Annotated in this window: 55 protein-coding genes and 1 pseudogene (1 of these 56 running past the window's edge); 34 read left to right on the top strand and 22 right to left on the bottom strand. The window is 73.5% G+C overall.

The features are described 5' to 3' along the window. The 3 genes in view from KMS84_RS09500 to KMS84_RS09490 are tightly spaced (at most 7 nt apart) and all read left to right on the top strand, a layout consistent with a single transcriptional unit that may run on beyond the window. A protein-coding gene (locus tag KMS84_RS09500; RefSeq protein WP_256915660.1) for an ABC transporter permease crosses the window boundary here: on the top strand, window positions 1–656 show its 3' portion. It extends 364 nt beyond the left edge of the window; 656 of the gene's 1,020 nt are visible here — the last part of the coding sequence; its start codon lies beyond the left edge, outside the window; its stop codon occupies window positions 654–656. A gap of 7 nt (window positions 657–663) precedes the next feature. Then, window positions 664–1,722 (top strand): ABC transporter ATP-binding protein, encoded by a 1,059-nt coding sequence (locus KMS84_RS09495; RefSeq protein ID WP_256915659.1) that lies wholly within the window; start codon window positions 664–666, stop codon window positions 1,720–1,722. Beyond that, window positions 1,715–2,755, top strand: a complete 1,041-nt coding sequence (locus KMS84_RS09490) for an ABC transporter ATP-binding protein (protein ID WP_256915658.1) — start codon at window positions 1,715–1,717, stop codon at window positions 2,753–2,755. The genes KMS84_RS09495 and KMS84_RS09490 overlap by 8 nt, the downstream gene beginning before the upstream one ends. Window positions 2,756–2,917: 162 nt before the next feature. Here KMS84_RS09490 and KMS84_RS09485 read toward each other — a convergent pair whose 3' ends face one another. After that, window positions 2,918–5,044 carry a S9 family peptidase gene (locus tag KMS84_RS09485; protein WP_256915657.1) on the bottom strand — a complete coding sequence of 709 codons (2,127 nt, stop codon included), beginning with the start codon at window positions 5,042–5,044 and terminating at the stop codon, window positions 2,918–2,920. 179 nt (window positions 5,045–5,223) lie between these two features. On the opposite strand from KMS84_RS09485, the gene KMS84_RS09480 reads away from it, so the two are divergent. The 8 genes from KMS84_RS09480 (at window position 5,224) to KMS84_RS09445 (ending at window position 13,071) form a co-directional block, all read left to right on the top strand. Beyond that, window positions 5,224–5,418 carry a hypothetical protein gene (locus KMS84_RS09480; RefSeq protein WP_256915656.1) on the top strand — a complete coding sequence of 65 codons (195 nt, stop codon included), beginning with the start codon at window positions 5,224–5,226 and terminating at the stop codon, window positions 5,416–5,418. 204 nt (window positions 5,419–5,622) lie between these two features. Beyond that, window positions 5,623–6,537 carry an N-acetyl-1-D-myo-inositol-2-amino-2-deoxy-alpha-D-glucopyranoside deacetylase gene (gene mshB, locus KMS84_RS09475; protein WP_256915655.1) on the top strand — a complete coding sequence of 305 codons (915 nt, stop codon included), beginning with the start codon at window positions 5,623–5,625 and terminating at the stop codon, window positions 6,535–6,537. Then, entirely contained in the window at window positions 6,537–6,947 is a 411-nt protein-coding gene (locus KMS84_RS09470) for a DUF6113 family protein (protein ID WP_256915654.1), read from the top strand. The genes mshB and KMS84_RS09470 overlap by 1 nt, the downstream gene beginning before the upstream one ends. Window positions 6,948–7,101: 154 nt before the next feature. Beyond that, a complete protein-coding gene (locus KMS84_RS09465) occupies window positions 7,102–9,513 on the top strand; it encodes a hypothetical protein (RefSeq protein WP_256915653.1) in 2,412 nt (803 codons plus the stop codon). A gap of 90 nt (window positions 9,514–9,603) precedes the next feature. After that, window positions 9,604–10,518 carry an ABC transporter ATP-binding protein gene (locus tag KMS84_RS09460; protein WP_256915652.1) on the top strand — a complete coding sequence of 305 codons (915 nt, stop codon included), beginning with the start codon at window positions 9,604–9,606 and terminating at the stop codon, window positions 10,516–10,518. Continuing rightward, window positions 10,515–11,255, top strand: a complete 741-nt coding sequence (locus KMS84_RS09455; protein WP_256915651.1) for an ABC transporter permease — start codon at window positions 10,515–10,517, stop codon at window positions 11,253–11,255. Before KMS84_RS09460 ends, KMS84_RS09455 begins: the two co-directional genes overlap by 4 nt. 5 nt (window positions 11,256–11,260) lie before the next feature. After that, entirely contained in the window at window positions 11,261–12,457 is a 1,197-nt protein-coding gene (locus KMS84_RS09450) for a sensor histidine kinase (RefSeq protein ID WP_256915650.1), read from the top strand. Continuing rightward, a complete protein-coding gene (locus KMS84_RS09445; RefSeq protein ID WP_256915649.1) occupies window positions 12,454–13,071 on the top strand; it encodes a response regulator transcription factor in 618 nt (205 codons plus the stop codon). Before KMS84_RS09450 ends, KMS84_RS09445 begins: the two co-directional genes overlap by 4 nt. A gap of 41 nt (window positions 13,072–13,112) precedes the next feature. Here the strand turns inward: KMS84_RS09445 and KMS84_RS09440 are convergent, their stop codons facing one another. Further along, window positions 13,113–13,967, bottom strand: coding sequence for a transglutaminase family protein (locus KMS84_RS09440; RefSeq protein WP_256915648.1), 855 nt, complete (start codon window positions 13,965–13,967; stop codon window positions 13,113–13,115). Next, entirely contained in the window at window positions 13,964–15,019 is a 1,056-nt protein-coding gene (locus KMS84_RS09435) for a GNAT family N-acetyltransferase (protein ID WP_438818918.1), read from the bottom strand. The genes KMS84_RS09440 and KMS84_RS09435 overlap by 4 nt, the downstream gene beginning before the upstream one ends. Window positions 15,020–15,159: 140 nt before the next feature. On the opposite strand from KMS84_RS09435, the gene fdxA reads away from it, so the two are divergent. After that, window positions 15,160–15,483, top strand: a complete 324-nt coding sequence (fdxA, locus tag KMS84_RS09430; protein ID WP_069768200.1) for a ferredoxin — start codon at window positions 15,160–15,162, stop codon at window positions 15,481–15,483. Window positions 15,484–15,596: 113 nt separating this feature from the next. Then, on the top strand, window positions 15,597–16,691 hold the full coding sequence (locus KMS84_RS09425; protein ID WP_256915646.1) for a bifunctional succinyldiaminopimelate transaminase/glutamate-prephenate aminotransferase: 1,095 nt from the start codon (window positions 15,597–15,599) through the stop codon (window positions 16,689–16,691). Window positions 16,692–16,797: 106 nt separating this feature from the next. Here the strand turns inward: KMS84_RS09425 and KMS84_RS09420 are convergent, their stop codons facing one another. Both KMS84_RS09420 and KMS84_RS09415 read right to left on the bottom strand, forming a co-directional pair. Beyond that, the gene (locus tag KMS84_RS09420) at window positions 16,798–17,247 is read right to left on the bottom strand and encodes an ATP-binding protein (protein ID WP_256915645.1); all 450 of its coding nucleotides are present in this window, start codon (window positions 17,245–17,247) and stop codon (window positions 16,798–16,800) included. Between the two features lie 311 nt (window positions 17,248–17,558). Continuing rightward, on the bottom strand, window positions 17,559–18,566 hold the full coding sequence (locus KMS84_RS09415; RefSeq protein ID WP_256915644.1) for a VldE C-terminal domain-containing protein: 1,008 nt from the start codon (window positions 18,564–18,566) through the stop codon (window positions 17,559–17,561). A 105-nt stretch (window positions 18,567–18,671) separates the two neighbouring features. On the opposite strand from KMS84_RS09415, the gene dapE reads away from it, so the two are divergent. Continuing rightward, window positions 18,672–19,751, top strand: coding sequence for a succinyl-diaminopimelate desuccinylase (gene dapE / locus KMS84_RS09410; protein ID WP_256915643.1), 1,080 nt, complete (start codon window positions 18,672–18,674; stop codon window positions 19,749–19,751). A gap of 108 nt (window positions 19,752–19,859) precedes the next feature. Beyond that, complete coding sequence (locus tag KMS84_RS09405; RefSeq protein WP_109002794.1) at window positions 19,860–20,618, top strand: LOG family protein; 759 nt, start codon at window positions 19,860–19,862, stop codon at window positions 20,616–20,618. A 17-nt stretch (window positions 20,619–20,635) separates the two neighbouring features. Here KMS84_RS09405 and folP read toward each other — a convergent pair whose 3' ends face one another. After that, the gene (gene folP / locus KMS84_RS09400; RefSeq protein WP_256915642.1) at window positions 20,636–21,496 is read right to left on the bottom strand and encodes a dihydropteroate synthase; all 861 of its coding nucleotides are present in this window, start codon (window positions 21,494–21,496) and stop codon (window positions 20,636–20,638) included. Between the two features lie 122 nt (window positions 21,497–21,618). Between folP and KMS84_RS09395 the strand changes: the two genes are divergently transcribed. Then, window positions 21,619–21,978: a DivIVA domain-containing protein gene (locus KMS84_RS09395; RefSeq protein WP_256915641.1), complete on the top strand. Its 360-nt coding sequence runs from the start codon at window positions 21,619–21,621 to the stop codon at window positions 21,976–21,978. Next, the gene (locus KMS84_RS09390) at window positions 21,975–22,562 is read left to right on the top strand and encodes a DNA-3-methyladenine glycosylase I (protein ID WP_308287956.1); all 588 of its coding nucleotides are present in this window, start codon (window positions 21,975–21,977) and stop codon (window positions 22,560–22,562) included. The genes KMS84_RS09395 and KMS84_RS09390 overlap by 4 nt, the downstream gene beginning before the upstream one ends. A 24-nt stretch (window positions 22,563–22,586) precedes the next feature. On the opposite strand, the gene chcB is transcribed toward KMS84_RS09390, so the two are convergent. After that, on the bottom strand, window positions 22,587–23,378 hold the full coding sequence (gene chcB / locus KMS84_RS09385) for a 2-cyclohexenylcarbonyl CoA isomerase (protein WP_256915640.1): 792 nt from the start codon (window positions 23,376–23,378) through the stop codon (window positions 22,587–22,589). A 377-nt stretch (window positions 23,379–23,755) separates the two neighbouring features. On the opposite strand from chcB, the gene KMS84_RS09380 reads away from it, so the two are divergent. Continuing rightward, a complete protein-coding gene (locus tag KMS84_RS09380) occupies window positions 23,756–23,923 on the top strand; it encodes a DUF3117 domain-containing protein (protein ID WP_003966491.1) in 168 nt (55 codons plus the stop codon). Window positions 23,924–24,060: 137 nt separating this feature from the next. On the opposite strand, the gene KMS84_RS09375 is transcribed toward KMS84_RS09380, so the two are convergent. After that, complete coding sequence (locus KMS84_RS09375; RefSeq protein ID WP_079141667.1) at window positions 24,061–24,759, bottom strand: O-methyltransferase; 699 nt, start codon at window positions 24,757–24,759, stop codon at window positions 24,061–24,063. A 235-nt stretch (window positions 24,760–24,994) separates the two neighbouring features. Between KMS84_RS09375 and sigE the strand changes: the two genes are divergently transcribed. From sigE to KMS84_RS09350, 5 genes are all read left to right on the top strand, one after another. Continuing rightward, window positions 24,995–25,708, top strand: a complete 714-nt coding sequence (sigE, locus tag KMS84_RS09370; protein WP_256915701.1) for an RNA polymerase sigma factor SigE — start codon at window positions 24,995–24,997, stop codon at window positions 25,706–25,708. Further along, entirely contained in the window at window positions 25,705–26,712 is a 1,008-nt protein-coding gene (locus KMS84_RS09365) for an anti-sigma factor family protein (RefSeq protein WP_256915639.1), read from the top strand. The genes sigE and KMS84_RS09365 overlap by 4 nt, the downstream gene beginning before the upstream one ends. A gap of 150 nt (window positions 26,713–26,862) precedes the next feature. Next, a complete protein-coding gene (locus KMS84_RS09360) occupies window positions 26,863–29,079 on the top strand; it encodes a S1C family serine protease (RefSeq protein WP_256915638.1) in 2,217 nt (738 codons plus the stop codon). Between the two features lie 266 nt (window positions 29,080–29,345). Further along, window positions 29,346–29,792: a sec-independent translocase gene (locus KMS84_RS09355; protein ID WP_256915637.1), complete on the top strand. Its 447-nt coding sequence runs from the start codon at window positions 29,346–29,348 to the stop codon at window positions 29,790–29,792. A 169-nt stretch (window positions 29,793–29,961) separates the two neighbouring features. After that, window positions 29,962–30,621 (top strand): hypothetical protein, encoded by a 660-nt coding sequence (locus tag KMS84_RS09350; protein ID WP_256915636.1) that lies wholly within the window; start codon window positions 29,962–29,964, stop codon window positions 30,619–30,621. Window positions 30,622–30,701: 80 nt separating this feature from the next. Here KMS84_RS09350 and KMS84_RS09345 read toward each other — a convergent pair whose 3' ends face one another. From KMS84_RS09345 to KMS84_RS09335, 3 genes are read right to left on the bottom strand one after another with little or no spacing between them, the layout of a single operon-like run. Next, on the bottom strand, window positions 30,702–31,835 hold the full coding sequence (locus tag KMS84_RS09345) for an Mrp/NBP35 family ATP-binding protein (protein ID WP_256915635.1): 1,134 nt from the start codon (window positions 31,833–31,835) through the stop codon (window positions 30,702–30,704). A gap of 43 nt (window positions 31,836–31,878) precedes the next feature. Then, window positions 31,879–32,502 carry a DUF1003 domain-containing protein gene (locus KMS84_RS09340; protein WP_256915634.1) on the bottom strand — a complete coding sequence of 208 codons (624 nt, stop codon included), beginning with the start codon at window positions 32,500–32,502 and terminating at the stop codon, window positions 31,879–31,881. After that, window positions 32,492–33,820 carry a magnesium transporter MgtE N-terminal domain-containing protein gene (locus KMS84_RS09335; protein ID WP_256915633.1) on the bottom strand — a complete coding sequence of 443 codons (1,329 nt, stop codon included), beginning with the start codon at window positions 33,818–33,820 and terminating at the stop codon, window positions 32,492–32,494. The genes KMS84_RS09340 and KMS84_RS09335 overlap by 11 nt, the downstream gene beginning before the upstream one ends. 214 nt (window positions 33,821–34,034) lie before the next feature. On the opposite strand from KMS84_RS09335, the gene KMS84_RS09330 reads away from it, so the two are divergent. After that, the gene (locus KMS84_RS09330) at window positions 34,035–34,784 is read left to right on the top strand and encodes a hypothetical protein (protein WP_256915632.1); all 750 of its coding nucleotides are present in this window, start codon (window positions 34,035–34,037) and stop codon (window positions 34,782–34,784) included. Between the two features lie 22 nt (window positions 34,785–34,806). Here the strand turns inward: KMS84_RS09330 and KMS84_RS09325 are convergent, their stop codons facing one another. From KMS84_RS09325 to KMS84_RS09315, 3 genes are all read right to left on the bottom strand, one after another. Next, complete coding sequence (locus tag KMS84_RS09325; protein ID WP_256915631.1) at window positions 34,807–35,337, bottom strand: hypothetical protein; 531 nt, start codon at window positions 35,335–35,337, stop codon at window positions 34,807–34,809. A gap of 49 nt (window positions 35,338–35,386) precedes the next feature. Then, window positions 35,387–36,517, bottom strand: coding sequence for a magnesium and cobalt transport protein CorA (locus KMS84_RS09320; protein WP_256915630.1), 1,131 nt, complete (start codon window positions 36,515–36,517; stop codon window positions 35,387–35,389). Window positions 36,518–36,684: 167 nt separating this feature from the next. Next, window positions 36,685–36,858 (bottom strand): hypothetical protein, encoded by a 174-nt coding sequence (locus tag KMS84_RS09315; protein WP_256915629.1) that lies wholly within the window; start codon window positions 36,856–36,858, stop codon window positions 36,685–36,687. A 211-nt stretch (window positions 36,859–37,069) separates the two neighbouring features. Here KMS84_RS09315 and KMS84_RS09310 point away from each other — a divergent pair, with 211 nt between their 5' ends. Next, the gene (locus KMS84_RS09310; RefSeq protein ID WP_256915628.1) at window positions 37,070–37,654 is read left to right on the top strand and encodes a suppressor of fused domain protein; all 585 of its coding nucleotides are present in this window, start codon (window positions 37,070–37,072) and stop codon (window positions 37,652–37,654) included. A 67-nt stretch (window positions 37,655–37,721) separates the two neighbouring features. On the opposite strand, the gene KMS84_RS09305 is transcribed toward KMS84_RS09310, so the two are convergent. Then, window positions 37,722–38,945: an MFS transporter gene (locus tag KMS84_RS09305; protein WP_256915627.1), complete on the bottom strand. Its 1,224-nt coding sequence runs from the start codon at window positions 38,943–38,945 to the stop codon at window positions 37,722–37,724. 173 nt (window positions 38,946–39,118) lie between these two features. Between KMS84_RS09305 and KMS84_RS09300 the strand changes: the two genes are divergently transcribed. The 3 genes from KMS84_RS09300 (at window position 39,119) to KMS84_RS09290 (ending at window position 41,657) form a co-directional block, all read left to right on the top strand. Continuing rightward, entirely contained in the window at window positions 39,119–39,760 is a 642-nt protein-coding gene (locus KMS84_RS09300; RefSeq protein ID WP_256915626.1) for a DUF6758 family protein, read from the top strand. 380 nt (window positions 39,761–40,140) lie between these two features. After that, window positions 40,141–40,998, top strand: a complete 858-nt coding sequence (locus KMS84_RS09295; RefSeq protein ID WP_256915625.1) for a PHP domain-containing protein — start codon at window positions 40,141–40,143, stop codon at window positions 40,996–40,998. A gap of 53 nt (window positions 40,999–41,051) precedes the next feature. Beyond that, window positions 41,052–41,657 (top strand): MarC family protein, encoded by a 606-nt coding sequence (locus KMS84_RS09290; RefSeq protein WP_256915624.1) that lies wholly within the window; start codon window positions 41,052–41,054, stop codon window positions 41,655–41,657. Between the two features lie 79 nt (window positions 41,658–41,736). Here the strand turns inward: KMS84_RS09290 and KMS84_RS09285 are convergent, their stop codons facing one another. Beyond that, window positions 41,737–41,889 (bottom strand): DUF8834 family protein, encoded by a 153-nt coding sequence (locus KMS84_RS09285; RefSeq protein WP_094103735.1) that lies wholly within the window; start codon window positions 41,887–41,889, stop codon window positions 41,737–41,739. A gap of 204 nt (window positions 41,890–42,093) precedes the next feature. On the opposite strand from KMS84_RS09285, the gene KMS84_RS09280 reads away from it, so the two are divergent. After that, complete coding sequence (locus tag KMS84_RS09280) at window positions 42,094–42,987, top strand: NYN domain-containing protein (RefSeq protein ID WP_256915623.1); 894 nt, start codon at window positions 42,094–42,096, stop codon at window positions 42,985–42,987. 131 nt (window positions 42,988–43,118) lie between these two features. Here the strand turns inward: KMS84_RS09280 and KMS84_RS09275 are convergent, their stop codons facing one another. Together KMS84_RS09275 and KMS84_RS09270 are read right to left on the bottom strand one after the other, a co-directional pair. Beyond that, window positions 43,119–43,994, bottom strand: coding sequence for an alpha/beta fold hydrolase (locus tag KMS84_RS09275; protein WP_256915622.1), 876 nt, complete (start codon window positions 43,992–43,994; stop codon window positions 43,119–43,121). 115 nt (window positions 43,995–44,109) lie between these two features. After that, window positions 44,110–46,944 (bottom strand): DEAD/DEAH box helicase, encoded by a 2,835-nt coding sequence (locus KMS84_RS09270; RefSeq protein ID WP_256915621.1) that lies wholly within the window; start codon window positions 46,942–46,944, stop codon window positions 44,110–44,112. A gap of 512 nt (window positions 46,945–47,456) precedes the next feature. Between KMS84_RS09270 and KMS84_RS09265 the strand changes: the two genes are divergently transcribed. After that, window positions 47,457–48,200 carry a ferritin-like fold-containing protein gene (locus KMS84_RS09265; protein WP_256915620.1) on the top strand — a complete coding sequence of 248 codons (744 nt, stop codon included), beginning with the start codon at window positions 47,457–47,459 and terminating at the stop codon, window positions 48,198–48,200. Window positions 48,201–48,530: 330 nt separating this feature from the next. Here the strand turns inward: KMS84_RS09265 and KMS84_RS09260 are convergent, their stop codons facing one another. The 4 genes from KMS84_RS09260 to KMS84_RS09245 form a co-directional block, all read right to left on the bottom strand. Further along, complete coding sequence (locus tag KMS84_RS09260; RefSeq protein WP_256915619.1) at window positions 48,531–48,800, bottom strand: hypothetical protein; 270 nt, start codon at window positions 48,798–48,800, stop codon at window positions 48,531–48,533. Between the two features lie 215 nt (window positions 48,801–49,015). Beyond that, on the bottom strand, window positions 49,016–49,243 hold the full coding sequence (locus KMS84_RS09255) for a DUF3107 domain-containing protein (RefSeq protein WP_020130831.1): 228 nt from the start codon (window positions 49,241–49,243) through the stop codon (window positions 49,016–49,018). 146 nt (window positions 49,244–49,389) lie between these two features. Beyond that, window positions 49,390–50,031 (bottom strand): TetR/AcrR family transcriptional regulator, encoded by a 642-nt coding sequence (locus KMS84_RS09250; protein WP_069771643.1) that lies wholly within the window; start codon window positions 50,029–50,031, stop codon window positions 49,390–49,392. Window positions 50,032–50,211: 180 nt separating this feature from the next. Continuing rightward, window positions 50,212–50,430, bottom strand: a complete 219-nt coding sequence (locus tag KMS84_RS09245; protein WP_256915618.1) for an Rv3202a family protein — start codon at window positions 50,428–50,430, stop codon at window positions 50,212–50,214. Between the two features lie 241 nt (window positions 50,431–50,671). Between KMS84_RS09245 and KMS84_RS09240 the strand changes: the two genes are divergently transcribed. The 4 genes and pseudogenes from KMS84_RS09240 to KMS84_RS09225 all read left to right on the top strand — a co-directional run. Next, the gene (locus tag KMS84_RS09240) at window positions 50,672–51,643 is read left to right on the top strand and encodes an alpha/beta fold hydrolase (protein ID WP_256915617.1); all 972 of its coding nucleotides are present in this window, start codon (window positions 50,672–50,674) and stop codon (window positions 51,641–51,643) included. 7 nt (window positions 51,644–51,650) lie between these two features. Beyond that, on the top strand, window positions 51,651–53,096 hold the full coding sequence (locus KMS84_RS09235) for a DUF3152 domain-containing protein (protein WP_438818917.1): 1,446 nt from the start codon (window positions 51,651–51,653) through the stop codon (window positions 53,094–53,096). Window positions 53,097–53,395: 299 nt separating this feature from the next. Then, on the top strand, window positions 53,396–55,177 hold the full coding sequence (locus KMS84_RS09230; RefSeq protein WP_256915616.1) for a DUF3492 domain-containing protein: 1,782 nt from the start codon (window positions 53,396–53,398) through the stop codon (window positions 55,175–55,177). Further along, a pseudogene (locus KMS84_RS09225) lies at window positions 55,174–55,541 on the top strand (hypothetical protein); the annotation flags it as partial. The gene KMS84_RS09230 and the pseudogene KMS84_RS09225, both read left to right, overlap by 4 nt.

The raw sequence follows: 55,541 nt of genomic DNA, 5'->3' as shown, positions 1-55,541 counted from the left end.
TCGACGGCCAGGGCTGCGACGTCTACACCCGCGTCGTCTACGGCGCCCGCACGTCCGTCACGGTCGGCGTGCTGGCCACGCTCGGCGTGGCCCTGCTCGGCGGCGTGCTGGGCGGTCTCGCCGGGTTCTTCGGCGGGGCCGGGGACTCGGTGCTGTCGCGGATCACCGACATCTTCTTCGCCATCCCGGTGGTCCTGGGCGGCCTGGTCCTGCTGTCCGTGGTGACCAGCAACACGGTCTGGCCCGTCATCGGCTTCATGGTGCTGCTCGGCTGGCCGCAGATCTCCCGCATCGCCCGCGGCTCGGTGATCACCGCCAAGCAGAACGACTACGTCCAGGCCGCCCGCGCCCTGGGCGCCTCCAACTCCCGCCTCCTGCTGCGGCACATCACCCCGAACGCGGTCGCCCCCGTCATCGTCGTGGCGACCATCGCGCTCGGCACGTACATCTCGCTGGAGGCGACCCTGTCCTACCTGGGCGTCGGGCTGAAGCCGCCCACCGTGTCCTGGGGCATCGACATCTCCGCCGCCTCCCCCTACATCCGCAACGCCCCGCACGCCCTGCTGTGGCCCTCGGGCGCCCTGGCCCTGACGGTCCTGGCGTTCATCATGCTCGGCGACGCGGTCCGCGACGCCCTCGACCCGAAGCTGAGGTGACGCGCGGATGCTGCTCGAAGTGCGTGATCTGCACGTGGAGTTCCGCACCCGGGACGGGATCGCCCGGGCCGTCAACGGCGTCAGCTACGGCGTGGACGCGGGCGAGACCCTCGCCGTGCTCGGCGAGTCCGGCTCCGGCAAGTCCGTCACCGCCCAGGCGATCATGGGCATCCTCGACATGCCGCCCGGCCGCATCACCGCCGGCGAGATCGTCTTCCGGGGCCGGGATCTGCTCACCCTCAAGGAGGAGGAGCGCCGCAAGGTCCGCGGGGCCGAGATGGCGATGATCTTCCAGGACGCCCTGTCGTCCCTGAACCCCGTGCTGTCGGTCGGCGACCAGCTCGGCGAGATGTTCGTCGTGCACCGCGGCATGTCGAGGAAGGACGCGCGCGCCAAGGCCGTCGAGCTGATGGACCGGGTCCGGATCCCGGCCGCCCGCGAACGCGTCCGGGACTACCCGCACCAGTTCTCCGGCGGCATGCGCCAGCGCATCATGATCGCGATGGCGATGGCCCTGGAACCGGCGCTCATCATCGCCGACGAGCCCACCACGGCCCTGGACGTCACGGTCCAGGCCCAGGTCATGGACCTGCTCGCGGAACTTCAGCGCGAGTACCACATGGGCCTGATCCTCATCACCCACGACCTGGGCGTGGTCGCGGACGTCGCCGACCGCATCGCCGTGATGTACGCGGGCCGGATCGTGGAGTCCGCCCCGGTCCACGACATCTACAAGGCCCCGGCCCACCCGTACACCCGCGGCCTGCTCGACTCGATCCCGCGCCTGGACCAGAAGGGCCAGGAGCTCTACGCCATCAAGGGCCTGCCGCCCAACCTGATGAACATCCCGCCGGGCTGCGCCTTCCATCCGCGCTGCCCGATGGCCCAGGACGTGTGCCGCGCGGACGTGCCGCCGCTGTACGAGGTCACCGGGGTCTCCGGGGCCGCGGGGCCCGCGGGGGTCACCGGGGCCGCGGGGGTCGCCGGGACGGTCGTCGGCGGCGCCGGAGCCGCCCCCGACCGCACGAGCGCGTGCCACTTCTGGAGGGAGTGCCTGCATGGCTGAGCCGATTCTGGAGATCAGCGGGCTGCACAAGCACTACCCGCTGACACGGGGGATCGTCTTCCGCAAACACGTCGGCTCGGTGAAGGCCGTCGACGGCGTGGACTTCACGCTCTCCCGGGGCGAGACCCTGGGCATCGTGGGGGAGTCCGGCTGCGGCAAGTCGACCGTCGCCAAGATGCTGGTCAACCTGGAGCGGCCGACGCAGGGGCAGATCCGCTACAAGGGCGAGGACGTCACCAGGCTGTCGGGGCGGGCCCTGAAGGCCGTCCGGCGCAACATCCAGATGGTGTTCCAGGACCCGTACACCTCGCTCAACCCGCGGATGACGGTCGGCGACATCATCGGGGAGCCGTACGAGATCCATCCCGAGGTGGCGCCCAAGGGCGACCGGCGTCGCAAGGTCCAGGACCTGCTGGACGTCGTCGGGCTCAACCCCGAGTACATCAACCGCTATCCGCACCAGTTCTCCGGCGGCCAGCGCCAGCGCATCGGCATCGCGCGCGGGCTGGCCCTGCGCCCGGAGGTCATCGTCGCCGACGAGCCGGTGTCCGCGCTGGACGTGTCGGTCCAGGCGCAGGTCATCAACCTGATGGACCGGCTACAGAGCGAGTTCGACCTGTCCTACCTGTTCATCGCGCACGACCTGTCGATCGTCCGGCACATCTCGGACCGGGTCGGGGTGATGTACCTCGGCCGGATCGTCGAGATCGGCCGCGACGCGGAGATCTACGACCACCCCACGCACCCCTACACCCAGGCCCTGCTGTCCGCGGTCCCGCTGCCCGACCCGCGGGCGCGCGAGCACCGGGAGCGGATCATCCTCACGGGCGACGTGCCGTCCCCGACGAACATCCCCTCCGGCTGCCGCTTCCGCACCCGCTGCTGGAAGGCGCAGGAGCGCTGTGCGCTGGAGGTGCCGACGCTGGCCGTCCCGGCGCGGTTCAGCCACGCCACCGGCCCCGAGGCGCACGCCTCGGCCTGCCATTTCGCCGAGGAGAAACAGGTGGTCCCGCCGGAGGAGCCGAAGGGCTGACGGGCCCGCGCACCTGTGCTTTCGCCCCGCAACCGCGTTAACACACAGGCAACTTGGACGACCCTGTTCCGATATACGGACGCGTCAGGCTGGACAGCGTACGGCCGTGCGGGTGCCGTGAACGGGCCGGGGCGCATCACGCGCCCCGGCCCGTTGCCCGTGTCAGGGCCGGGCGAGTCCCAGGGAGCGGCGCAGGAAGTCCAGCTGAAGGCGCAGGAGGTTCTCGGCGACCTGTTCCTGCGGGGTCATGTGGGTCACCCCGGACAGGGGCAGCACCTCGTGCGGCCGGCCGGCGGCCAGCAGCGCCGAGGACAGCCGCAGCGAGTGGGCGACCACCACGTTGTCGTCCGCCAGACCGTGGACGATCAGCATCGGACGGGCCGGCTCGACGGCGTCCACCAGGCCCTCGTCGTCGATCAGCGAGTTGCGCCGGTAGACCTCGGGGTGTTCTCCGGGGTGGCCGAGGTAGCGCTCCTGGTAGTGGGTGTCGTACAAGCGCAGGTCGGTGACCGGGGCGCCGACCACCGCCGCGTGGAAGACGTCGGGCCGGCGCAGCGCCGCGAGGGCGGCCAGGTAGCCGCCGAAGGACCAGCCGCGCACGGCGACCCGGCCCAGGTCGAGCGGGAAGCGTCCGGCGAGCGCGTGCAGGGCGTCCACCTGGTCCTGAAGGGTGACGGCGGCGACCTCGTCCTTGATCGCCTTCTCCCACGCGGGGGAGCGGCCCGGAGTTCCCCGGCCGTCGGCGACGATCACCGCGAAGCCCTGGTCGGCGAACCACTGCGAGGTCAGGTGCGCGTTGTGCGCGGCGAGCACCCGTTGTCCGTGGGGCCCGCCGTAGGGGTCCATGAGGACCGGCAGGGGGGTGTCACCGCGGTAGTCCGTCGGCATGAGCACGGCGCACGGGATGCGTCGTGCGCCCCCTTCGAGGAACGTCACGCGGGGGGACAGGCCGGGATCCTCCGCGCGGGAGCGGACGGTCGTCGCCTGCTTTCCCTCGCGCAGCACCCGCGCCACGCTCCCCGGCCGGTCCGGCGTGGCCGACACCAGGACGGTCACCGGGCCCGAGCGCACCGCCGAGTGCACCCCGGGCTCCTGGGAGAGACGCTCCACGCCGAGCTCGTTGACCCGGTAGACGTGCACCTCGCCGATTTCCGGCGCGCTCGCGTCCTCGCCCGCCGAAGCCGCGACCAGCACGTCGTCGGCCGTCACGTCGAGCACCGCGCGCACGTGCAACTGGGCTCCGGTGAGCGGGCGTTCGCCCACCGCGAGCACCCGCGCCCCGCCCTCGTCCGCGATCCGGACCAGCTGCCCGGAGGGGCTCCAGCACGGCACTCCGGGGAAAAGTTCCAGCCAAATCCGATCTTCGTCGGCATGCACCATCCGGGTCGTCCCGGTCTCGGTGTCGACCGCCAGGAACAGCTGACTGCGCTGGTCGCGCGCCTGTACCAGGAGCAGGGGCGCCCCCGCCCCTGACCAGTGCACTCGCGCCAGATACGGGTAGCGCGACCGGTCCCAGGAGACCTCCGTGCGCACCCCGTCGAGCCCGAACACGAACAGCCGCACCTCCGCGTTGGCCGTCCCGGCAGCCGGATAGGGCACGTGTTGTGGGTCACGTTTCGGCTGGGCCGGGTCCGAGATCCACCACCGCTCCACCGGCGTGTCGTCCACCCTCGCCACCAGCAGCCGGTCCGACTCCGGAGACCACCAGAAGCCGCGCCCGCGACCCATCTCCTCGGCCGCGATGAACTCGGCCAATCCGTAGGAAACCGTCTCCGATTCGGGCTCGGCCACCACCCGGTCGTCCTCGCCCCCGGCGCCCACCACCCGCAGCGCGCCGCCCGCGACATAGGCGACGAGCCGCCCGTCGGGGGAGGGCCGGGGGTCGACGACCGGCCCGGCGACGGGCAGTTCGGCGGTCGTCCCGGTCCGCAGCCCGGCCGTGAAAAGCCGCCCCGACAAGGCGAAAGACGCCAGCTCGACGGCCTCGTCGGTGGCATAGCCGACGATGCCGGCGCCGCCCTCGCGGCTGCGTTCGCGGCGGGCCCGCTCCTGCGGCGAGAGGTCCTCCGAGGCGCCGCCGAGCAGCGCGCCCGGGTCCGCGGCGAGGCGTTCGGCGCCGTCGGCCGGATCGAGGACCCACAGCGCGCCCGAACGGTCCGTGCCGGAGCCGGACCGCAGGAACACGACCCGGGAGCCGTCGGGGGCCACCGTGAACGAACGCGGCGCGCCGAGGGTGAAACGCTGGGTGCGGGCGTGCCTGCGGGGGAAGGAGTCGGAGTCGGTCGTCATCCCCCGACCATATTGGCCATGCTCCCCCCTTGTGCGGCTGTGCGCCGAGAGATGCGCGCCCACACATAGTTATGATCACTAGCGCTGTGTGGGTATGAACCTGCTGGCCGATGTATGGATTTACCAGTTCCCTCGATCTGTTGTCCCCCACGTTCCCGGGTCCTTGGAGGTGAGCCGCCGTGGCACTCTCGATTTCGGCGGTGGTGCTGCTGGCGATCGTCGTCTTCCTGCTGGTCAAGAAGTCGGGGCTGAAGGGCGGTCACGCTGTCGTCTGCATCCTGCTCGGCTTCTATCTGGCCTCCTCGACGGTCGCGCCCACGATCAGCGATCTGACGACGAGCGTGGCGAGCGTGATCGGCAGCATCAAGTTCTGACGCGTGGCCGTGGGCGGGCCCGGCCGGTTCACCGGCCGGAGCCCGCCGCACGGCTGCCGTTCTCCGCGCCCGCCGAGGCCGACGCGGGAGCGGCTCACGTGAGCGGTCACCGCGCCGTCCGCGGGGGCGATCCCGACCCGACGGGGGTGACGGACCGGCGGGGAGGTGGCGGTGGCTGGCGGCACGCCTCGTAGGGTTGGTCCCATGACGGAACTGCCCTCCCCCGATCTCCGGCCGGGGGGACACCCGGCGCGCGCCGCGCGGCGTCTGCTGCTGGTGCACGCGCACCCGGACGACGAGTCGATCAACAACGGCGCGACCATGGCCAGGTACGCGGCCGAGGGCGTCCACGTGACCCTGGTCACCTGCACCCTCGGCGAGCGCGGCGAGGTCATCCCGCCGCGGCTGCGCGAGCTGACCGGCGCGGCTCTCGGGGAGCACCGCAGAGGGGAGCTCGCCGCCGCCATGGCCGCACTCGGCGTCGCCGACTTCCGGCTGCTCGGCGGAGCCGGCCGCTACGGCGACTCCGGGATGATGGGCCTGTCCGACAACGACGACCCCACCTGCTTCTGGCAGGCCGACGTCGACACCGCGGCCGCCTCCCTCCGCGAGGTGATCCTGGAGGTGCGCCCCCAGGTCCTCGTCACCTACGACGACGACGGCGGCTACGGCCACCCCGACCACATCCAGGCCCACCGCGTCGCGATGCGGGCCGTGGAGCTGGCCGGGGCCGCGGGGTGGAGCGTGCCCAAGGTGTACTGGAACCGCGTCCCGCGCTCCGTCGCCGACGACGCCTTCGCCCGTCTGCGCGACGAGCTGCCGGCCCTGCCCTTCGCCCGCAGCGCCGCCGTCCGCGACGTGCCGGGCCTCGTGGACGACGACCGCGTCACCGCCGAGATCGAGGGCGCGGGCGCCCCCGCCGCCGCCAAGGCCGCCGCGATGCGGGCGCACGCCACCCAGATCGAGGTCGCGCCCGGCGACCGGTACTTCGCCCTGTCCAACGACCTCGCCCAGCCCCTCTTCACGACCGAGTACTACGAGCTCGTGCGCGGGAAGGCCGCCGGGAAGAGGGAGGACGACCTGTTCGCCGGCGTCGACGACATGGCGGGGGCGCTCTGATGTCCGACCGTGGCTCGATGCTCGCCCAGCCGCTGCGGATGCCCTCCGCCGGACGGCTGGTGTGCTATGCGGGGCTCGTGCTGCTCGGGGCGCTCGTCGCCCTCGCCGGCGCACTCGTCCAGGCCGGCTGGTTCCCCGGCGGTCTGCTCCTCGCGCTCGCGGGCGCGGCCGGACTGTTCGTCGGCGGCGCGCGGGCCCTCGCCTCCCGTGCCGGGGCCGTGGCGCCCGCCGCCGGCTGGGTGATCACCGTCGTGCTGTGCACCGCGGGCCGCCCCGAGGGGGATTTCCTGTTCGGCGCGGGAGGCGGCTCGTATCTCTTCCTGCTCGGCGGCATGGCACTTGCTGTGATCTGCGCCACCATTGGTTTGGGGCGGCAACCGGTCGGCGACGACGTCCGACTTGGGAAGTGACGTACCACTTCACCGCGGCCCGCCGGTGGGAGTCCCGTGTGGGTTTCCCCGACGGTCGTGGGATACGGGCCAGAAGTGGCCAGTATGGTGGTGCGCGCCGCCGAGCTGCCCGTGAGGTCGTGGCGGGCGGCGGAGCCAACCTGGAGAACCTGCCTTGAGTCGTGAAACTGACAGTCCGTCCTCCGGGCCCAACGGGTCCAACGGGCGCGGCGGAGCCGCATACCCCTCGGGCACGCCGCCGTACGGCACCCCCGTGGTGTCCGACGGCGGCGCCGACGTGGGCCGTTCGGCCGCGCGGCCGGAGGAACGCAAGACCGAGACGACGCTGACGACGCGGATCCGCATCAACATCCCCGGATCGCGGCCCATTCCGCCGGTCGTCGTGCGCACCCCCGTCGGCGAGGCCGACCAGGCGGGCGACGACGGACCGGGCGGCAAGGCCGACGCGCGGCAGGCGGCGCCCGCGGGCGCCGCCGGCCCGAACTCGTCCGACACCGGTTCGTTCGAGCTGCCCGCCGACCCCGCGGCCGGCGCCGAGGACAAGACGAGCGACTGGTTCGCGCCACGCAAGTCCGGCCCCGCCAAGGGCGGTCAGGGCGGCGGCGGGACCAACGGCGCGGGACTGCCGGGCGGTTCGGCCGCCGGGCCGCGCGCCGCCGGGGGCGGGCGGCCCGGCGGAGTGGTCGGCTCCATGAGCGTGCCCGGCGGCGCCCGCCCCGGCGGGACCAACGGCGCCGGGCTGCCCGGCGCGACGGGCGGCCCCGTGGCTCCGGGACACGGCGGCGGCACGGGCTCCTTCGACGTGACCGAGGCGCTGGCCGCGGGCCCGCACGGCAACGGCCCGCGCCCCGGCCAGGGGCCCGGCCAGGGCCGCACGCAGGGCCAGGGCGGCGCCGCCGACCCGAGCCGCGACGACCTGCCCTACTTCTCCGGCACCGGCCAGAACGGCCTGCCCGCCGCGAACGGCGGCCCTGCCGGCCCGAACGCCGGCCTGCCTGGCCTTCCCGGCCCCAACGGCACGCCCGGCGGTCCGCAGGGCCTGCCCGGCGGCCCGGGCGCTCAGGCGGGCCTCCCGGCCGGCCCCGGCGGCTCCTACGACTTCAACGGCCCCGACGGGCCGGCCGGTCCCGGCGGCCCGGGCGGCCCCCAGGGCGGTCCCGCCGGCCCGACGACCGGTCCGGTCACCGGCGACGGCCCGATGGTGCCCCCGATGAACGCCGGCGCCCCCGGCGCTCCCGGCGGTCCCGGAGCCCCCGGTGGCCCCGGCGCTCGTCCCGGCGCTCCCGGCGGTCCGCGGACGGCCGCTCCCGGCGTCGGCGCCGGTGTGGGCGTCGGCCGGCTGCCCGGCGGAGGACTCAGCGACGACACCGCGATCCTCACCCCGCAAAAGCCCGCCCCCGGGCCGGGCGCGGGCGGCTACGGCGGCCGACCGGCCGACAACGTCTCCGGGCACACCGTCACCAGCGGCATCCCCGTCGTCCCGGCCGGCGGCCAGGGCGGCCCGGGCGGGCCCTTCGCGGGCGCCGCGCCCGCCGACGGACCGCTGCCGCACACCCCGCCCAAGGCGCCGGAGCGCAGCGGGCAGAGCCCCTCCACGGGCGATTCCAAGAAGCAGAAAAAGAAGAAGGGCCGCAGCAAGCTCCCGCTCCTCGGCGGCCTGGTGGTCGTCGCGGGCGTCGGCCTCTACGGCGCCGGCCTGCTGATGAACCACTCGGACGTGCCCAAGGGCACCACCGTCCTCGGCGTCGACATCGGCGGCGGCACCCGCGACGACGCCGTCAAGAAGCTCGACGACGCCTTCGGCAAGCGGGTCGCCCAGCCGCTGAAGCTGTCCGTCGACGGCGGTTCCGTCACCCTCAAGCCGGACCAGGCGGGCCTGCAGTTCGACATCCCGGCCACCGTCGACGACGCCGCCCAGAGCGACTACAACCCCGTCTCCGTGGTCGGTTCGCTGTTCGGGCAGCACCGCGTGGTCGAGCCCGAGATGCCGGTCGACGAGGAGAAGTTGCAGGCCGCTCTGCAGAGCGCGGCGGGCGGCTCCGGCTCGGCCGCCGACGGCACCATCAAGTTCGAGTCCGGCAAGGCCGTCCCCGTCTACGGCAAGGCCGGCAAGGGCATCGACGCGGCCAAGGCCCAGGACGCCGTCGTGGCGGCCTACCGCACCCAGGTCGAGACCGGCTCGGCGTCCGGCGTGAAGGTGCCGACGACCACCCGGCAGCCGACGGTGTCCGACGCCGAGGTCGACCGCATGATGAAGGAGTTCGCCGAACCGGCGATGTCCGGCAAGGTCACCGTCATGACCGACGCCGCGCACGCGGTCTCCTTCAGCCCGAAGAACTCCCTGTGGAAGTTCCTCCAGGTCAAGGCGGTCAACGGCAAGCTCGTCGAGAGCTACGACCAGGCGGCGCTGAAGGAGCTGTACGGCGGCACCTTCAACGGCGTGCTGATCACCCGCGGCACCGGCCAGAAGACGGCCGTCACCGTCCAGGACGTCATCGGCGCGCTGCGTCCCGCCCTCAAGAGCGAGACGAACCGGACCGGGGTCATCGACACCGACCCGAGCTGACGCACCGGCGGTGCCGCATGACATCTGTCATGCGGCACCGCGGACGTCCGACACTGCCGCCCCCGCCGCCGTCCGCGCGACGATTCCGTCATGACGACGCAGACAGCACCGGTGGTCGGGTTCGACCAGGTGAGCAAGAGCTTCGGGGACGTGCGGGCCGTGGACGGCCTGACGCTCTCGCTGCGCCCGGGGGAGACCGTGGCGCTGCTGGGCCCCAACGGGGCGGGCAAGTCCACCACCCTCGACCTCCTCCTCGGCCTCAAGCAGCCCGACAGCGGCGCCGTGCGCGTCTTCGGGCTCACCGCGCGCGAGGCGATCGTCGCCGGCCGGGTGGGCGCGATGCTCCAGAGCGGCGGGCTGATGGACGAGGTCACCGTCGCCGAGATCGTCGGCCTTGCCTGCGCCCTGCACCCCAAGCCGTACAAGGCCTCCGACGTGATGGCCCGCGCGGGCATCGCCCAGATCGCGTCCCGCAAGGTGAACAAGCTCTCCGGCGGCCAGGCCCAGCGGGTGCGGTTCGCGCTCGCCACCGCGGGCGACAGCGACCTGATCGTCCTGGACGAGCCCACCACCGGCATGGACGTCACCGCCCGCCAGGCCTTCTGGGCCACCATGCGCGAGCAGGCCGACCAGGGCCGCACCGTCCTGTTCGCCACGCACTACCTGGAGGAGGCCGACGCCATAGCCGACCGGGTGCTGGTCCTGCACCGGGGCCGGCTGCTGGCCGACGGCACGGCGGCCGAGATCAAGGCGAAGGCGGGCGCGCGGCGGATCGCCTTCGACCTCGAGGGCGACATCGACGAACGGGCCCTGCGCGAGCTGCCCTTCCTGACCGCCGTCGACGTGTCCGGGCACACCGTGCGCATCCAGTCCGCCGACGCCGACGCCACCGTCCACGCGCTGTACGGGCTCGGCGTCTACCCCCGCAACCTCGAAGTCGCCGGGCTCGGTCTGGAGCAGGCCTTCGTCGCCATCACCGCCGCCGAGGAGGCGAAGACCAAGTGAACAGCCTGATCAAGCTGGAGCTCGCCCGCGCCCTGCGCAACCGCAAGTTCCTGTTCTTCTCGGTGATCTACCCGTCGGTGCTGTTCCTGCTGATCTCCAGCACCTCCGACACCACCACGAAGGTCGACGGGACGGGCCTGACCCTGCCGACGTACATGATGGTCTCGATGGCCTCCTTCGGCGCGCTCACGGCCGTCCTGATGGGCAACAGCGAGCGCATCGCCAAGGAGCGCGAGAACGGCTGGGTGCGGCAGCTGCGGCTGACCACGCTCCCGGGCCGCGGCTACGTCCTCGCCAAGACCGCCAGCGCGGCCGTGGTGAGCCTCCCGTCCATCGTCGTGGTGTTCGTGTGCGCCGCGACCCTGAAGGACGTCCGGCTGGACGCCTGGCAGTGGGGCGCCCTCACCGCCGCGATCTGGGCCGGCAGCCTCGTCTTCGCCGCCCTGGGCGTGGCGATCGGCTACCTCGCCGACGGCGACGCCGTCCGCCCGATCACGATGATCACCTACTTCGGCCTGTCGATCCTCGGCGGTCTGTGGTGGCCCACGGCCACCTTCCCGGCCTGGCTGCGCGACATAGCCGAGTGGGCCCCGACCCACGCGTACGCTGCCCTGGGGCAGGCCATCGAGCAGAGCCAGGCCCCGCACGCCAAGGACATCGCCATCCTGGTCGTCTTCTTCGCCCTGTTCACGGGTGGTGCGGCCTGGCTGTACCGGAAGGACACGCTGAAGGCGTGAGCGTCATGACCCCAGACCAGTCGAACGAGTCCCGGCGGGAGCCCAATATCCTGCCGGGCGGTCCGGCCCGCAACCGGCGCGAGCTGTGGCGGCGCAAGCTGCTGTGGATCGGCGTCTGGCTGGTGTTCCTCAGCTCGCCGGTCCACGACCTCGTCTCCGGGAACCACGGCGCCGGCGCGACCGCGGCCGGCTGGCTGGGCCTGGCGGTGTTCGTCTCCCTCTATCTCGCCCTGCTGTTCCGCAACATGGGGGACGCGCCCTTCGTCTCCACGCTGGTCGGCGCCCTCATCGGCTCCATGGCGGTCCTCGCCACCGTGCTGAGCCTGACCATGGGCTCCGCCTGGCTCGGCCTGTACTGCTACGTCTCGGTGGCCTGCGGGAGCGTGCTCCCGATGCGGGCGGCGTTCTGGACCATCCCGGGCACGGGCGCGGTGTTGCTCCTCGTGGGTCTGCGCTCCGACGAGGAGGAGGCGCTCAACCTCCTGCTGCTGGTCCTGCTCATCGGGTTCGCGATGACCGGGGTGAGCCAACTGGTCCGCACGACGGTCGAGCTGCGCAAGGCGCGGGCGACGGTCGCCCAACTGGCCGCCAACGAGGAGCGGCTGCGGCTGGCCCGGGACCTGCACGACCTGCTCGGCCACTCGCTGTCCCTCATCACGCTCAAGAGCGAGCTGGCGGGCCGCATGCTCCCCGACCACCCCGACAAGGCCGCCCGGCAGGTCGCGGACATCGAACAGGTCAGCCGCCAGGCCCTGGTGGACGTCCGGGAGGCCGTCACCGGCTACCGGCGCCCCCGGCTGGCGTCCGAACTGGCGGGCGCCGAGGTGGCGTTGACGGCAGCGGGGGTCGTCGCCGCGATACCGGCGGAACCGGACCTGGACGGCGTTCCCGAGGAGAGCGAGTCCGCGCTCGCCTGGGCGCTGCGCGAGGCGATCACCAACGTCGTGCGGCACAGCGGCGCGACCCGCTGCGCGGTGGACGTCGTCCGGCGGCAGACCCTCGACGGCCCGGTCGTCGAACTCCGCGTCGAGGACGACGGGTCGGGCGGCTCCGGCAAGGGTCCCGGCAACGGCCTCACCGGTCTGACCGAGCGTCTGGAGAAGGCGAGCGGCGCCCTGGAGGCGGTCCGTCTGAAGAAGGGCTTCCGGCTGACCGCCCGGGTCCCGGCCGGCCCGGCGCCGGACATAGGATCCCGCACATGAGTGGTGGCATGATCAAAGTCCTGCTGGCCGAGGACCAGTCCATGGTCCGCGAGGCTCTGGCGGCCCTGCTCGGCCTGGAGGACGACATCGAGGTGGTCGCCCAGGTGGCGCGCGGCGACGAGGTCCTCGCCGCCGCCCGGGCCCACGACGTCGACGTGGCCCTCCTCGACATAGAGATGCCGGGCGCGACGGGCATCGAAGCCGCCGGGCAGCTCCACCGCGAGTTCCCGGGGCTGAAGCTGGTCGTCCTGACCACGTTCGGCCGTCCCGGCTACCTGCGCAGCGCGATGGAGGCGGGCGCCGACGCGTTCCTCGTCAAGGACGCACCGGCCGCCCAGCTCGCCCAGGCGGTCCGCAAGGTCCTCGCGGGCGAACGGGTCATCGATCCCACGCTCGCGGCGGCGGCCCTCGCGGAGGGCGCCAACCCGCTGACCGACCGCGAACGCGAGGTCCTGCGGGCGGCGGCCGACGGCTCGACCAACGCCGAGCTCGCCGCCGCCCTGCACCTGTCCCAGGGCACGGTGCGCAACTACCTGTCGACGGCGATCCAGAAGCTCGCCGTGCGCAACCGGGCGGAGGCGGTCCGCATCGCCCGGGAGAAGGGCTGGCTGTGACGTCCGGGCCGCGACCGGCGTGACCGGCCGGGCCGGGGACGTCAGTTCAGCAGGGCCCGCGCGGCGAACGCCTCCTTGCGCACCCGCTGCGCCGTCGCCTCGTCCACGATCTCCACGAGCGAGGCGTACTCCTCCAACTCGACGGCCCCGCCCACGAAATCGCCCCGCTGGACCAGCAACTGGCCCTTCTCGTAGCGCAGCCGGGCCGGATGCGAGGGCACGGCCAGCCCCAGCTCGACGGCCCACAGCGCGACGTCCGACCGCTCCGGGCGGGCCGCGGCCCACGAGCGGATGTTGTTCAGGATCCGCATCACGACGTCCAGCGGCTCCGCCGGACCCAGCATCGACGGCTCGAGCCGCGCCCCGGTCGCCCCGGTGACCAGCTGCTCGGCGTCGCCGCCGGTCAGCACGCGGCCGCCGGCGAAGGGGTCGGCGAGCACCTGGCGCCCGACGTCACCGGGCGGCCCGAACCCCACCACGAAGTGCCCCGGCAGCGCGACCCCGTACACCGGCGCCCCGGCCCGCCGCGCCACCTCCATCCACACCACGGACAGCAGGATCGGCAGCCCCCGTCGCCGGGTCAGCACCTCGTGCAGCAGCGACGACTCCAGCCGGTCGTAGTCCGCGGCCGACCCGCCGAAGCCGTGCCGGTCGCCGAGCAGGTCCCGCAGGGCCACCGCCCACGCGTGCGGTCCGCCGGGACGGAAGGGCAGCTGCCCCGCCAGCCGGTCCAGCTCGATCTGTGCGGCGTCCAGACCGGCCTCGTCCAGCAGCGGATCCGCCGCCGCGCCGATCAGCAGGCACAGCAGCGCCAGGTCGGGCCGTTCTGCGCGGGCCTCCTCGGCGAACCGCCGCCGCACCTCACCGCCGTCGATCCCGCGCCCGGCCTCGCTCACGACGCCTCCGTCGGGGACGCCGGCGACGGCTCCCGGTAGTGGTGGTAGGCGTGGTGCGCGGCGAAGCCCGTCCCGGCGTACAGCGCCCGCGCGCCGGTGTTCTCCTCCTCCACCTGGAGCCAGGCCGCCGAGGCCCCCTCCGCCAGCGCCCGGCCGGCCAGCGCGGCCATCACGGTCGTGGCGAGACCCTCGCGCCGTCGCGCCGGATCGACCTCGACGGCGGCGAACCCGGCCCACCGGCCGTCCACGACGCACCGCCCGATCGCGGCCGGCGGCCCGCCGTCCGACGCCGGCACGGAGGCGAACCAGACCGACGGCCCGGCCCCGCTCTCCGCCTCGCCCGAGCGCGGGGAGCCCCCCGCCAGCACCTTCATGGCGGCCTCGCCGCCCCCCTTGCGTCCGTACCGCGCCAGCCACGCCTCGTCGGCCTCCCGGGCGAGCACCACGCGCGCGGCGTCGGCGCGGTCGGCGACCGGCGCGAGCGCCCCGATCCACAGCTCGGCCGTCACCTCGCGCACCCACCCGCGCTCCTCCAGCCGGGCGCCCAGCAGTTCCTGCGCGCCCTCGGCACCCGTCGCCGTCTGCACATAGGCGGGCAGCCCGCGCCGGCCGTACCAGTCGCGGACGACGTCCAGGGCCGCGTCGAGAGGCATGCCGGGGTCGCCGAGCGGCAGCACCGAGTTGGCCCGCCGGGTGAAGCCCGCGGCGGCGCGCAGCTCCCAGTCGCCGAGCGGCTCGCTCTCCACGGGACGCCAGGCCCGCGCGGCGACCCGGGCGAGCTCCGGGTAGGAGGCGGCGGGCCCGCGCCGGCGGGCGGGCGCGGCCGGCACGACCTTCCCGGCCACCAGCGAGGACGCGACAACACGGACGCTGTCGCCGCCCTTCCGTGTGATCACGAGCACACCGTCGTCCCATGATGTGAGAACGCCGACCGTGTCGGTGAATTTGTCCCCCGTGGAGGCAGCGCCGATCAAGCACCGTACGGAGACACGTTTGCCCACGTCAGCGGCGGTGATACGGACCTCCAGGCGTCCGGCGGCCGAGATTTCCACAGGTCGGTTCACCCCTCCTGTTCGGATCATGCCCAAGAACGGAGATACTAGGGGCGGGCATCGACGACGCCGCGCTCCCGCGCGCCAGGCGGCGGAGCCTGAGGAGGCCCGCCGGCGCCCTATCGAGGAGGAACGACAGCGTGACCTACGTCATCGCGCAGCCTTGTGTCGACGTGAAGGACAAGGCCTGCATCGAAGAGTGCCCGGTCGACTGCATCTACGAGGGCCAGCGGTCCTTGTACATCCACCCGGACGAATGCGTCGACTGCGGCGCCTGTGAGCCGGTCTGCCCGGTCGAGGCGATCTTCTACGAGGACGACACTCCGGAGGAGTGGAAGGACTACTACAAGGCGAACGTCGAGTTCTTCGACGACCTCGGCTCGCCCGGCGGCGCCAGCAAGCTGGGTCTGATCGAGCGCGACCACCCGTTCGTCGCCGCGCTGCCGCCGCAGGCGGCCGAGTAATCCGCAGCAGCGGCCCGCACTCCGTGCCGCCTCGGTCCCGTACGGCCTGATCCCGCCCGATCGCCGTACGGGGCCGAGGCGTTTGCCGTCGTGACGAAAGTGAGCCAGTCACCGTGTCCTCCGCAGTCTCCGACCGCCTTCCCACCTTCCCCTGGGACAAGCTGGAGCCGTACAAGAAGACGGCCGCAGCGCACCCGGACGGCATCGTCGACCTCTCCGTCGGCACCCCGGTCGACCCGGTTCCCGACCTGATCCAGAAGGCCCTGGTGGACGCCGCGGACTCGCCGGGCTACCCGACCGTCTGGGGCACCCCGGCCCTGCGGGACGCGATCACCGGCTGGGTGGAGCGCCGGCTGGGCGCCCGCGGGGTCACCCACCGCCACGTCCTGCCGATCGTCGGCTCCAAGGAGCTGGTGGCCTGGCTGCCGACCCAGCTCGGCCTCGGCCCCGGCGACCGGGTGGCCTTCCCGCGGCTGGCCTACCCGACGTACGAGGTGGGCGCGCGGCTGGCCCGGGCGCAGTACGAGGTCTACGACGACCCGACGGCCCTGGACCCCGCGAACCTGCGGCTGCTCTGGCTGAACTCGCCGTCCAACCCCACGGGCCGGGTCCTGTCCAAGGAGGAGCTGACCCGGATCGTCGCCTGGGCGAGGCGGCACGGGGTGCTGGTCCTGTCCGACGAGTGCTACCTCGAGCTGGGCTGGGAGGCCGACCCGGTCTCGGTGCTGCACCCGGACGTCAACGGCGGCTCGTACGAGGGCCTCGTCGCGGTCCACTCCCTCTCCAAGCGCTCCAACCTGGCCGGCTACCGCGCGGCCTTCCTGGCGGGCGACCCGGCCGTCCTCGGCCCCCTGCTGGAGATCCGCAAGCACGGCGGCATGATGACGTCGGCGCCCACCCAGGCGGCGGTCGTGGCCGCGCTCGGCGACGACGTCCACGTCCGGGAGCAGCGCGCACGCTACGCGGCCCGCCGCGCCCTCCTGCGCGAGGCGCTGGTCTCCCACGGCTTCCGCATCGAGCACAGCGAGGCCAGCCTGTACCTGTGGGCCACCCGGGACGAGTCCTGCTGGACCACGGTCGCCGACCTGGCCGAGCGAGGCATCCTGGTGGCCCCCGGCGACTTCTACGGCGAGGCGGGCGAGCGCTTCGTGCGCGTGGCCCTCACGGCGACCGACGAGCGGGTGCGCGCCGCGGTGGAGCGCCTGTAGCGGCCGCTTCCGCCCCGCCCCCGACCGGGCGTCGGGCAGCAGTGCGACGGGGCCCGGGGAGAGATCCCCGGGCCCCGTCCACGCTCACCCGCTCACGCCGGGGCCGCTAGCCGAGCGGCAGGCTCTTCACCGGCAGGGTCTGCGCGCCGGGCAGTCCGCCCTTGGTGAGGGAGTCGGTCGGCAGCCCGCCCTTCGTGGCGGTCGACGCGGTGTCCCCGAGCAGGCCGCCGGCGGAACCCGCCGCCTCGCCCGCCGTCTTCTGCGCCACCGGGGCCGCCTGCTTCACGGCCTTGCCACCGGTCTTGGCCGCGCCCGGCAGCGCCTGCTCGACCGTCTTGCCGCCGGTCTCGCCCGCGATCCCGGTGACGTTCTTCGCCGCGCCGTCGACCGTGTGGCCGACGCTCGCCCCGTCCAGGGCGGTCAGGCCGCCGAGGTTCGGGGCGGCGGGCAGGCCGGGGGCCGCACTGGCGGAGCCGGCCACACCGACCCCGGCGGCCGCTCCCGCAGCGACGAGCAGCGCGGCACGGGCGATCCGGCGGGTCAGGGGGAGGGACATGATGCTCCTTCGACGGAGAGAACAAGGACTGTCTGTGACTGCTGTGACTGTCTGTCTGTCCGGGCCCGGACGCAGTGACTACCGCTCGAAGCCCTCGAAGGTTGCGCACGGCCGACCTAAAGAGTTGGCAATGCGTCGCATTATCGGCTGCGGATGAACACGGGCAAAAGCCGCCCGATGTGAAAGTCCGTCAAACCCGTGCGGCCCTGTGGCCTCAAGGGATTCCCGGCCCGTGGGGGTGAGGGCGCGAAAACCTGGGCGCCGCCCCGGGGTGACGCCCCGCACATGACCCGGACGGGTGACGACTCGTACTACTGCTCGGTGACGATCCGCACGCTGTCCGCCCCGCCGCCCGCGGCCGAGCCCCCGACGGCCTCCGCGCTGGTGGAGCCGGTCGTCCGCCACCGGCTGTCGCTGTGCCCCGAGACCCACTCCCGGCCCGCGTACGCGACGCGCTCGATGCGCAGCGCCGAGGCGTTGGCGACCGCCCAGTGCGCCAGCTGCCAGCCACGCTCGGCGACACTGCGCCCGCCGGCGGTGGTGTCCTGCGACACCGGCAGCGTCAGCGTGCGCCCGGAGCTCTCGGCGACGGGCGGCCCGGCCGCGGCCGGTGAGGCCTTCCCGGCGCCCGCGCCGCTCGTCGAGCCGCTCTGCGCGCCCTCTCGCACCGCCCCGCGCCCGAAGTCGCGGGTCAGCGCCGCCCGCACCGCCGCCGGGCCGGTGGTCGCCGACTCCCGCGAGCGGCCGTCGCAGGTCAGCGTCGCCGCCGAGGTCCCGGTCAGCGCGGCGGCCAGCAGCACGGCGTCCGGCTCGTGCTTGGCGTACGCCTCCGGGTACCCGCTGCGCTGCACGCGCTGGGCGGCCACCGTCAGCGGCAGCTCGGTGTAGCCGTCGACCTTGGCGAGGTGCTCGTAGAAGACGTCCGCCGCGTACGCCGGGTCCGTGACCTGCTTCGCGGTGCCCCAGCCCTGCGAGGGCCGCTGCTGGAACAGGCCGAGCGAGTCCCGGTCGCCGTGGGCGAGGTTGCGCAGCCCCGACTCCTGGAGCGCGGTCGCCAGGGCGATGGCCACCGCCCGCTCGGGCATGGCCCGGTCCGTGCCGACGGCGGCGATCGTGGCGGCGTTCACCGCCTGCTCCGGAGTGAACTCGTACGTCGCCCCGTCGGCGTCGCGGGAGACGACCCGGCAGCCGGGATCTCCCGTCCCGCCGGAGACGTACTGGACCACGGCGTAACCCGCGACGGCGGACAGGACCACGCAGGCCGCCCCGAAACGGAGGAGGCGGCCGCGGCGCTTGGGGGAAGGCGACGGCTCTGGCACGCGTACAAGGTACTGGAGAGTACGCAGGAGCAGCAGGGGTGTGCGCGGGGTGCGCGCACGGGCGGGGCAGAGGGGGCGGCCGGCTGGCGCGTTAGGGTCGACGCCATGGCCGACACCCCGCTTGACCTCACCCTGGACGCCGCGGAGCTCACCGCGTGGCTCGTCGACTTCCGTTCGGAGAGCGGCGCCGAGAAGCCGCTCGCGGACGCGATCGAGACCGCACTGCGCGCACTGCCCCACCTGACGGTGGACCGCCACGGCAACAACGTGATCGCCCGCACGAACCTCGGCCGCGCCGAACGCGTCGTGCTGGCCGGCCACATCGATACCGTGCCGATCGCCGACAACGTGCCGTCACGGCTGGACGAGGACGGGGTGCTGTGGGGCTGCGGCACCTGCGACATGAAGTCGGGGGTGGCGGTCCAGCTGCGCATCGCGGCGACGGTCCCGGCGCCCAACCGCGACCTGACCTTCGTCTTCTACGACAACGAGGAGGTCGCCGCCGACCTCAACGGCCTCAAGCACGTGGCCGAGGCCCGCCCGGAGTGGCTGGCCGGCGACTTCGCGGTGCTCCTCGAACCCTCCGACGGACAGGTCGAGGGCGGCTGCCAGGGCACCCTGCGGGTCCTGCTGAGGACCAGGGGCGAGCGGGCCCACTCGGCCCGCGGCTGGATGGGATCCAACGCGATCCACGCGGCCGCCCCGATCCTGGCCCGGCTGGCCGCCTACGAGCCGCGCCACCCGGTCATCGACGGCCTGGAGTACCGCGAGGGCCTCAACGCGGTCGGCATCACCGGCGGGGTGGCCGGCAACGTCATCCCGGACGAGTGCGTCGTCACCGTCAACTTCCGCTACGCGCCGGACCGCAGCGAGGAGGAGGCCGTCGCCCACGTCCGCGAGGTGTTCGCCGACTGCGCGGTGGAGGAGTTCGTGGTCGACGACCACAGCCCCGCCGCCCTGCCCGGCCTCTCCCACCCGGCCGCGGCCGCCTTCATCGAGGCGGTCGGCGGAACGCCGCTGCCCAAGTTCGGCTGGACGGACGTCAGCCGCTTCTCCGCGCTGGGCGTGCCCGCCGTCAACTACGGCCCCGGCAACCCGCACTTGGCGCACAAGCGGGACGAACGCGTGGAGACGGCCAAGATCCTGGCCGGCGAGGAGCGGCTGAGGGCCTGGCTCACCGCCTGAGCCGGACCGCGGCCGACGGCGGTGCACGGCGGACACGCCGACGTCCCCCGCCGGTAACCCGCGTGGATCTACGCTGAGGTGGAACGAACGAAGCGGAGGGAGTTCACCATGCCTACAGGGAACCCCGAGGGAAAGAAGCAGCCACCGGACGAGCAGCGTCTGGGGCCCGTCCTGCGACGGCGCGACCAGGTGCAGGCCAGCACGACGGACCAGCGGCTGCTGGACGAACGAGCCCCCTCGGACTGGGTGCACACGGACCCCTGGCGCGTGCTGCGGATCCAGTCGGAGTTCATCGAGGGATTCGGCACCCTCGCCGAACTCCCCCCGGCGATCAGTGTGTTCGGATCCGCCCGCACTCCCGTCGGCTCCCCGGAGTACGAGGCGGGCGTACGGCTCGGCAGCGCCCTCGTCGACGCCGGCTGGGCCGTGATCACGGGGGGCGGACCGGGCGCGATGGAAGCGGCCAACAAGGGCGCGAGCGAGGCGGGCGGCACGTCCGTCGGCCTGGGCATCGAGCTGCCCTTCGAGCAGGGGCTCAACCCCTACGTCGACATCGGCCTCAACTTCCGCTACTTCTTCGTCCGCAAGATGATGTTCGTGAAGTACGCGCAGGGCTTCGTCGTCCTGCCCGGCGGCCTCGGCACCCTGGACGAGCTCTTCGAGGCCCTCACCCTCGTCCAGACCCAGAAGGTCACCCGCTTCCCCATCGTCCTGTTCGGCACGGAGTACTGGGGCGGCCTGATCGACTGGCTCAAGAACACGCTGATCGCCCAGGGCAAGGCGGCGGAGAAGGACCTCCTCCTCTTCCACGTCACGGACGACGTGGACGAGGCGGTGGCCCTGGTCTCGAAGGAGGCGGCCCGCTAGCGCGCGGCGCGCACGGCCTACGCGAGCCCCCGGCGGGCCACCGCCGGGGGCCGGTGGCCCGCGATCGACGCCACCATGTCGAGCACCTGCCGGGTCTCCGCCACCTCGTGCACCCGGTACACCTGCGCCCCGAGCCACGCGGACACCGCGGTCGTGGCCAGGGTGCCGACCAGCCGCTCCTTCACCGGCCGGTCCAGCGTCTCGCCGACGAAGTCCTTGTTGGACAGGGACACCAGCACCGGCCAGCCCGTCTCCACCATCTCGCCGAGCCGCCGCGTCGCCTCCAGGCTGTGCCGGGTGTTCTTGCCGAAGTCGTGCCCGGGATCGATCAGGATCGACTCCCGCGGCACCCCGAGCCCCGCGGCCCGCTCCGCAAGCCCCACGGTCACCCGCAGGATGTCGGCCATGACGTCGTCGTAGGCCACCCGGTGCGGACGCGTCCGCGGCTGCGCGCCGCCCGCGTGCGTGCACACCAGGCCGGCGCCGTGGCGCGCCGCGACCTCCGCCAGCCGCGGATCCACCCCGCCCCAGGCGTCGTTGAGCAGGTCGGCGCCCGCCTCGCACACCGCCTCGCCGACCTCGGCCCGCCAGGTGTCCACGCTGATCACCACGTCCGGGAAGCGCCGCCGCACCTCGGCCACGAAACCGACGGTGCGCCGCGCCTCCTCCCGCGCCGTCACCTCTTCCCCCGGGCCCGCCTTCACCCCGCCGACGTCGATGACGGCCGCACCCTCCGCCACCGCCTGCTCCACACGCGCGAGGGCCGGCTCGTCGAGGAACGTCGCGCCCCGGTCGTAGAAGGAGTCCGGGGTCCGGTTCACGATCGCCATGATCACCGGCTCGTGCGCGCCGAATTCCCGCCTGCCCAGCCTGAGCATCCCCTGTGACCTCTCCTCGTACGTCCTGCACATCCGCCGCCTGCGACCCTAACCGCCGCACCCGCATGGCACGATCGGACCCACACATCCGCTCCGAGCACACCGAGTGTGGAGACCCACCGATGGTTATGTTCCTGTTCCTGGTCGTCGCACTCGCCGTCGTGGTCGCCGCGGTGACACTCGCCGTGGTGGGCGGCGGCGAGGGCGCCGGCCCGCTGCCGGAGGCCGCCCCCGAGCGACTGCACGACCCGCTGCCCCCGGACCGCCCGCTCGACCGCTCCGACGTCGACCGGCTGCGCTTCCCGCTCAGCGCCCGCGGCTACCGCATGGCCGACGTCGACGACGCCCTCAACCGGCTCGGCGCCGAACTCGCCGAGCGCGACGCGCGCATCGCCGACCTGGAGTCGGCCCTGGCCGGCGCGCAGGCCCCGGCCGCGCCCCATGTCTCCATGGAGAAGCGGGCCCCGGAGGACCAGCAGTGAGCGACGGCGCCGCCCTCGCCGGGGCGGACGGCGCGCCGCGCTGCCCCTGGGCCCTGTCCACGCCGGACTACGTGACGTACCACGACGAGGAGTGGGGCCGGCCGGTCCACGGCGACGACGCGCTGTTCGAACGCCTCAGCCTGGAGGCCTTCCAGTCGGGCCTGTCCTGGATCACGATCCTGCGCCGCCGGGCCGGGTTCCGCGCCGCCTTCGCCGGCTTCGAGATCGCCTCGGTCGCCCTCTTCACCGACGAGGACCGCACCCGCCTCCTGGCCGACCCGGGCATCATCCGCAACCGCGCCAAGGTCGACGCCACCCTCGCCAACGCGCGCGTGCTGGCCGGCTGGGCGCCGGGCGACCTGGACGAGCTGATCTGGTCCCACGCCCCCGACCCGGCCGGCCGGCCCGCGCCGAAGACCCTGGCGGACGTCCCGGCGGTCACGGACGAGTCGACGGCCCTGTCCAAGGCGCTCAAGAAGCGGGGTCTGCGGTTCGTCGGGCCGACGACGGCGTACGCGCTGATGCAGGCCTGCGGCCTGGTGAACGACCACCTGGCGTCCTGCGTGAGCAGAAGCGCCCCCTGACGCGGCCAGGGGGCGCGGCCGTGCTCAGCGACCGAGGTACTTCGGCTTCTCCTTCTGGACGAACGCCCGCACCGCGATCGTGTGGTCCTCGGAGGCCCCCGCCCGCGCCTGCAACTCGTCCTCCTTGTCCAGCGTCTCGGAGAGGGTGTGCGTCGACCCGTAGGCGACGGCCTCCTTGATCGCCGCGTACGCCACGGTCGGTCCGGCGGCGAGCGCGCGGGCGACCTTCTCCGCCTCCGCGCGCAGCGCGTCCGCCGGCACGATCCGGTTCGCGATGCCCAGGTCGTAGGCCTCCTGGGCCTTGATGCTCCGCGGGAAGAGCAGCAGGTCGGCGGCGCGGCCGGGGCCGATCACCCGGGGCAGCGTCCAGGAGACGCCGGAGTCGGCGGTGAGCGCGACCCCCGCGAACGAGGTGTTGAACGAGGCCGTGTCGGACACGAGGCGGTAGTCCGCGGCCAGCGCGAAGCCGAGGCCGGCGCCCGCGGCCACGCCGTTCACCGCGGCGACCACCGGCTTCGGCGCCTCCGTCAGCGCCCGCACGATCGGGTTGTAGTGCTCCGCGACCGTGCTCATGACCTGCTTCGACCCCTCGGCCAGCAGCCCGATGTGCTCCTTGAGGTCCTGCCCCACGCAGAACGCGCGCTCCCCGGCGGCGGTCAGCAGCACGGCGCGCACCGCGTCGTCGGCGGCCGCGGAGCGCACCGCGTCCCGGAGGGCGACCTTGGTCGCGATGTCCAGCGCGTTCATCGCCTCCGGGCGGTTCAGCGTGATCGTCGCGAGCCCGTCACTCACCTCGTAGAGCACGGTGTCGACCATGGCGTTTCCCCTCCGTGTCGCGGCCGGGACGCCCTACTGGCCGGTACGTCCCCTGTACGGGACAGCATGGCGGAGATCATCGCCCGGGGACCGGACCCGACGTGTGACCTGCGTCAAAGAATTCGGGACGGATTCCGGTGCTCGGAAGCGCGTGCGGCGGCGCAGTATCGCAGTCACATCGCCGAATTGAGTGGTTTTGCTCGCGCGCGTTGCCCAAGCGATGCCTACTGATGTTGGTCATCGGGTCCGCAGATGCGGGATAATGGCCTGGAAGCAATGTGTTCGATGCCGGTGCCGCGGGTCCCACGCTGGATCGCGGCTGCCCTCCACGGGCCGTCGGCTTTGGCGATGAGCTGGTTTCAGGAAGGGGAACGAGCATGGCGGCCATGAAGCCGCGAACGGGTGATGGCCCGCTCGAGGTGACCAAGGAGGGGCGGGGCATCGTCATGCGCGTTCCGCTCGAAGGCGGCGGGCGGCTCGTCGTCGAGCTGACCCCTGACGAGGCCGACGCGCTCGGCGACGCCCTGAAGAAGGTCGTCGGCTGACGCGAGCGACTCTGCACTGCCGATCGCTCCGGCGTCCCTCTGGGCGCCGGGGCGGTTGTCTTTCCGGGGTTTTCGCGGGTCCGCGGGGGCCGCGAGGCCCGAAAGGCCCAACGCCCGGGACCGAACCGTTCAGCGGCTCAGCGCTTGACGGCGCACAGGAGCCCGTCGCCCACCGGCAGCAGCGACGTCACCAGCTCCTGGCTCTCGCGCACCGCCCGCAACAGCTCCCGGATGCGTATGACCTCCGTGGGCTGCGGCCCCGAATCGACCGTGCGGCCGTTGGCGAAGACGCCCTCGAAGACGACCAGGCCGCCCGGCCGCAGCAGGCGCAACGATTCAGCGAGGTACTCCAGCAGCTCCAGCCGGTCGCCGTCGCAGAACACCAGGTCGTAGCCGGAGTCCGCGAGGCGGGGCAGCACGTCGAGGGCGCGGCCCGGGATGAAACGGGCCCGGTTGCTGGCGAACCCGCAGGCGCGGAAGGCCTGCCGGGCGAACTGCTGGTGCTCGGGCTCGGGGTCCACGGTCGTCAGGACGCCGTCCGGGCGCATTCCGTGCAACAGGTGGATCCCGGAGACGCCGGTGCCGGTGCCGATCTCGGCGACCGCCTTCGCGTCCACGGTGGCGGCGAGCATCCGCAGCGCGGCGCCCGTGCTGGGCGACACCGAGCGCAGCCCTGCCTCACGGGCCCGGTCACGGGCCCAGCGCAGCGCTTCGTCCTCGGCGGCATAGGCGTCGGCGAACGCCCAGCTTGCCTGCCGGTTGCCGGTAATGACCCTCTCCTGTCCCCGTGGTTGCCTGGGCGTGACTGTATCCGTTGCCGCCGGGAACCCGCAGATGGGACCGGGCGTTTGAAGGGGTGGGAACGCACACGGGGGGACACGGTTGGATCACGACGTGGGACAGGGCGCCGAGCAAGTGCTGACGCAGCCGCATGAGCCGTGTCAGCCCAGATCAATTTCTCGTAAAACCGCTTATCCGGAGCTAACGGGCGAGGTGGCTATGGTAGGGGCTCCACTGGACACCACCAATGCCGACAGGGGAGGTGCGGCCGCGCCTGTGGACCGGGGAGGAGTGCTGCGGCGCTTTCTCGGGTCGGCGGGCAGGCCGAAATCCGTGAACGACACCGCTGCTGACCCCAGCCACTCCGCCGGCATCGCCGTCGGGCCAGCCCAGACCGCGACCTTTACCACCGACGCGGACGGGCAGGCGTGGACTCCGCCCACGTGGGAGGAGATCGTCAGCATGCACAGTGGCCGGGTCTACCGGCTCGCCTACCGGCTGACCGGCAACCAGCACGACGCCGAGGACCTCACGCAGGAGGTCTTCGTCCGCGTCTTCCGTTCCCTGTCGACCTATACGCCGGGCACCTTCGAGGGCTGGCTGCACCGCATCACGACCAACCTCTTCCTGGACATGGTCCGCCGCAAGCAGCGCATCCGCTTCGACGCGCTGGGGGACGACGCGGCCGAGCGGCTCCCCAGCAAGGAGCCCAGCCCGCAGCAGGTCTTCAACGACGCCCATTTCGACGCCGACGTCCAGCAGGCCCTCGACACCCTCGCGCCCGAGTTCCGCGCCGCCGTCGTGCTCTGCGACATCGAGGGGCTCTCCTACGAGGAGATCGCCGCGACCCTCGGCGTCAAGCTGGGCACGGTCCGCTCGCGCATCCACCGCGGCCGTTCGCAGCTGCGCAAGGCCCTCGCGCACCGTTCGCCCGAGGCACGCGCCGGGCGCCGCCCCTTCGCGGCCCGGGTGCCCGCTCTGGGAGGAGGGGGCGCGACCGCGTGAGTGGATCCCGACACGACGCAGCCGAGCGGCTCCTCGCGGAGCAGCACCTCGGCGACCGGCTCTCGGCCCTGGTGGACGGCGAGCTCGGTCACGACACCCGCGAGCGCGTACTCGCACACGTGGCGACCTGTGCGAAGTGCAAGACGGAGGTCGACGCGCAGCGCCGGCTGAAGAACGTCTTCGCCGAGGTCGCCCCGCCCGCCCCGTCCGAGAGCTTCCTGGCCCGTCTGCAAGGGCTGCCCGGTGGGGGCGACGCCGACGGCGGTGGCGGCAGACCGCTGGGCGGCTCGGCCTTCGGCGACGGCGTCTTCCCCCTGAGGGGCACTCCCGTGAGGGGGACGAGACGGGACGAGCCGTTCGAGTTCGGCTATGTGCCGGCCCGGGACCACGGCTCCGTCCTCTCGCCCGCCTCCGACCGAGGCTTCCGCATCCACCCCGTCGGCCGCGCAGGCGACCGGCACGACACGGAACGCTCCCGTGGGATGCGCTTCGCGTTCGTCGCCGCGGGCGCGGTGTCGCTGGCCGCGATCGCCCTGGGCGGGATGACCACGGTCGCCCCGGTCGACACGCCCGCGGACGGCCGGGCCGGATCCGGCTCCGGAAGCAACGTGACACCGGTCCGCACCCCGGGCACGGGCTCCGTGGCGGCGGAGAACCAACGCCGCCGTGCGGTCGGGCCCCTGCTCTCGCAGGGCGGACAGCTCGGCGACACCCCGGTCGCCCCGACCGAGGTGTCGGCGCCGTTGCTGCCGGGGATGCCCGCTCAGCCCGGCGGTCCGGTCGAGCAGGTCCTGCACCGGCTGACCACGCCCATGGTGGCCGGGGCCGCGGTCATGTCTCCCTTGATACGTCCGCTCGGCACGAGTTCGCCGGTCTCCCCCGGCGCATGGACCGGCAGCGGGCCCAAGTTCGCCGGTCCCGGTCTGCTCGCCGCGCCCGTCCCCCTCACCTCGTCCGCTCCCAGCCCCTCTTCTGCCCTTCCGCCCTCGCGGCACACCCGCTGAACCGCGCCCTGCGCACGGCCCGGCGAACCTGGTTGAATCGCGGTGGACCGCGTCCGGCCAGGCAGCCGGGCGCGACGGCGGAGGGCGCCGGGCAGGACCGGGGGAGTGCCACCGGTCCGACGCCGCGGTCGGCTCGACTGGGGGGAGAGCATGGACGAGGGGAAGCCCACGAGGGCGAAGTGGTGGAGTCTGCCCCGGCCACAGTCGTCGCCGGCGCGACAGGACCGCGAGGACCGGGCCGACGACACCAGGGCCGAGTCGAGCCCGGCCCCCGGTGACGCCGACGGCGACTTCGCACTGGCCCGCCCGAATCCCGTGCCGAACGCCGCGGACGCGCCCACAGAGCAGCCCGGACCCGCGCCGCGGCCCGAGGCGACGACTGCGGCGACGTCCCCTTTCCCTTCTCCCTCCCCTCCCGCTCCCGGCGCCCTCGACGACGGCGACTACGAACTGAGCCGCCCGGCGACCTCCGCCCGGGCGGGCGGCGCACCGCACGCGGGAGCCCTGGACGACTCGGCGAGTCCGCGGCGCCTCCCCGAGCACGACGCTGAGCGCCCGGCTGCTTCGAGCGACTCCCGAGGCGTGGGAGCCGAGGAGGGTGCGGCGATACCGGGCCCGGACCCGGTGGGCCCGGCCGACGGGGACGACGCCGACCCGTCCGGCGCGCTCACCGCCGCGGGTTCCCTCGATGTGGGTTCCCCCGACGCCGAGGTCGCGCCGTCCGGCCCGGTCGTCGCCGACGCCCTCCCCGCCGGAGCCCCCGGTCCGCAGGCTCCCCCCGGTATCCGCGACCCCCGTGACGTCGCGGACGCGGGCGCAGGCACGAGCACAGGTACCAGCGCAGGCCCCAGCACAGGGACAGGTACAGGGGAGCGGCGGAGCCGGCCGTTGCACGATCCCGATCCCTACAGCACCCCGCCGTACGGCGAGCCCGGTCCCTGGGCCCCCGCTCCTCCGGTGCAGCACCCGGCGATCGCGTCCGCGCCCGCCTCCGCGCCCATTTCCGTTCCGGCGCCCAGGACCGCCGCCCCGGCCCCCGCACCCGACGCCACGCCCCACCCGGCGCCGCCTCCCGCGGAGCCGGAGGCACAGCCGGTACCCCTGCCTTCCGGACTTCCCGCCCCGGCGCCCTCAGCCCCCGCCGTGTCCGCCCCCGCGGTGTCCGACGTGCCCGCGGACCCCTGGCGGCGTTACGACCCCTGGTCCGCGAACCCGTTCGGCGGTTCCGTCGGGGCGGAGTCCGTCAGCGGGGCGCAGCGGCGCCGACGGGTGCGCACGAGGCTGGTCGGCGGCGCCGTGGCCGTCGCGCTCGTCGCCGGCGGGCTGGGCGGAGCCGTCGGCGCGTGGCTGGAGCGCAACGGCGGGCTCCGCCCGATCCGGCTGCCGCAGGCGTCGGCGGAGCCCGGGCGGGCCGTCGACGGCGTGGCCGGGATCGCCGCCCGGGCCCTGCCCGGCGTCGTCACGCTGCACGTCGGCGGCGGCGACTCGGCCGGCACCGGGACCGGCTTCGTCCTCGACTCCCTCGGTTACATCCTCACCAACAACCACGTCGTGGAGTCCGCCAAGGGCGGCGGTGGGATATCCGTCGTCTTCGAGGGCGGGCAGACCGTGGAGGCCGAGGTCGTGGGCCGGGACAGCGGCTACGACCTCGCCGTGGTGCGGGTGACCGGGGTGAAGGGCCTCAAGCCGCTCTACCTGGGCAACTCCGACGACGTCCGGGTCGGCGACCCCGTGGTCGCCATCGGCGCGCCCTTCGACCTGGAGGGCACGGTCACCTCGGGGATCATCAGCGCCAGGGAGCGGCCCGTCGTCTCCGGGGGCGGCAGCGGCGACGCGAGCGACGTCTCCTACGTGGACGCCCTCCAGACCGACGCGCCGATCAATCCCGGCAACTCCGGCGGCCCCCTCCTCGACGCGCGGGGCCGGGTCATCGGCGTCAACTCCGCCATCCGGTCCGGCGCCCACGGCGCCGACGACGACGCCCAGGGCGGTTCGATCGGCCTGGGGTTCGCCATCCCGATCAACCAGGGCAGACGCGTGGCCGAGGAGCTGATCAACACCGGCCGGGCGACGCACCCGGTGATCGGGGTCAGCCTCGACATGGACTACGCGGGGGACGGCGCCCGCGTCAGCGCCACGGGCGCCGACGGGAACGCACCCGTCACGCCGGGCGGGCCCGGCGACCGGGCCGGGATCAGGTCCGGCGACGTCATCACCGAGGTCGACGGCCGGCGCGTCCACACCGGCGGGGAGCTGATCGTCAGGACCCGCGCCCACCGCCCGGGCGACCGTCTGGAGCTGACCGTGGAGCGTGCGGGGCGCGAGCGCACGCTCACCCTGGTCCTCGGCTCGTCCGGTGACGGCTGAGGCGCGCCGCGCCCGCCGGCTCGCGGCGGGCGCGGGCCGCCTCCGCCGCGTCGCGTGCCGCGAACGTCACAGGGCGGACCCCGAAATGTCGTCCCCCGGGCAAACAACGCGGAAAACCGGCCGGGTCCACCCACTCGGAGGCCTCGGGGCGGTACCGGTCGGACAGGTGCGACAGGTACCGTGGGACCGGCCCGGACCACGGAAGACCCGAACTTGACCACTGAGGGCCGAGGGCCGAGGGCCGCGGACATCGCAAGGAGCTTCAGGTGTTCAATGACATAGGACCGCTCGAGCTGGTGACGATCATCGTCCTGGCCGTGCTCGTCTTCGGTCCGGACAAGCTCCCGAAGGTGATCCAGGACGTGATGCGCACCGTCCGGAAGATCCGTGAGTTCTCGGAGAGCGCCAAGGCGGACATCCGCAGCGAACTCGGCCCGGAGTTCAAGGACTTCGAGTTCGAGGACCTCAACCCCAAGACGTTCATCCGCAAGCAGCTGGACAACGACGAGCTGGGGCTGAAGGAGATCCGCAACGGCTTCGACCTGAAGAAGGAGATGGCCGAGGTCACGGACGCGGTGCACAGCCGCGACACGGACGTCCCCTCAACCTCGGGTTCCGCGGGCGCGTCGGGCGGCGCGCGCGTCGACATGACCAAGCGCCCCGAGAAGCCGGGCGAGGACGACCGCCCGCCCTTCGACGCGGACGCCACCTGAGCCGTCGGCGCTCCCCGATGTGAGGGGGCGCACGCTCCACGCGCCGGGTGGATTCCCGGCAGCGCGGAGCGGGGTGGCTATGCTGCCTGGTTGTTGTGCGGAGCGGACGAGTACGCCCGAAGGGGGGCGGGCCGGTCGCTCCGTCGAGAACGAGGAGGCGTCCGGGCACATGGAGACGACGAGTCGGGCAGTCGCGCAGACGCCGGCCGCGGAGGACGGACAGCAGGTCCCCTCCGCGCGGCGCACGGTCGACGGCTACCTGGAGGCACCCTTCCCCTGGTACGGCCTCGACGAGGCCTTCGCGGGGCCGCGCTGGCTGATGCAGGTGGGCACGGCCGCCGACGGGGCCGTCGAGCACGGTTCCCTCGGCCACGGGGACGAGCCGTCCGTGCGGCACGAGACGGCCGGCGAGGACCGCGGGAAGTTCGCGGTCGTGGTGACGGTCGCCGCGAACCCCGTACGGCGCAGCGCGGACGGCACCGGTCTGCTGGAGGCGACCTCCGTGTCGTCGGCGGCCTGGCTCGCGGGCGTGGGCCTGCTGTCCTTCACCTGGCCGGGCCAGATGGACCACAGTCTGCGCGACGACTGGCTGGACCAGCAGACCGAGACCGCGTGGGTCCTCGCCGACGACCTCGACGGCCCGGACTGGTCCACGCTGTCCCTGCCCGTCGACGGCGTGCCGACGCCGTTCCACTACCGCGAGTCCGAGTTCGGCTGGGTGCTGGCCGGCTCCACCTCGCAGGGGGTGCACGTGGGGGCGTACGGGAGGGGCATGAGCGCGTACGGCCTCGGCTTCTCCATGATCAAGGACATCGAGACGTACGCCTGAGCGGCCGCACGCCCGCGCCCCCACTGTCGTCGGGCGGAGCGCGGGTCCGGGCCCCGCGGGCGGGGCCGGACCCTGCGGGCCTAGAACTTGTTGCGCGGGGTGATGCCCAGCGACAGGCCGGACAGGCCGCGCTGACGGCCGCCCAGCTTGCCGGCGATCGCCCGCAGCGCGGAGCCGGCCGGGGACTCGGGGTCGGTCAGGACGACCGGCTTGCCCTCGTCGCCGCCCTCGCGCAGCCGGACGTCGATCGGGATGGAGCCGAGGACCGGGACGTTCGCGCCGGTCGTGCGGGTGAGGCCCTCGGCCACCGTCTGGCCGCCGCCGGTGCCGAAGACGTCGACCATCTCCCCGCAGTGCGGGCAGGGCAGGCCGGACATGTTCTCGACCACGCCCACGATCTTCTGGTGGGTCTGCACCGCGATGGAGCCCGCCCGCTCGGCGACCTCGGCCGCCGCCTGCTGCGGGGTCGTCACGACGAGGATCTCGGCGTTCGGGACCAGCTGCGCCACCGAGATCGCGATGTCGCCCGTGCCGGGCGGCAGGTCGAGGAGCAGCACGTCCAGGTCGCCCCAGTAGACGTCCGCGAGGAACTGCTGGAGTGCGCGGTGGAGCATCGGGCCGCGCCAGACGACGGGGGCGTTGCCCGGGGTGAACATGCCGATCGAGATGACCTTCACACCGTTCGCGGACGGCGGCATGATCATGTTCTCGACCTGGGTGGGACGGCCGTCCGCGCCCAGCATGCGCGGCACGCTGTGGCCGTAGATGTCGGCGTCGACCACGCCCACCTTGAGGCCGTCGGCGGCCATCGCGGCGGCGAGGTTCACCGTCACCGACGACTTGCCGACGCCGCCCTTGCCGGAGGCGACGGCGTAGACGCGGGTCAGCGAGCCCGGCTTGGCGAACGGGACCTCGCGCTCGGTCTGGCCGCCGCGCAGCGCGTTCGCCAGCTCCTTGCGCTGCTCGTCGCTCATCACGTCGAGGGTGACGTCGACGCGGGTGACGCCCTCCACCGCGGAGACGGCGTCGGTCACCCGCTGGGTGATCGTCTCGCGCATCGGGCAGCCGGAGACCGTGAGGTACACGGTGACCGCGACCGCCCCGTCCGCGGCGATCTCCACCGACTTCACCATCCCGAGTTCGGTGATGGGCCGGTTGATCTCGGGGTCGTTCACCGTCGCCAGTGCCTCGCGCACCGCGTCTTCGCTAGCCATAGGGACGATGGTACGGCGACCTGCGGGGGCCGGGGTAAGCCCGTCACCGGTCGTCTACGTCACGTCCGCGCGACCGTTCTGCCGGGAATACGGCGTGTTCGCGATGACCGTCGCGCCGTTCCTCCAGCTCCTTGACCATGTCCTGAAGCTCGGAGCGGATCCAGTCGCGGGTGGCGACCTCGCCCAGGCCGATGCGCAGCGCGGCGATCTCCCTGGTCAGGTACTCGGTGTCGGCGATGGACCGCTCGTTGGACTTGCGGTCCTGCTCCAGGTTGACCCGGTCGCGGTCGTCCTGCCGGTTCTGCGCGAGCAGGATCAGCGGGGCCGCGTAGGAGGCCTGGAGCGACAGCATCAGCGTCAGGAAGATGAAGGGGTAGTTGTCGAAGCGCAGATCCGGCGGGGCGAAGATGTTCCACAGGACCCAGGCGATGATGACGATCGTCATCCAGACGATGAACCGGCCGGTGCCCAGGAAGCGGGCGATGCGCTCCGACAGCCGCCCGAAGGCCTCCGGGTCCCACTCGGGCAGGATCCGGTGCCGGGGCGGCCGCGGCTGGTCCAGCCGGGCGCGGGCGCGACCGGTCGCCGTGGCGCCCGTGGGGACGCGCTCACGGCCCCCGCCGGCCTGGGCGCGCTCGCGGCCCGTGCTCTCGCGTTCAGGAGCCATGCGGACCGGCCCCCTCGCGCTCGTGCTCGGGCTCGGCGTCGGTCCCGGCGGCGGGTTCGTCCTCCAGGTGGAACTCCGTCTCCCGCCAGTCCTCCGGCAGCATGTGGTCCAGGACGTCGTCCACGGTCACCGCGCCCAGGAGCGAGCCCGCCTCGTCCACCACGGGCGCGGCGACCATGTCGTACGTGGCGAAGAAGCCGGCGACGACCGGCAGGGCCGCGTCCGGCGCCAGGGCCTGAAGATCGTCGTCGAGGATCGAACTGACCAGCGTGTACGGGGGATCGCGCAGCAGCCGCTGGAAGTGGACGGTGCCCAGGTACTTGCCCGTCGGGGTCTCGTCGGGCGGACGGCAGACGTAGACCTGCGCGGCGAGGGCGGGGGAGAGGTCGGGGTTGCGCACCCGCGCGAGGGCGTCGGCGACGGTGGCGTCGGGCCGCAGCACGATCGGCTCGGTCGTCATCAGGCCGCCCGCCGTGTGCTCCTCGTACGCCATCAGGCGCCGCATGTCGGCCGCGTCGTCGGGCTGCATCAGGCTCAGCAGCCGCTCCTGGTCCTGCTCGGGCAGCTCGGAGAGCAGGTCGGCCGCGTCGTCGGGGTCCATCGCCTCCAGGACGTCCGCCGCGCGCTCCTCCTTCAGCTTGCCGAGGATCTCGATCTGGTCGTCCTCCGGCAGCTCCTCCAGGACGTCGGCGAGGCGGTCGTCGTCGAGGGCGGCGGCCACCTCCGCGCGCCGCTTGGCGGACAGATGGTGCAGGACGTTGGCGAGGTCGGCGGGGCGCAGCTGCTCGAACGTGGCGAGGAGGCTCTCCGCGCCCTGTCCGTGCTCCTCCAGCGAGAACCCGGTGACGGCCGACCACTCCACGGTCAGCGTCTCGCCCTTGGCCCGCCGGAAGGCGGTCGCCTTCTTGCCCTTGCGCACGAAGACCCGGTCGATCTCCCAGTCGCGGCGGGCCGGCAGCTGCTGCACCGACACGTCGAGGACGGTGACCTCCTCGCCGGTCTCCACGAGCGTGACGCGCCGGTCGAGCAGCTCCCCGAACACCAGCCGCTCGGTGGGCCGCTGCTCGAAGCGGCGCACGTTGACCACGCCGGTGGTGATGACCTGGCCGGACTCGACGCCCGTCACCCGGGTCATGGGCAGGAAGATCCGGCGCCGGGTGGAGAGTTCGACGACCAGCCCGAGGACGCGCGGCGGCCGCCGCCGCACGCGCAGCACCACGACGAGCTCGCGCACGCGGCCCACCTGGTCGCCGTTCGGATCGAACACGGGGATGCCCGAGAGGTGCGAGACGAAGATCCGGGGGGCTCCCGCTGCCATGACCGCCCCTCCTTGTCGTACGCGCCGGTGAGACGCGCTGTCGCCGGTGATGCTCTTTTCCCAATTGCCCGCTCGTGCGGGCTTCAGGCTAGCCCGTCCCGATCGGATACGCCCTGGTGGGGCGTCCGGACGGACTGGCTCCGCCGGGGCCGCGCGACCCCGGTACGCTGCCGTACGCCGCTCGGCACACCCCCGCAGAAAGGCGGCCTTCCCTGTGACTGCGATTCCCCAGGGCCGTACGCGCCGGACCCCGCTGGTGAGCGCGGTGTGCGCACTCGTCGTGGGCGTGGGACTGGCCGGGTGCAGCGAGGATCCGGACGCGGACACGAACGGGGTGGGCAAGCTGTCCGCCGCGCAGATCCAGGAGAAGACCAAGGCGGCCGCCGGTTCCGTGGACGCGGTGCGGCTGTCGGGCAGCGTCGTCACCAGCGGGCGCACGTACACGCTCGACATGAGTCTGAAGGCGGACGGCGGCGCCGGGTCGGTCACCGCGCAGGGGGCCACCTTCCATCTGCTGCGGGTGGGCGAGCAGCTGTTCCTCAAGGCCGACGCGGCGTTCTGGAAGAAGGAGGACGACAAGTCCGGCGACGGCTCCGACGCGGCGGCCGCCGGCAAGCTCGACGGCAAGTACGTCAAGGTGCCGACGGGCGACCCCTCGTACAAGAAGTTCAGCGGGTTCACGGACAAGGACCTCCTCCTCGACGGTCTGCTCACGCTGCACGGCGCGCTGGCCACCGACGGCCACCACGAGCAGGCGGGGGTGCGCACCGTCCGGATCACCGGCGACGGCGGCTCCGGCGGCACGCTGGACGTGTCGCTGGAGGGCAAGCCGTACCCCCTGCTGCTGGAGCGTGCGGGCGGGGCCGGGACGCTGCGGTTCTCGGCCTGGGGCAAGGACTTCGCCCTGGAGGAGCCGGCGAAGGACGAGACGGTGGACTACGGCAAGCAGCTTCCGGCGTCGTGACCTTCCGCTGAGCGGGAGGCCGCTACTTCCGGCCGCGTCTGCGCGCCAGCAGCTTCGGCAGGGCGGCGGGCGCGGGCTCACGCGTGGTGGCGGGCGTGGGGACGGGCCGTGCGGCGAGGCTTCCCCGCGGGAGCGGCGAGGTGTCGCCGGTCGGCTCCAGGCGCAGCACCCGGCACTCGCGCGCCCACCGCTCGGTCATGGCCTCGCCGTCCGGAGCGTTCAGCCGCTTGCCCTTGAGGTCGGCGACGGCCGCCTCCCAGGCCTCGGAGCCGGGCGCGAGCTCGGCGACCGCGGCCGTCCAGGTGACCAGTCGGCCGCCCTTGTCCTTGCTGCGGACGGTGACCTCGGCCGAGCCGCCTGCGGCGAGCCCCGGCAGTGGCTGCTCGCCCGGCCCGTCGCCGACCAGACAGGCCGCGCCGTCGTGCCACACGTGCCACAGCGCCCGCGCGGCCGGCTCGTTCGCGCCCCGCACCCAGACGAGGCCCGACTTCTTGGTGGCCTCCTCGACGAGGGTCCGGTCCACGAGGGCCTGTCCGAGCAGCTCGCTTGTCATGCCGCCCAGCCTAGTCGGGGCCCTCGCGGGCCGGCCCCGGGCGCCCGCCTCACAGCCAGCCGTTGCGCTTGAGCGTGCGGTGGATGCCCACGCAGAGGGCCACCATGGCCGACATGACCACGGGGTAGCCGTACTTCCAGTGCAGTTCCGGCATGTAGTCGAAGTTCATCCCGTACACCCCGCACACCATCGTCGGCACGGCGATGATCGCCGCCCAGGACGTGATCTTGCGCATGTCCTCGTTCTGCGCGACGGAGGCCTGCGCCAGGTTGGCCTGGAGGATCGAGTTGAGCAGTTCGTCGAAGCCGACGACCTGCTCCTGGACCCGGGCGAGGTGGTCGGCGACGTCCCGGAAGTACTTCTGGATGTCGGGGTCGACCAGCCGCATCGGCCGCTCGCTCAGCAGCTGCATCGGACGCAGCAGCGGCGACACCGCCCGCTTGAACTCCAGCACCTCGCGCTTGAGTTGGTAGATCCGGCCGGCGTCCGTGCCGCGCGGGGTGCCCTTGCGGCCCGGCGAGAACACCTCCGTCTCGACCTCGTCGATGTCGTCCTGCACGGCGTCCGCGACGGCGATGTAGCCGTCGACGACGTGGTCGGCGATGGCGTGCAGCACCGCCGAGGGGCCCTTGGCGAGGAGCTCGGGGTCGTCCTGGAGGCGGTGGCGCAGCCCGCGCAGCGAGCCCTGGCCGCCGTGCCGGACGGTGATGAAGAAGTCCGTGCCGGTGAAGCACATGACCTCACCGCTCTCGACGACCTCGCTGTTGGCGGTGAGCCGGTCGTGCTCGACGTAGTGGATCGTCTTGAAGACGGTGAACAGGGAGTCGTCGTAGCGCTCGAGCTTGGGCCGCTGGTGCGCCTGCACCGCGTCCTCCACGGCCAGCGGGTGCAGCCCGAACTCGGCCGCGATACCGGCGAATTCGGCTTCGGTCGGCTCGTGCAGGCCGATCCACACGAAGCCTCCGTCGCGCCGCACCTGACGCATGGCGTCCTGCGGGGTCGGCGCCTGCGGGAACACGACGCGCGAGCCGTCGCGGTAGACCGCGCAGTCGACGACGGCCGAAGGGGTCGCGGGGTCGCGGGTGGTGTCGTAGGCGCCGGTGTCCGTGCGCCCGCCCCCCTTGCGCAGGGAGGGGCGGGCGGGGCGGACGACGGCACGGAGGTCGCGGATCATCGACATGGCAGGCTCCTTCGCGATGAGCAAAGAAAGACCGCCACGACGGATGGAACTGCCCGGAATGGGGACGTCCTGACGAGGTCTCCCGGCCCCTGGGGCTGGGAAGGGGTTTGGCACGTCCACAAAGCGGGGAGCACCGCTCCGTCGCGGTGGCGAGCTTCGCTGCTGAATCAGACCGGAGTGATCTGGCAGATCGGATCGGTGGGACCGATCGGGCAGATCAGGGCAAAGAACGAAACGAAGTGCTCTTCCGCGTGAAGAGGAGCGCGACAGACGGCGAACGGCCGGAGGCCAAGAGGCCAGAGCAGCGGTGTCAGCGGCGGGAAGAGCGAGTGGTACTGCACGGGTGACTTCGATCCATGACAGCCCCACCTCCTCCAGCCGGTCCCTCGTGAGGGAGTCTCGTCTGCGTCGAGGCGAGAGGGCGACTTCTCCGGGCCGAAAGCCTGGGAGGCGCCCACTGCGTGTTGCCCCGAACCACCGGGCCACAGTACCAGTCGCCCGAAGTGTCAAGGCGCTGCTTTGCCCCGCGCTGACGAGTTCTATGCTCGCCGCATGGCTGATGTTCTTCCTCTGGTCGAGGCCCGTCTGCGCTCCGCGCTGGGCGAGCCCGACGCCCGCGCCGCGGTCACGTTTCTCGGCGCGGACCGCGTCGAGGTGCTGCGCTTCCACGAGGGCGACGTCGTCCGCTACGCCACGCTCGGCATGTCCGCGCAGCCGATGAGCGACCCCACGGCGGTGCTCGCGGATCCGGTCCGCGGCCCGCGCGCCGAACTGCTCCTGTCCGTCCGGCCGGGCGGCGCCGACACCGACAAGGTGCTTCGTCCGCTCGCCGTGCTCGCGGCGTCCCCGCAGGTCGAGGGGGTGGTCGTGGCCCCGGGTGCGTCCCTGGACGTGGGCGGGCCGCTGTGGCCCGGCGCCGCGTTCACCTCGGTCCTGGTCGCCGAGCCGGGCGGTCTGGTCGAGGACCTGGAGCTCGACGAGCCCCTCGACCCCGTCCGCTTCCTCCCGCTGCTCCCCATGACCCCCAACGAGGCCGCCTGGAAGCGCGTCCACGGCGCCCAGGCCCTCCAGGAACGCTGGCTGACGAACGGGACGGACCTGCGGGATCCCTCCCGCACGTCCGTCCCGCTCGGCTGACGCTTCGTGAGGAAGGTCACCGACGCGCAGCCCGTACCGGTCGGTTGACCCGGCCGGGCGCGCGAGGTCAGTTCGCGAAGACGGTGACCGAGTCCTCCGTCGCGTGCCGCGGCTCCAGTTCCCGCGCCTCGTGCGTCAGCGCCTCGCGCCGGACGAGGACCACGACCGCGCCGAGCACCGCCGTCACCGCCGCGACGACGAACGGCATGTGGACGTCGCTCCACTCCTCGATCTTCGGCGCGAAGTAGGGGGCGGCCGCGGCCGCGAACCACCGCACGAAGTTGTAGCCGGCGCTGGCCACCGGACGCGGGGCGTCCGACACCCCGAGCGCCAGCTCGGTGTAGACGGTGTTGTTCACGCCGATGAACGCGCCGGACAGGACGGTGCACACGACGGCCGTGGTGTGGTCGCCGTAGCCGAGGGCGAGCACGTCGGCGGCGAGCAGCACCAGGGAGCCGCCGAGCACCTTCAGCGAACCGAACCGCTTCTGAAGACGCGGCGCCACGAGCACCGAGAAGACGGCCAGCAGCACGCCCCAGGCGAAGAACACCGCGCCCGACCTGTAGGGGGTCATGTCGAGCACGAACGGGGTGAAGGCCAGCACCGTGAAGAACGTGTAGTTGTAGAAGAACGAGGAGGCCGCCGCGGAGGCGAGCCCGCCGTGGCCGAGCGCCTTGAGCGGGTCGAGCAGCGAGGTCCTGCGGGCCGGCTTCGGCTGCTCCTTCAGGAACGCCGTGATGCACAGGAAGCCGATCGCCATGAGGAACGCGGTCCCGAAGAAGGGGTAGCGCCAGCTGGCGTCGCCCAGCAGCGCGCCCAGCAGCGGGCCGCAGGCCATGCCGAGGCCGAGCGCGGACTCGTACAGCAGGATGGCGGCCGCGCTGCCGCCGGCCGCCGCGCCGACGATCACCGCGAGGGCGGTGGAGACGAAGAGCGCGTTGCCCAGTCCCCAGCCGGCGCGGAAGCCGACGAGTTCGGAGACCGAGCCCGAGGTGCCCGCGAGGCCGGCGAAGACCACCACGAGGGCGAGGCCTAGCAGCAGGGTGCGGCGCCCGCCGATGCGGCTGGAGACGAACCCGGTCACCAGCATCGCGAGCGCGGTGATGAGGAAGTAGGAGGTGAAGAGCAGGGAGACCTGGCCGGCCGTGGCGTCCAGTCCCTGGGCGATGGACGGCAGGATCGGGTCGACCAGGCCGATGCCCATGAAGGCGACGACGGAGGCTCCGGCCGTCGCCCATACCGCCTTCGGCTGTCGCAGGATGCTTCCGGCTCCGGCGTCGAACGTGTCCATGGTTCCTCTCGTCCCCTAGATAGTTGGTGTATACACATAGTAAGTTAGATCGATCGCCTAATGAATGCAAGCTACATCTATATCGGTCCGTGCGGGCCTTCCTGCCGTCGGTTTCCGTCCGGACGGGTGATCGTCCTTGACGTGGGCGGGCTCGGGTAGGACCGTGGGGCTCTATGAGGGGCGAACCCAGTTGCCCGAAGTGTGGTGGCCGGGTCAGGGCTCCCGGACTCTTCGCCGATTCCTGGCAGTGCGACGTGCACGGGACGGTCCATCCGCTACAGCCCGTGATCCCGCCCAGCGTCGAGGCCCTCGGCGTCGTCGTGCACCGCACGCAGGTACCCGTGTGGATGCCGTGGCCCTTGCCGGTCGGCTGGCTCTTCACCGGTGTGACGTACGCCGGCGACGACCGCAGCGGCGGCCGCGCCACCGCGGTGGCCTGCACCGGGCCCGGTCCGCTCGGCGGCGTGGGTGAGCTGATCCTGGTCGCCGAGGAGCTCGGCGTCGGCCTCGGCGCGCGGTACGCAGGCGTGGACGGGCCCGACCCCGGGCCCTACATGAGCGTCGAGAAGCCCCCGCAGGCCAAGGTCCTCGCCGCCGGCCGCCCCACCCCCCTGTGGCACGTGTCCGCCACCCCGGACGACCGCGCGGTCTTCGCGGGCGAGGCCCGTGGGCTGTGGCTGTGGGCCGTGGTCTGGCCCGAGCAGTCCGGACTGCTGATGTACGACGAGCTGGTGCTGACGGACCTGCGGGACGCCGGGGCGGAGGTCGAGCTGGTGCCCTGCGGGGCCCTGTCGCCGCGCCTGCTCAAGCCTTAGGGCGTGTTTCGAAAGTCCCGTCTGCCCGGCGACGTCTGGCACGCACGCTCGCCGCGTTGTCGGGGTCACCCCGATACAACCAGTATCGGGGTGACCCTCCGCCTTGCGATCGCACGCACCAGACGCCGCCGGGCCCGCCCTCCGGGCGGACGACGCTACTTTCGAAACACGCCCTAGCCGTATACACCTGGCGCGGGCGCGCGCCGTCGCGGCGTGGCGCCCCTGCGCGGCCTTCTCCCCGCCCCTGCGTCGACGTACGGGACGTCGTCGGCGTTCGGCGTGTAGGGGGCGCTGGGCGGGTTCGGGTGTGACGGATGGGGGTTGACCACCGGCTATGCTGGGGCGTCCCCATCCGTCCGTCACCGTCTGGAGCCCGCGTCGTGCGCATCGATCTGCACTGCCACTCCACGGCGTCCGACGGCACGGACACCCCGGCCGAGCTGGTCCGCAACGCGGCCGCCGCCGGGCTCGACGTCGTCGCCCTGACCGACCACGACACCACCCGCGGACACGCCGAGGCCCTCGCCGCGCTGCCGTCGGGCCTCACGCTCGTGACCGGCGCCGAGCTCTCCTGCCGGATCGACGGCGTCAGCATGCACATGCTGGCCTACCTCTTCGACCCAGAGGAGCCCGCCCTGCTCGCCGAGCGCGAGCTGGTGCGCGACGACCGGGTGCCCCGGGCGCGGGCGATGGTGGCCAAGCTGAACGACCTGGGCGTGCCCGTCACCTGGGAACAGGTCGCGCGGATCGCGGGGGAGGGGTCCGTCGGGCGGCCCCACGTGGCCGCCGCGCTGGTCGAGCTCGGCGTCGTCCCCACCGTGGGCGACGCCTTCACCCGGGACTGGCTCGCCGACGGCGGGCGCGCCCACGCCGAGAAGCACGAGACCGACCCCTTCGAGGCGATCCGGCTGGTCAAGGGCGCGGGCGGGGTCGCCGTGTTCGCCCACCCGGCCGCCGCCAAGCGGGGGCGCACGGTGCCGGAGTCGGCGATCGCCGAGCTGGCGGCCGCCGGCCTCGACGGCATCGAGGTCGACCACATGGACCACGACGCGGACACGCGGGGACGGCTGCGCGGGCTGGCGAAGGACCTGGGCCTGCTGGTCACCGGCTCCTCGGACTACCACGGCAGCCGCAAGACGTGCGAGCTCGGCGAGTACACGACCGACCCCGAGGTGTACGGCGAGATCACCCGGCGCGCCACCGGGGCCTTCCCGGTGCCGGGCGCCGGCGGAGTCTGACGCCCTCCCGCGCGTCCCCCTTCTCACCTCTTCCTCGCAAGGCTTGTGCACTGATGTTCGACGTCGCCGTCTTCGGCTCCCTGTTCCTCACCCTTTTCGTCATCATGGATCCCCCCGGGATCACCCCGATCTTCCTCGCCCTGACCGCCGGACGCCCCGGCAAGGTGCAGAAGCGGATGGCCTTCCAGGCCGTCTGCGTGGCGGGCGGCGTGATCGCCGTCTTCGGACTGCTGGGCCACCAGATCCTCGACTACCTGCACGTCTCGGTGCCCGCGCTGATGATCGCCGGCGGCCTGCTGCTCCTGCTGATCGCGCTCGACCTGCTCACCGGCAAGACCGACGAGCCGAAGCAGACCAAGGACGTCAACGTCGCCCTCGTCCCGCTGGGCATGCCCCTGCTGGCCGGGCCCGGTGCGATCGTGTCCGTGATCCTCGCCGTGCAGAAGGCCGACAGCGTCGCGACGCAGGTGTCGGTGTGGGCGGCGATCCTCGCCATCCACGTGGTGCTGTGGGTGGTGATGCGGTACTCGCTGCTGATCATCCGGGTCATCAAGGACGGCGGCGTGGTCCTGGTGACGCGGCTCGCGGGCATGATGCTCTCCGCCATCGCCGTGCAGCAGATCATCAACGGCGTCACCCAGGTGATCCGGGGGAGCTGAACGCCCCGGCACGCACGAAGCCCCCCACGGCGTGGCCGTGGGGGGCTTCGAAACCTGTGCGGGACCTGTATCGCCCGTGTTATGAGGCCGAGGCGTCGGCCGGACGGATCCACAGCCGCTGCCCGATGGCGGCGGCCTGCTGAACGATCCGGTTGACGGAGGCGGCGTCCACGACGGTGCTGTCCACGGGCGTGCCGTCGACGTCGTCGAGTCGCATGATTTCGAAGCGCATTGCTTCTCCCTTCGTCTGGTCATCCCCCTCGCGGAGGATTGCTGTGCTCGTTGCTACATGAGTAGTCAACGCGGCGCATGTTACGAACATTCCCTACGCTAAAGAAATTTTTCGAACGACTAATTACTAACGAGTAAGGGGGTTTGCGGGGACTGACCGGGACCGGTTGTGTTCGCAGCGTGACCACCGGGACAATGGGGGGCGATGAACGACGACCTCCCGGCCCTCGCCGCCCGCATCGACCGCACGAACGAGCTGCTCACCCGCATGCTCGCCGAGGTGGCCAAGACGCCCTCGACCCACGCGATCTTCGTCGACGCGGGGTACCTGTACGCGGCGGCGGGACGCCTGGTGGCCGGGACCGAGGACCGCCGGGCCTTCGACCTCGACGCCGAGGGCCTGATCGAGGCGCTCATCGACCGCGCCCGCTCGATCTTCGCCGACAGCCGGCTGCTGCGCGTCTACTGGTACGACGGCGCCCGGCGCCGCATCCACACCGCCGAACAGCAGTCGATCGCCGAGCTGCCAGACGTCAAGGTGCGCCTGGGCAACCTCAACGCCAACAACCAGCAGAAGGGCGTCGACTCGCTGATCCGCACGGACCTGGAGTCCCTGGCACGTCACCGCGCCATCAGCGACGCGGCCCTGCTGGGCGGCGACGAGGACCTCGTCTCGGCGGTGGAGGCCGCCCAGGGGTACGGCGCCCGCGTCCACCTGTGGGGCATCGAGGCGCCGGACGGCCGCAACCAGGCCGAGCCGCTGCTGTGGGAGGTGGACAGCCAGCGCACCCTCGACCTCGACTTCTTCAAGCCGTACGTCTCACGGCGCACCAGCGTCCACGACGCGACGGGCGCGAACCGCCCCAGCCGGGAGGCCGTGCGCTTCGTAGGGGCGCAGATCGCGGCGAAATGGCTGGCGGCGCGAGGCAGGGAGACGCTGGCCGAGCTCCTGCCGGGCCACCCCTACCTCCCCGGCTCCGTCGACCAGGACCTCCTCGTGGAGGCCGAGGGCATCCTGCAGTACTCCCTGCGCGGCCAGGCCGACCTCCGGCGCTCCCTGCGCGACGGCTTCTGGGAGCACGTGCAGACGCAGTACTAGGCCGATCCCGCCGTACCGATGGCGGGCGGACAGTGTCGTGTGCGTGCGCGTGTGCGTGGGCGTGGGTGGCGCGGGCCGTGCGGGTGGGGCGGGCGGCCCCGGTTCAGCGGGGCCGGGTCGGCCGCGCGGGCTCAGCGGTGCCGGTCCCAGAAGTCGGCGAGCGCATGGGCCGTCGGCAGCGGCTTGTCCAGGTTCGGCGAGTGTTCGGCGCCCGGCACGACCGTCCGGTGCGCGCGCAGGTCCATGGCCATGGCGTCCAGCAGGGGCACCGGCCAGGTGTCGTCGCGTGCGCCGGACAGGACGTGCAGCGGCAGCGGCACCGCGGCCAGTTCGCCGACGCGGTCCGGCTCGACGCACAACTGGCGTCCCGCCGCGAGCAGTTGGGCGGGCTTGTGGTTCAGCCAGCGCAGCCGCATCTGGTCCAGCTTGCCGAAGCCGCGGGCCGGACCGCCGATCTCCTCGGGCGGCCCCATCGCCAGGATCGCCGCCCACACCTGCGGCATGGACATCACCGCGAGCGCGTCGTGCAGCAGTTTCACCCGCTGCTTCTGGGACTCCGAGATCTCGGCGGGGCCCGAGGAGACGAGCGTGAAGGAGACGAAGGGGGAGTGGTCCAGCAGGACCGCGGCCCGGGCGATCTGCCCGCCCAGGGAGTGCCCGACGAGATGCACGGAGGTGTCGAGAGCGGCCGCCTGCGCGAGGACGTCCCTGGCCAACTCCGCCTGGGCGTAGGGCGCTTCGTCCTCCGCGGGACCGTCGGACTCGTTCTGGCCGCGCCCGTCCACGGCGACGCTGCGGTAACCGCGGGCCGCGAGCGGCTCGTGCAGCCGGTGGAAGTCCTCCTTGCTCCCGGTGAAGCCGGGCAGCAGCAGCGCGACGCCGCGCGGCTCGACGCCGGCGGCCACGGGCGCGTCGACGACGGCGAACTCACCGCGCTCGGTCCGCAGCGCGTACGCACGCGCGCCGGGAGGGGGCGGGAAGGGGGTGTCGATGCTCGGCCTGGTCACGTGCCGAGGCTACCGGCAGGGACCGGGGTGCGCCCTCGCCGGGACCCGCCCAGGGGAACGCCGACGGCCCGGCCCCTCCGGAGAGGGACCGGGCCGTCGGGTCGTGCCCGTCCGCTCAGCCGTCCGCGGGCTCCGCGGTGGCGGTCGCCTTGCGGGCGCGGCGCACCCGGGGCCTCGCCTCGGCCGCCGCTTCGGCCTCGGCGGGGGCCGGGGCGGTGGCGGCGGTCTTGCGGGTGCGGCGCGGCTTCGCGGGCTCCGCTTCCTGGGTGGCCTGGGCCGGGATGTCGGCGGTGGTCGCCGTCGTCTCGGGCTGGGCGGCCGTCTTGCGGGTGGTGCGGCGGCGCGGCTTGGCCTCCGCGCCCTCCGCCGTGTCGACCGCGCTCACGGCGGCGGTCGACGTCGCGGCGGTCGCCGCCTTGCGGGTCCGGCGCGGCGGGGTCACGACGGCCTCGGCGGCCGGCTCGGCCTGCTCCTGCGTCGCCTCGACGGCCGCGGCGGCCGTCTTGCGCGCGCGGCGCGGCTTGGCCGGGGCGCCCTCGGCCGTGTCGACGGCGGCCTCGGCCGGAGCCGCCGCCTTACGGCTGCGACGCGGCTTGGCCTCGGCCTCGGCGGCCTCCGCCGGGGCCTGCGCGGTGACCGCGGCGGTGGCGGCCGTCTTGCGCGCACGGCGCGGCTTGGCCTCGACGGCCTCGGCCGTCTCCACGGCGGCCTCCGCCGGGGCGGCGGCCTTGCGGGTGGTGCGGCGGCGCGGCTTGGCCTCCGTGCCCTCCGCGGTGTCGGCGACCGCCTCGGCCGCCGCTTCGGCCTCGGCGGGGGCCGGGGCGGTGGCGGCGGTCTTGCGGGTGCGGCGCGGCTTCGCGGGCTCCGCTTCCTGGGTGGCCTGGGCCGGGATGTCGGCGGTGGTCGCCGTCGTCTCGGGCTGGGCGGTCGTCTTGCGGGTGGTGCGGCGGCGCGGCTTGGCCTCCGCGCCCTCCGCCGTGTCGGCGGCGGCGGTGGCCGCCGCTTCGGCCTCGGCGGGAGCCGGAGCCGTCGCCGCAGCCTTCTTGCGGGTACGGCGGGGCTTGACCTCGGCGGCCGGGGCCTCGACCGTCTCGACCGCGGACACGGCCTCGGTCGCGGCCACTGCCTCGGTCGTCGCCGGAGCCGTCGCCTTGCGGGTGCGGCGGCGCGGCGCGGCCTGCGCGCTCTCCACGCCCTCGGCCGTGTCGGCGACGGCCTCGGCCGCGGGGGCCTCGGTGGCCGGCACGTCCGCCACGGCGGTGGCGGGCGCGGCCTCGGCGGTCCTGCGGGTGCGGCGGCGGCGCGGCTTGGCCGCGGCGTCCGTCACCTCCTGCGCCGGGGCGCTCACGGTGTCGACGGCGGCGGTCTCCGCCGTCGCGACGGCGGCCACGGCGGCCTCGGCGACGGGGGTGACGGCGTCCGTCACGGCCGGCGCGGCCGTCGCCGCGATCTCCGGTGCGGCGCCGGTGCGCGTGCGGCGACGGCGGCGCGGGGTGCGTGCCGCGGTCGTCTCGTCCGCCAGGGGCAGCTGCTCGGTCACGGGAGTCTGCTCGGCGGCGGTCCCGGTGGGCGCCGACGTCGCGTCGAGGGGGGTGCCGTTGCGGGTACGGCGGCGACGGCGCGGGGTGCGCGCCGGACGCTCCCGCTCCTCGGCGTGCTGCTCCGCGGGCCGGTCGCCCCCGCCCCGGCCGCCGCGGTCACCACGGCCGCCGCGGTCGCGGCCGCCCCGGTCGCCACGACCGCGCGCGCCGCGGCCGCCCGGCTCGCCGAGGTCCTCGAGCTCCTCGGCGTCGAGCCCGGCGCGGGTGCGCTCCGAGCGCGGCAGGATGCCCTTGGTGCCGGCGGGGATGCCGAGGTCCTCGTAGAAGTGCGGGGAGGTGGAGTACGTCTCCGGCGGGTCGCTGAAGTCGAGCTCCAGCGCCTTGTTGATGAGCTGCCAGCGCGGGATGTCGTCCCAGTCGACCAGCGTGACGGCGATGCCCTTGGCGCCCGCGCGGCCGGTGCGGCCGATGCGGTGCAGGTAGGTCTTCTCGTCCTCGGGGGACTGGTAGTTGATGACGTGGGTGACACCCTCGACGTCGATGCCGCGCGCGGCGACGTCGGTGCAGACGAGGACGTCGACCTTGCCGTTGCGGAAGGCGCGCAGCGCCTGCTCGCGGGCGCCCTGGCCGAGGTCGCCGTGGACCGCGCCGGACGCGAAGCCGCGCTGCTGGAGCTGGTCGGCGAGGTCGGCCGCCGTGCGCTTGGTGCGGCAGAACACCATGACCAGGCCGCGGCCCTCGGCCTGGAGGATCCGCGCGACCATCTCGGGCTTGTCCATGTTGTGCGCGCGGTACACGTGCTGCTTGGTGTTCGCCACGGTCCGGCCCGCGTCGTCGGGCGACGTGGCGTTGATGTGCGTGGGCTGCGACATGTAGCGGCGCGCGAGGGAGATGACGGCGCCCGGCATGGTGGCCGAGAACAGCATGGTCTGGCGCTTCGCCGGAAGCATGTTGATGATCTTCTCGACGTCGGGCAGGAAGCCCAGGTCGAGCATCTCGTCGGCCTCGTCGAGCACGAGCGACCTGATGTGCTTGAGGTCGAGCTTGCGCTGGCCGGCGAGGTCCAGCAGGCGGCCCGGGGTGCCGACGACGACGTCGACGCCCTTCTTCAGGGCCTCGACCTGCGGCTCGTAGGCGCGGCCGCCGTAGATGGCGAGAACGCGCACGTTGCGCACCTTGCCCGCGGTCAGCAGGTCGTTGGTGACCTGCGTGCAGAGCTCGCGGGTGGGGACGACGACGAGCGCCTGCGGGGCGTCCGTGAGGGCCTCGGGCGCGGCGCGGCCGGCCTCGACGTCGGCGGGGACGGTCACGCGCTCGAGGAGCGGGAGGCCGAAGCCCAGCGTCTTGCCGGTGCCGGTCTTGGCCTGTCCGATGACGTCCGAGCCCGACAGGGCCACGGGGAGCGTCATCTCCTGGATGGGGAACGCGGTGGTGATGCCGACGGCCTCCAGGGCCTCGGCGGTCTCGGAAAGGATTCCGAGCTCTCGGAACGTCGTAGTCAGGGTGCTGCCTCTTCTGTGTGCGCGGTGCGAGGCGAGCGCGGGGGTCTTTGACGGACCGTGCCGGGGACGTCGGCGGCCTTACGGGCGAGCCGTGGAGGGCAAGCCGTTCGGCACGGGACCACTGCCGACGCTCTAGCGCTCGTACCGCTGGAGGGTGTCCCTCTGGCCTGCGTACGCAATGTGCCGTACGAGCCATGAGGGCTGTCGGGTCGGAGCCGATCGGGCCACCGACCGGGCATCCTCATACGTGCGGCCCGTCGAATATTCGGCAGGCGCATTACCACCATACCCCGGAATCGTGCACATGTGATGGCCGATTCGGTCACGTTGTGGTTGTCACAATGCCGGGCGCGATCCCGTACGTCTTCGTTGTCACACTGACTGACCAGGGACTTCCCCCGCGCGGCCGGCGGGCTATTGTGCGCTTCATGACGACCTCTGACAAGCCCGAGAACACCGCCGCCGCAACCGGGATCGCCGCCCAGGACTGGGCGACGGCCTCCGCCGACCCGCAGTACCGGGCGGCCGTCGTGGACTTGCTGGGTGCGCTGGCGTACGGCGAGCTGGCGGCGTTCGAGCGGCTCGCGGAGGACGCCAAGCTGGCGCCCACGCTGGAGGACAAGGCGGAGCTGGCGAAGATGGCGTCGGCCGAGTTCCACCACTTCGAGCGGCTGCGCGACCGGCTGACGGAGATCGGCGAGGGCCCCACGGTCGCCATGGAGCCGTTCGTCGCCGCGCTGGACGGCTTCCACCGGCAGACGGCCCCCTCGGACTGGCTGGAGGGTCTGGTCAAGGCGTACGTCGGCGACTCGATCGCCAGTGACTTCTACCGGGAGGTCGCGGCGCGGCTGGACAGTGACACGCGTGGCCTGGTGCTGGCGGTGCTCGACGACACCGGTCACGCCGGCTTCGCCGTGGACCGGGTGCGGGGCGCGATCGACGCCGACCCGCGCGTGGGGGGACGGCTCGCGCTGTGGGCGCGGCGGCTGATGGGCGAGGCGCTGTCGCAGTCGCAGCGGGTGGTCGCGGACCGCGACGCGCTGTCGACGATGCTGGTGGGCGGCGTGGCGGACGGGTTCGACCTCGCCGAGGTGGGCCGGATGTTCTCCCGGATCACCGAGGCGCACACCAAGCGGATGGCGGCACTGGGACTGGCCGCCTAAGGCCCGAGGCCGCCCGCCTGTCCGCCCACGCGGTGCGGCCCGTCCGCGCTGGGCCGCGGCCTGCTCGTGCGGGTCGGGCCGCCCGCGAGACCGGCGGGTGCGGTGTGCGGCGGACGTCGGTGGGCCTGCGGGCCCAAGCATCGGGCGCCCGGCGCGAGGATTCGGCGGGCGTGCCCCTGGGCCGAGGCGGTTCACGGGATCGGCGGGTTCACGGGCCGGTGCGGCCGACGTCGGCGGTGTCGGCGGGACGTCGGCCATGGGCCGGGCGCCGGGGCTTCGCCGGCCGCCGCGGGGGCGGTGCCGGGGGTCTCGCCGGCGCCGGCGTCGGACCTACGCCGTGGCTGATCGTCGTCGGCGCAGGCCGGCCGGGCGCAGCAGGAGCGAGAGCGAGGCGGCGGAGACGGTCGCCGCGCCGAGGAGGCTCGGCAGGGCCGACCCGGGGCCGAGTGCGCTGTGGGTGACGAAGTCGCCGAACAGGGCTCCCGCGACGCCCGTCGCGTAGACGAGGGTGCGGACCGGCAGGCGGTGCGAGAGGCGGGTGACCGCCGCCCACGCGAGCACGACGCCGAGCACAGTGGAGCCGAGCGCTTCCAAGATCATGTAGGTCCCTCCCAGGCGGCGGGGCTGTGCACCGTGGTCGTAGCCCGTCATACCCGTGACCTGCGAAAGGCAACCCTCCTTCGAGGGAGGCTCGTGACCGGTCCGAAAGCCGGACGCCGACGGCCGGGGCGGGCGGCCGACTGCGCGGGTCGGACCGACGAACGCAGGAGGGCCCGGCGACCACGCGGTCGCCGGGCCCTCCTGCGTTCGTTCGCCTACAGAGCGCCGAAGCCCACCTTGCGCGGGGCGGGCTCGCCCAGCTCGACGTAGGCCAGACGGTCGGCCGGAACCAGGACCTTGCGGCCGTGCTGGTCCACGAGGCTGAGCAGCTGTGACTTCCCGGCCAGGGCCTCGGCCACCACGCGCTCGACCTCCTCGGGAGTCTGACCGCTCTCCAGAACGATCTCGCGAGGCGCGTGCAGCACGCCGATCTTGACCTCCACGGCTATGTCCCTCCGACGGTCACGAGGTGCGCGGGCGTCCGCGCCGTACGCTGCACACATTAGCCCGGTGAGGGGACGTGCACGGCCCGGCCGTCCACGCCAGGAGCGAACACCGGACGGGAACAAACGGCCGACCGCCCGCGCGGTCAGTGCTGATCGGTGCCGTGCAGCGGGAAACCGGCGATGCCCCGCCAGGCCAGCGAGGCCAGCAGCTGGACCGCCTGGTCGCGCGGGACGCTGCGGTCGCTGTGCAGCCAGGACCGGGCCACGACCTGCGCGAGGCCGCCCAGGCCGGAGGCGAGCAGCATCGACTCCGCGCGCGAGAGGCCCGTGTCCTCCGCGATGACCTCGCAGATCGCCTCGGCGCACTCGGTGGTGACCTTGTCGACGCGCTCGCGCACCGCGGGCTCGTTCGTCAGGTCCGACTCGAAGACCAGCCGGAACGCGCCGCCGTCGTCCTCCACGTACGCGAAGTACGCGTCCATGGTGGCGCGCACGCGCTGCTTGTTGTCGGTGGTCGAGGCGAGCGCGCCGCGCACGGCCTGGATGAGCGACTCGCAGTGCTGGTCCAGCAGGGCCAGGTACAGGTCGAGCTTGCCGGGGAAGTGCTGGTACAGCACCGGCTTGCTGACGCCGGCCCGCTCGGCGATGTCGTCCATGGCGGCCGCGTGATAGCCCTGCGCGACGAACACCTCCTGGGCGGCGCCCAGCAACTGGTTCCGGCGGGCACGGCGCGGCAGGCGAGTGCCCCGCGGGCGCGCCGCCTCTGTCTGCTCGATGGCTGTCACGCCGCCTCCCTAAGTGGTCCTCATGCGGTGAGCGCCGCGCCGCCATCGTACTTTTCGGTAACCGTGGTGCGCGCGGTGCGAGCGCAGAATTTCACGGACTGGACGACGACAAAAGCGGTAGAGATGGTTTCCAAACATCATGTTCCGGGCATACTAGCGCCCCGCTCCAGCTCAGCCCGGTCAGCGATAGTCCTCCTCGTCGAGCGACACCACGCGCGCCTGTTCGACGAGATCGGCCTCGTCGGCCCGGGCGGGGTCCACGTCCTCCAGGGCGTCGTCGCGCTCCGGCCTGACGTCCGTGGACTGCTCGGCGGCGTCGTTCTCCGGCGCCTCGACGTCGATCTCCCCGAAGTCGTCGTCCTCTTCGAACGTGCCCGGGTCGGTGGGGTCAACGGACATGGTGGGCTCCCTTCCTGCGAAAGTCCCTGCGAGGTGCAGGGGCCACTAGCGGGTGCCCTCGGTACGAGCCTAGGAGACACCCGTTTCGGACGCTATGCGATCGCTGTGCAGGGTGCCCACGATGTGCGCCGTCATGGCCCCGCCGCGGCGATCGCCCGACCCTGGGTCTCGGACCGGCCGGTTCCGCACGTGTGACGGCGAACACACCAGGGCGCGCGTGATCGTCTCGTAACATTGCCGCATGTCTTCGACCGAGCTGCCCTCCGTGCCGCCCACCAGTGTGCTGCCGAAGGCGATCGCTGTACGGGTCGCGGAGGGCGAGCGGCTGCGGTCGGTCGGGCTGCCGGGCGTCACGCTGACGGTGCGTTCCCGGCCGCCCGCGCGCGAGGGCCTGCCGCCCGCGCTCTACGTGCACGGTCTGGGCGGTTCCTCGCAGAACTGGTCCGCCCTGATGGCCCTGCTCGACGGGTCCGTGGCGAGCGAGGCCGTCGACCTGCCCGGCTTCGGCGACTCCCCGCCGCCGGACGACGGCGACTACTCGATCACGGCACACGCGCGTGCCGTGATCCGCTATCTGGACGCCTCCGGGCGCGGGCCCGTCCACCTCTTCGGCAACTCCCTCGGCGGCGCGGTGTCCACGCGCGTCGCCGCGGTCCGGCCCGACCTGGTGCGCACCCTGACCCTGGTGTCTCCCGCACTGCCGGAACTGCGCGTGCAGCGCACCGCGGTGCCCACGGGGCTGGTCGGGCTGCCCGGCGTCGCCGCCCTCTTCAGCCGGTTCACCCGGGAGTGGACGGCCGAGCAGCGGGTGCGCGGCGTCATGGGGCTCTGTTACGGCGACCCCGGACTGGTGAGCCCCGAGGCGTTCCGGCACGCGGTGGAGGAGCTGGAACGGCGGCTGCAACTGCCCTACTTCTGGGACGCGCTGACGCGCTCCACGCGCGGGCTGCTCAGCGCCTACACCCTGGGCGGACAGCACGGGCTGTGGCGGCAGGCCGAGCGCGTCCTCGCCCCGACGCTCCTCGTCTACGGCGGCCGCGACCAACTGGTCGGCTTCCGCATGGCGCAGCGGTCCGCCCGCGCCTTCCGCGACTCCCGCCTGCTCACGCTGCCGGACGCCGGGCACGTCGCGATGATGGAGTACCCCGAGACGGTCGCGTCGGCCTTCCGGGAGCTCCTCGCCGAGACCGCGACCGAGACGTCGGGGGGCTGAGGCCGACGTGGGACGCCACAGCCGGCGCGGACCCGCCCCCAAGGACGGCGCCAAGGGCCCGTCCGAGGTTCCGCCACAGGGGCCCGCGCAGGGGCCTTTGGGGGGATCGGCGACAGGATCGTCGCGAGGGCCTGCGCCGAGCGACGCCAGGGGCCCGCGCGTGCCGGCCCCGCACAACGGTCGCGACGGCGCGCCCGTGCACGGAGCGCCCCGCCTCTCGGGATCTCCCGGGTTCCCCGGTTCCCCCGACGCCACACCCGGCCACGGGGTCCCGCGGGTACGCGGCGGCCACCCCGAGCAGCGTGAGGCCGGGGGCGGCTGGGGTGAGTTGAGGCAGCGGCCGGCGGGTACCGGGCAGCCCGTGATACCGCGTCAACGACCCAACCCCGAGGGCGGCCCGCGCCAGGGCCCCCGCCCCGGCCCGCGTCAGGGCCCCCGCCAGGACTACCTCGCGGCCTTCGACGAGGACGACGAGGACGACGTCTTCGCGCGCGCCGGGACGCGGTCCGCGTCGGCACGCGCGCGGGAGGGCGGTCCGTCCGCCGCGGCCGCCGTCACGCGCACCGGCCCCCACGGCGCCCGCCCGACCGGGCCGACCGGCCTCGACGCGGCGGACGACACGGCGCTCACCGGCCTGCCCGCCCCGGCCAGGAGCGTCAAGGGGCGCACGTTCACCGGGATCGCGGCCGCCGCCGTCACCACGGTGCTGGCCGTCATGGTGGCCGGTCAGGTCACCGACGGACGCGAGGACACCGTCCGCCCGCAGGCGGCGGTCGACCGCGCCGGCGCCGCCGACGACACCGCGCGCGGCGACGACCGGCCCACCCCGTCGTCGTCCACCGGCGCGATCGCGCTCACCTACGCGCAGAAGATGGCCGTCCGCTACCCTCTCGGCGCCACCCTCAAGGGATCGGGCAGGTTCGACGCGGTCCCGGGCGTCGACAAAGCACCCGGCAAGGGCCGGAAGTACACCTACCGCGTGGACGTCGAGCAGGGCCTCGGGCTCGACGGCGCGCTCTTCGCCGAAGCCGTCCAGCAGACGCTCAACGACGACCGCAGCTGGGCCCACGGCGGTGCGCGCACCTTCGAGCGGATCCACTCGGGCAAACCCGACTTCGTCATCACGCTAGCCAGCCCCGGCACCACCGCCCTGTGGTGCGCCAAGTCGGGTCTGGACACCACCGAGGACAACGTCTCCTGCGACTCGGCCGCCACCGAACGCGTGATGATCAACGCCTACCGGTGGGCGCAGGGCTCCAAGACCTTCGGCGACCAGATGTACGCCTACCGGCAGATGCTGATCAACCACGAGGTCGGCCACCGCCTCGGCTTCGGCCACGTCACCTGCGACAAGGACGGCGAGCTCGCGCCCGTCATGCAGCAGCAGACGAAGTTCCTCGACCACGGCGGGATCCACTGCCGGCCCAACCCCTGGGCCTTCCCCGGGAGTTGACCGGCACGCACGGAGGCGGCGCCGACGCGCGCGGAAAAGGCCGGTCGGGGGCCCGCGCGTGCCGCCCCGGTCCGCCGCGCGCTCCGGGCGGCCCCGGCGCACGTGCCGTAACGTTTCGCGGTCGCCTGATCTCCTAGCGCGACGGAACGCGACCCGCACGGGAAAGTTACGTCCGTTCACCCCTTTTGGTGGTGCGATGGACAACCGTCCATCGCACCACCGCCTTGTCCGCATACGTTCGTCCCGCTGCGAGCCGTCGGGTCAACGGCGGCTCCCCCAACGGGAGATCGGGAGTGCGCGTGCGTGTCGGACTGCTTACGGAGGGCGGCTATCCGTATGTGAGCGGTGAGGCCGGTGTCTGGTGCGACCGGCTCGTGCGCGGGCTCGGTCGGCACCGGTTCGACGTCTACGCGCTCAGCAGCGCCGCGCACCAGGAGGAAGCGGGCTGGGTCGAGCTTCCGCCGCAGGTCGGCCAGGTGCGCACGGCGCCGCTGTGGAAGGCCGGGGACGACGGGGTCGCCCACGGGCGGCGCGCGCGCCGGCGGTTCGCGGAGTGCTACGAGGAGCTGGCGGCCGTCCTGTGCGAGGGCGGGGCCCCCGACTCGGCGGTCCCTTCCGAAACCCGCTCCACCCCTCAGGCGGACCGTTTCGCCAATGCGCTGTACGGCCTCGCCGAGCTCGCCCGGAACGAGGGCGGGCTCGGGCGGGCCCTCCGTTCGGAGGGCGCGGTGCGCGCTCTCGAACGCGCCTGCCGCGCGCCCGGCGCGCTGCGAACGGCGCGCGCGGCCCGCGTGCCCGACCTGCTCACCGTCGCGGCCCACCTCGAACGCGCGCTGCGCCCCCTCTCGCTCGACTGGTACGACGACCACGGCGGCGACGAGCGCGCGGGCCTCGGCTCCGTCGACCTGTGTCACGCCACGTCCGGCGGCGCGGCGGCCCTGACCGGACTGCTCGCCCGGCACTTCTTCGACATTCCGCTGCTGGTGACCGAGTACGGGGTACGGCTGCGCACGCACTACCTGAGCGCGGGCGGACCCCCGCCGCCCGCGGGCTCCGACGGCACGCCGTCAGCCGAGGCCGCACCCGCCGCACCCGCCGTGCGCGCCCTGCTCGCCGCCTTCCACGGCCGGCTCGCGGCGGAGACGTACCGGCAGGCCGCCTGTGTCACGCCGGGCAACGCCCACGCCCGCCGCTGGCAGGAGCGCTGCGGGGCGGACCGCGCCAAACTGCGCACCGTGTACCCCGGGATGGAGGCGTCCCCGTTCGCCGAGGTCGGCGACGCCCCGGACGCCGCCGACCCCTACACCCTCGTCCGGGTGGGCCGGGTGGAGCCCGCGAAGGACCTGGTCTCCCTGCTGCACGCCTTCGCGGAGATCCGCCGGGAGGAGCCCAGGGCCCGGCTGCGGATCGTCGGCGCCGCGAGCGGCGCGGAGGGCCGGGCCTACCTCGGCCACTGCCGGATGCTGGCCGCGCAGCTCTTCCCCGACGAGGCCGACGGACCGCACTGCGTGGGCGACAACCCCGTGTCCTTCGAGGAGGTCGGCGACCCGGAAGCCCCCACCCTCGCCGACGTGTACGCGGCGGGCGCGGTGATCGTGCTCTCCAGCGTCGTCGAAGGGTTCCCGGTCGGCCTGGTCGAGGCGATGTTCTGCGGCCGCGCGACGGTCTCCACGGACGTGGGCGCGGTGGTCGAGGTCATCGGCGGCACGGGACTGGTCGTCCCGCCGCGCAACCCGCGGGCGCTCGCGGAGGCGTGCGTGGCGCTGCTGCGCGACCCCGAGCGCCGTGCGCGCCTGGGCGCGGCCGCCCGCGCCCGCGCCCTCGAACTGTTCACCGTCGAGCAGAACGTGGCGGCGTTCCATCGCCTCTACCTGGAGCTCGTCGCCCAGGCCCCGGTAAGCCCGTACGTCCTCGACGACGGCGGCGAGCCCCGCCCCTTCGCCGTCCCCGCCGAGGCGCGGCTGCCGGGGCTGTGGATCGACCTGGCCGCGCGAGGCGCCGCCCGGCACGCTCCCGCCCGGACGCCGGGACCGCCGCCGTGGGAGGCCGCGCCGGTCGGCGCCACGGAGGGAGCGCGATGAGCGGGCTCGGCGAACTGGACCGGCCCGGGCCGCCGGACGTCCCCGACGCGCCCTCCGACCCGCACGCGCCCTCCGACTCCCCTGTGCTCTCCGACCCGGGCGCGCCCTCCGGCGTCCGGGGCGCGGACACCCCCCGCCGTGGGGCGGGCGACCCGGTGAAGGCCCTGATGCACCGCCACCGCGAGCTGTGCGAGCGGGCCGTCGACCCCCTGGAGATCGCGGCGGGCCTGGAGGCGCACGGGGTCACCGACCGCACCGCCGCGCGATTTCGGCACCGGGACGTCTTCTCCCTCGCCGAGGAGATGTACGCCCGCGTCCCCCGCGACGGCGACGCGCCCCCGCCCGCCGCGCCGCCGCCGCGGGG

The sequence above is a fragment of the Streptomyces hilarionis genome, from assembly GCF_024539675.1.
In the GTDB taxonomy this organism is placed as follows: domain Bacteria; phylum Actinomycetota; class Actinomycetes; order Streptomycetales; family Streptomycetaceae; genus Streptomyces; species Streptomyces hilarionis.
This window is presented reverse-complemented; position numbering and strand designations above follow the sequence as displayed.

What these genes read in the sequence shown, in the direction of transcription:
- KMS84_RS09325 (WP_256915631.1), bottom strand. Translation starts at nt 35,337, where the DNA reads ATGACAAGCGAGCTGCTCGGACAGGCCCTCGTGGACCGGACCCTCGTC.
- KMS84_RS09310 (WP_256915628.1), top strand. Translation starts at nt 37,070, where the DNA reads ATGGCTGATGTTCTTCCTCTGGTCGAGGCCCGTCTGCGCTCCGCGCTG.
- KMS84_RS09495 (WP_256915659.1), top strand. Translation starts at nt 664, where the DNA reads ATGCTGCTCGAAGTGCGTGATCTGCACGTGGAGTTCCGCACCCGGGAC.
- KMS84_RS09340 (WP_256915634.1), bottom strand. Translation starts at nt 32,502, where the DNA reads ATGGCTCCTGAACGCGAGAGCACGGGCCGCGAGCGCGCCCAGGCCGGC.
- KMS84_RS09490 (WP_256915658.1), top strand. Translation starts at nt 1,715, where the DNA reads ATGGCTGAGCCGATTCTGGAGATCAGCGGGCTGCACAAGCACTACCCG.
- chcB (WP_256915640.1), bottom strand. Translation starts at nt 23,378, where the DNA reads ATGGTCGACACCGTGCTCTACGAGGTGAGTGACGGGCTCGCGACGATC.
- KMS84_RS09395 (WP_256915641.1), top strand. Translation starts at nt 21,619, where the DNA reads ATGGTTATGTTCCTGTTCCTGGTCGTCGCACTCGCCGTCGTGGTCGCC.
- KMS84_RS09305 (WP_256915627.1), bottom strand. Translation starts at nt 38,945, where the DNA reads ATGGACACGTTCGACGCCGGAGCCGGAAGCATCCTGCGACAGCCGAAG.
- KMS84_RS09420 (WP_256915645.1), bottom strand. Translation starts at nt 17,247, where the DNA reads ATGTCCCTCCCCCTGACCCGCCGGATCGCCCGTGCCGCGCTGCTCGTC.
- KMS84_RS09240 (WP_256915617.1), top strand. Translation starts at nt 50,672, where the DNA reads ATGTCTTCGACCGAGCTGCCCTCCGTGCCGCCCACCAGTGTGCTGCCG.
- KMS84_RS09245 (WP_256915618.1), bottom strand. Translation starts at nt 50,430, where the DNA reads ATGTCCGTTGACCCCACCGACCCGGGCACGTTCGAAGAGGACGACGAC.
- KMS84_RS09350 (WP_256915636.1), top strand. Translation starts at nt 29,962, where the DNA reads ATGGAGACGACGAGTCGGGCAGTCGCGCAGACGCCGGCCGCGGAGGAC.
- KMS84_RS09335 (WP_256915633.1), bottom strand. Translation starts at nt 33,820, where the DNA reads ATGGCAGCGGGAGCCCCCCGGATCTTCGTCTCGCACCTCTCGGGCATC.
- mshB (WP_256915655.1), top strand. Translation starts at nt 5,623, where the DNA reads ATGACGGAACTGCCCTCCCCCGATCTCCGGCCGGGGGGACACCCGGCG.
- KMS84_RS09320 (WP_256915630.1), bottom strand. Translation starts at nt 36,517, where the DNA reads ATGTCGATGATCCGCGACCTCCGTGCCGTCGTCCGCCCCGCCCGCCCC.
- KMS84_RS09280 (WP_256915623.1), top strand. Translation starts at nt 42,094, where the DNA reads ATGAACGACGACCTCCCGGCCCTCGCCGCCCGCATCGACCGCACGAAC.
- KMS84_RS09360 (WP_256915638.1), top strand. Translation starts at nt 26,863, where the DNA reads ATGGACGAGGGGAAGCCCACGAGGGCGAAGTGGTGGAGTCTGCCCCGG.
- KMS84_RS09445 (WP_256915649.1), top strand. Translation starts at nt 12,454, where the DNA reads ATGAGTGGTGGCATGATCAAAGTCCTGCTGGCCGAGGACCAGTCCATG.
- KMS84_RS09300 (WP_256915626.1), top strand. Translation starts at nt 39,119, where the DNA reads ATGAGGGGCGAACCCAGTTGCCCGAAGTGTGGTGGCCGGGTCAGGGCT.
- KMS84_RS09460 (WP_256915652.1), top strand. Translation starts at nt 9,604, where the DNA reads ATGACGACGCAGACAGCACCGGTGGTCGGGTTCGACCAGGTGAGCAAG.
- KMS84_RS09345 (WP_256915635.1), bottom strand. Translation starts at nt 31,835, where the DNA reads ATGGCTAGCGAAGACGCGGTGCGCGAGGCACTGGCGACGGTGAACGAC.
- KMS84_RS09405 (WP_109002794.1), top strand. Translation starts at nt 19,860, where the DNA reads ATGCCTACAGGGAACCCCGAGGGAAAGAAGCAGCCACCGGACGAGCAG.
- KMS84_RS09290 (WP_256915624.1), top strand. Translation starts at nt 41,052, where the DNA reads ATGTTCGACGTCGCCGTCTTCGGCTCCCTGTTCCTCACCCTTTTCGTC.
- KMS84_RS09380 (WP_003966491.1), top strand. Translation starts at nt 23,756, where the DNA reads ATGGCGGCCATGAAGCCGCGAACGGGTGATGGCCCGCTCGAGGTGACC.
- KMS84_RS09270 (WP_256915621.1), bottom strand. Translation starts at nt 46,944, where the DNA reads ATGACGCTCCCCGTGGCCCTGTCGGGCTCGGACGTCATCGGACAGGCC.
- KMS84_RS09485 (WP_256915657.1), bottom strand. Translation starts at nt 5,044, where the DNA reads ATGACGACCGACTCCGACTCCTTCCCCCGCAGGCACGCCCGCACCCAG.
- KMS84_RS09450 (WP_256915650.1), top strand. Translation starts at nt 11,261, where the DNA reads ATGACCCCAGACCAGTCGAACGAGTCCCGGCGGGAGCCCAATATCCTG.
- dapE (WP_256915643.1), top strand. Translation starts at nt 18,672, where the DNA reads ATGGCCGACACCCCGCTTGACCTCACCCTGGACGCCGCGGAGCTCACC.
- KMS84_RS09470 (WP_256915654.1), top strand. Translation starts at nt 6,537, where the DNA reads ATGTCCGACCGTGGCTCGATGCTCGCCCAGCCGCTGCGGATGCCCTCC.
- folP (WP_256915642.1), bottom strand. Translation starts at nt 21,496, where the DNA reads ATGCTCAGGCTGGGCAGGCGGGAATTCGGCGCGCACGAGCCGGTGATC.
- KMS84_RS09260 (WP_256915619.1), bottom strand. Translation starts at nt 48,800, where the DNA reads ATGATCTTGGAAGCGCTCGGCTCCACTGTGCTCGGCGTCGTGCTCGCG.
- KMS84_RS09285 (WP_094103735.1), bottom strand. Translation starts at nt 41,889, where the DNA reads ATGCGCTTCGAAATCATGCGACTCGACGACGTCGACGGCACGCCCGTG.